56 protein-coding genes and 3 pseudogenes (2 of these 59 running past the window's edge) are annotated in these 55368 nt (G+C 68.0%); 31 read left to right on the forward strand and 28 right to left on the reverse strand.

Features of this window, described 5'->3' with window-relative positions; all coding sequences use genetic code 11:
• Together OHS59_RS43700 and OHS59_RS43705 are read left to right on the forward strand one after the other, a co-directional pair.
• A protein-coding gene (locus OHS59_RS43700) for a helix-turn-helix transcriptional regulator (RefSeq protein WP_328498899.1) crosses the window boundary here: on the forward strand, positions 1-73 show its 3' end. It extends 635 nt beyond the left edge of the window; 73 of the gene's 708 nt are visible here — the last part of the coding sequence; its start codon lies off the left edge, out of view; it ends in the stop codon at positions 71-73.
• A 316-nt stretch (positions 74-389) separates the two neighbouring features.
• The gene (locus tag OHS59_RS43705; RefSeq protein WP_328498900.1) at positions 390-1154 is read left to right on the forward strand and encodes a hypothetical protein; all 765 of its coding nucleotides are present in this window, start codon (positions 390-392) and stop codon (positions 1152-1154) included.
• Between the two features lie 250 nt (positions 1155-1404).
• Here OHS59_RS43705 and OHS59_RS43710 read toward each other — a convergent pair whose 3' ends face one another.
• The gene (locus OHS59_RS43710) at positions 1405-2172 is read right to left on the reverse strand and encodes an enoyl-CoA hydratase/isomerase family protein (RefSeq protein ID WP_328498901.1); all 768 of its coding nucleotides are present in this window, start codon (positions 2170-2172) and stop codon (positions 1405-1407) included.
• Between the two features lie 326 nt (positions 2173-2498).
• Between OHS59_RS43710 and OHS59_RS43715 the strand changes: the two genes are divergently transcribed.
• Positions 2499-3413: a LysR family transcriptional regulator gene (locus OHS59_RS43715; protein ID WP_328498902.1), complete on the forward strand. Its 915-nt coding sequence runs from the start codon at positions 2499-2501 to the stop codon at positions 3411-3413.
• Positions 3414-3466: 53 nt separating this feature from the next.
• Here the strand turns inward: OHS59_RS43715 and OHS59_RS43720 are convergent, their stop codons facing one another.
• Together OHS59_RS43720 and OHS59_RS43725 are read right to left on the reverse strand one after the other, a co-directional pair.
• Positions 3467-4072 (reverse strand): hypothetical protein, encoded by a 606-nt coding sequence (locus OHS59_RS43720; RefSeq protein WP_328498903.1) that lies wholly within the window; start codon positions 4070-4072, stop codon positions 3467-3469.
• Positions 4069-4623: an RNA polymerase sigma factor gene (locus tag OHS59_RS43725; protein ID WP_328498904.1), complete on the reverse strand. Its 555-nt coding sequence runs from the start codon at positions 4621-4623 to the stop codon at positions 4069-4071. The genes OHS59_RS43720 and OHS59_RS43725 overlap by 4 nt, the downstream gene beginning before the upstream one ends.
• 99 nt (positions 4624-4722) lie before the next feature.
• On the opposite strand from OHS59_RS43725, the gene OHS59_RS43730 reads away from it, so the two are divergent.
• Positions 4723-4875, forward strand: coding sequence for a hypothetical protein (locus OHS59_RS43730; protein ID WP_328498905.1), 153 nt, complete (start codon positions 4723-4725; stop codon positions 4873-4875).
• A 338-nt stretch (positions 4876-5213) separates the two neighbouring features.
• Positions 5214-5369, forward strand: a complete 156-nt coding sequence (locus tag OHS59_RS43735) for a hypothetical protein (RefSeq protein WP_269250007.1) — start codon at positions 5214-5216, stop codon at positions 5367-5369.
• Between the two features lie 739 nt (positions 5370-6108).
• Here the strand turns inward: OHS59_RS43735 and OHS59_RS43740 are convergent.
• Positions 6109-6348, reverse strand: a complete 240-nt coding sequence (locus tag OHS59_RS43740; protein WP_328498906.1) for a hypothetical protein — start codon at positions 6346-6348, stop codon at positions 6109-6111.
• A gap of 86 nt (positions 6349-6434) precedes the next feature.
• Here OHS59_RS43740 and OHS59_RS43745 point away from each other — a divergent pair, with 86 nt between their 5' ends.
• Both OHS59_RS43745 and OHS59_RS43750 read left to right on the forward strand, forming a co-directional pair.
• Positions 6435-8342, forward strand: a complete 1908-nt coding sequence (locus OHS59_RS43745; RefSeq protein ID WP_328498907.1) for a hypothetical protein — start codon at positions 6435-6437, stop codon at positions 8340-8342.
• Positions 8343-8625: 283 nt separating this feature from the next.
• Positions 8626-11526 carry a helix-turn-helix transcriptional regulator gene (locus tag OHS59_RS43750; RefSeq protein ID WP_328498908.1) on the forward strand — a complete coding sequence of 967 codons (2901 nt, stop codon included), beginning with the start codon at positions 8626-8628 and terminating at the stop codon, positions 11524-11526.
• An 84-nt stretch (positions 11527-11610) separates the two neighbouring features.
• Here the strand turns inward: OHS59_RS43750 and OHS59_RS43755 are convergent, their stop codons facing one another.
• Positions 11611-12297, reverse strand: coding sequence for a hypothetical protein (locus tag OHS59_RS43755; protein ID WP_328498909.1), 687 nt, complete (start codon positions 12295-12297; stop codon positions 11611-11613).
• Between the two features lie 364 nt (positions 12298-12661).
• On the opposite strand from OHS59_RS43755, the gene OHS59_RS43760 reads away from it, so the two are divergent.
• A complete protein-coding gene (locus OHS59_RS43760; protein ID WP_328499582.1) occupies positions 12662-13579 on the forward strand; it encodes an endo-beta-N-acetylglucosaminidase H in 918 nt (305 codons plus the stop codon).
• Positions 13580-14057: 478 nt separating this feature from the next.
• Here OHS59_RS43760 and OHS59_RS43765 read toward each other — a convergent pair whose 3' ends face one another.
• Together OHS59_RS43765 and OHS59_RS43770 are read right to left on the reverse strand one after the other, a co-directional pair.
• Positions 14058-15503, reverse strand: coding sequence for a glycoside hydrolase family 43 protein (locus OHS59_RS43765; protein WP_328498910.1), 1446 nt, complete (start codon positions 15501-15503; stop codon positions 14058-14060).
• A gap of 225 nt (positions 15504-15728) precedes the next feature.
• The gene (locus OHS59_RS43770) at positions 15729-16619 is read right to left on the reverse strand and encodes an RNA polymerase subunit sigma (RefSeq protein ID WP_328498911.1); all 891 of its coding nucleotides are present in this window, start codon (positions 16617-16619) and stop codon (positions 15729-15731) included.
• Between the two features lie 197 nt (positions 16620-16816).
• Here OHS59_RS43770 and qcrB point away from each other — a divergent pair, with 197 nt between their 5' ends.
• Positions 16817-18538: a cytochrome bc1 complex cytochrome b subunit gene (gene qcrB / locus OHS59_RS43775; protein ID WP_328498912.1), complete on the forward strand. Its 1722-nt coding sequence runs from the start codon at positions 16817-16819 to the stop codon at positions 18536-18538.
• A gap of 146 nt (positions 18539-18684) precedes the next feature.
• Here qcrB and OHS59_RS43780 read toward each other — a convergent pair whose 3' ends face one another.
• The 4 genes from OHS59_RS43780 to OHS59_RS43795 form a co-directional block, all read right to left on the reverse strand.
• Positions 18685-19431, reverse strand: a complete 747-nt coding sequence (locus OHS59_RS43780) for an SDR family oxidoreductase (RefSeq protein WP_328498913.1) — start codon at positions 19429-19431, stop codon at positions 18685-18687.
• A gap of 110 nt (positions 19432-19541) precedes the next feature.
• On the reverse strand, positions 19542-21242 hold the full coding sequence (locus tag OHS59_RS43785; protein ID WP_328499583.1) for an L-aspartate oxidase: 1701 nt from the start codon (positions 21240-21242) through the stop codon (positions 19542-19544).
• A gap of 251 nt (positions 21243-21493) precedes the next feature.
• Entirely contained in the window at positions 21494-22390 is an 897-nt protein-coding gene (locus OHS59_RS43790) for an RNA polymerase sigma-70 factor (protein ID WP_328498914.1), read from the reverse strand.
• A gap of 1060 nt (positions 22391-23450) precedes the next feature.
• Positions 23451-24191 carry an SDR family oxidoreductase gene (locus OHS59_RS43795; protein ID WP_328498915.1) on the reverse strand — a complete coding sequence of 247 codons (741 nt, stop codon included), beginning with the start codon at positions 24189-24191 and terminating at the stop codon, positions 23451-23453.
• Here OHS59_RS43795 and OHS59_RS43800 point away from each other — a divergent pair.
• The 3 genes from OHS59_RS43800 (at position 24166) to OHS59_RS44680 (ending at position 25473) form a co-directional block, all read left to right on the forward strand.
• Positions 24166-24324, forward strand: a complete 159-nt coding sequence (locus OHS59_RS43800; RefSeq protein ID WP_328498916.1) for a hypothetical protein — start codon at positions 24166-24168, stop codon at positions 24322-24324. The two genes, OHS59_RS43795 and OHS59_RS43800, sit on opposite strands and share 26 nt — an antisense overlap.
• A gap of 158 nt (positions 24325-24482) precedes the next feature.
• Positions 24483-24911 (forward strand): cupin domain-containing protein, encoded by a 429-nt coding sequence (locus OHS59_RS43805; RefSeq protein WP_328498917.1) that lies wholly within the window; start codon positions 24483-24485, stop codon positions 24909-24911.
• 403 nt (positions 24912-25314) lie between these two features.
• Complete coding sequence (locus OHS59_RS44680) at positions 25315-25473, forward strand: hypothetical protein (protein WP_443061600.1); 159 nt, start codon at positions 25315-25317, stop codon at positions 25471-25473.
• Positions 25474-25565: 92 nt separating this feature from the next.
• Here OHS59_RS44680 and OHS59_RS44685 read toward each other — a convergent pair whose 3' ends face one another.
• Positions 25566-25757: a hypothetical protein gene (locus OHS59_RS44685; protein ID WP_443061601.1), complete on the reverse strand. Its 192-nt coding sequence runs from the start codon at positions 25755-25757 to the stop codon at positions 25566-25568.
• 483 nt (positions 25758-26240) lie between these two features.
• On the opposite strand from OHS59_RS44685, the gene OHS59_RS43815 reads away from it, so the two are divergent.
• Entirely contained in the window at positions 26241-26687 is a 447-nt protein-coding gene (locus OHS59_RS43815; protein WP_328498918.1) for a hypothetical protein, read from the forward strand.
• 124 nt (positions 26688-26811) lie between these two features.
• Here the strand turns inward: OHS59_RS43815 and OHS59_RS43820 are convergent.
• Both OHS59_RS43820 and OHS59_RS43825 read right to left on the reverse strand, forming a co-directional pair.
• Positions 26812-26937 (reverse strand): annotated as a pseudogene (locus OHS59_RS43820) (GNAT family N-acetyltransferase); the annotation flags it as partial.
• A 358-nt stretch (positions 26938-27295) separates the two neighbouring features.
• Complete coding sequence (locus OHS59_RS43825; RefSeq protein WP_328498919.1) at positions 27296-27592, reverse strand: hypothetical protein; 297 nt, start codon at positions 27590-27592, stop codon at positions 27296-27298.
• A 46-nt stretch (positions 27593-27638) separates the two neighbouring features.
• Here OHS59_RS43825 and OHS59_RS43830 point away from each other — a divergent pair, with 46 nt between their 5' ends.
• The 3 genes and pseudogenes from OHS59_RS43830 to OHS59_RS43840 form a co-directional block, all read left to right on the forward strand.
• Positions 27639-28175: a dihydrofolate reductase family protein gene (locus tag OHS59_RS43830; RefSeq protein ID WP_328498920.1), complete on the forward strand. Its 537-nt coding sequence runs from the start codon at positions 27639-27641 to the stop codon at positions 28173-28175.
• Between the two features lie 100 nt (positions 28176-28275).
• Positions 28276-28521: a hypothetical protein gene (locus tag OHS59_RS43835; protein WP_328498921.1), complete on the forward strand. Its 246-nt coding sequence runs from the start codon at positions 28276-28278 to the stop codon at positions 28519-28521.
• 66 nt (positions 28522-28587) lie between these two features.
• Positions 28588-28838 (forward strand): annotated as a pseudogene (locus OHS59_RS43840) (phenylalanine--tRNA ligase subunit beta); the annotation flags it as partial.
• 82 nt (positions 28839-28920) lie between these two features.
• Here the strand turns inward: OHS59_RS43840 and OHS59_RS43845 are convergent.
• The 4 genes from OHS59_RS43845 to OHS59_RS43860 all read right to left on the reverse strand — a co-directional run bounded on the left by OHS59_RS43845 (position 28921) and on the right by OHS59_RS43860 (position 33873).
• The gene (locus OHS59_RS43845; RefSeq protein ID WP_328498922.1) at positions 28921-29613 is read right to left on the reverse strand and encodes a hypothetical protein; all 693 of its coding nucleotides are present in this window, start codon (positions 29611-29613) and stop codon (positions 28921-28923) included.
• Positions 29614-30599: 986 nt separating this feature from the next.
• A complete protein-coding gene (locus OHS59_RS43850) occupies positions 30600-31001 on the reverse strand; it encodes a peptidase inhibitor family I36 protein (RefSeq protein ID WP_328498923.1) in 402 nt (133 codons plus the stop codon).
• A 1065-nt stretch (positions 31002-32066) separates the two neighbouring features.
• Positions 32067-32720 carry an HAD family hydrolase gene (locus OHS59_RS43855; protein WP_328498924.1) on the reverse strand — a complete coding sequence of 218 codons (654 nt, stop codon included), beginning with the start codon at positions 32718-32720 and terminating at the stop codon, positions 32067-32069.
• 304 nt (positions 32721-33024) lie between these two features.
• Entirely contained in the window at positions 33025-33873 is an 849-nt protein-coding gene (locus OHS59_RS43860) for a LysR family transcriptional regulator (RefSeq protein ID WP_328498925.1), read from the reverse strand.
• Positions 33874-33979: 106 nt separating this feature from the next.
• Here OHS59_RS43860 and OHS59_RS44690 point away from each other — a divergent pair, with 106 nt between their 5' ends.
• The 10 genes from OHS59_RS44690 (at position 33980) to OHS59_RS43905 (ending at position 41424) form a co-directional block, all read left to right on the forward strand.
• Positions 33980-34396: an SDR family NAD(P)-dependent oxidoreductase gene (locus tag OHS59_RS44690; RefSeq protein WP_443061602.1), complete on the forward strand. Its 417-nt coding sequence runs from the start codon at positions 33980-33982 to the stop codon at positions 34394-34396.
• 124 nt (positions 34397-34520) lie between these two features.
• Positions 34521-34712 (forward strand): hypothetical protein, encoded by a 192-nt coding sequence (locus OHS59_RS44695; RefSeq protein ID WP_443061603.1) that lies wholly within the window; start codon positions 34521-34523, stop codon positions 34710-34712.
• A gap of 68 nt (positions 34713-34780) precedes the next feature.
• The gene (locus OHS59_RS43870; protein WP_328498926.1) at positions 34781-35494 is read left to right on the forward strand and encodes an NADPH-dependent F420 reductase; all 714 of its coding nucleotides are present in this window, start codon (positions 34781-34783) and stop codon (positions 35492-35494) included.
• 272 nt (positions 35495-35766) lie between these two features.
• Positions 35767-36732: an alpha/beta hydrolase family protein gene (locus tag OHS59_RS43875; protein WP_328498927.1), complete on the forward strand. Its 966-nt coding sequence runs from the start codon at positions 35767-35769 to the stop codon at positions 36730-36732.
• Between the two features lie 726 nt (positions 36733-37458).
• Positions 37459-38016, forward strand: coding sequence for a TetR/AcrR family transcriptional regulator (locus tag OHS59_RS43880; RefSeq protein ID WP_328498928.1), 558 nt, complete (start codon positions 37459-37461; stop codon positions 38014-38016).
• Between the two features lie 15 nt (positions 38017-38031).
• The gene (locus OHS59_RS43885) at positions 38032-38937 is read left to right on the forward strand and encodes a pyridoxamine 5'-phosphate oxidase family protein (protein WP_328498929.1); all 906 of its coding nucleotides are present in this window, start codon (positions 38032-38034) and stop codon (positions 38935-38937) included.
• A gap of 180 nt (positions 38938-39117) precedes the next feature.
• Complete coding sequence (locus tag OHS59_RS43890) at positions 39118-39801, forward strand: S1 family peptidase (RefSeq protein WP_328498930.1); 684 nt, start codon at positions 39118-39120, stop codon at positions 39799-39801.
• 282 nt (positions 39802-40083) lie between these two features.
• A complete protein-coding gene (locus OHS59_RS43895) occupies positions 40084-40569 on the forward strand; it encodes a TetR/AcrR family transcriptional regulator (protein WP_328498931.1) in 486 nt (161 codons plus the stop codon).
• Between the two features lies 1 nt (position 40570).
• Positions 40571-40936: a hypothetical protein gene (locus OHS59_RS43900; protein WP_328498932.1), complete on the forward strand. Its 366-nt coding sequence runs from the start codon at positions 40571-40573 to the stop codon at positions 40934-40936.
• A gap of 302 nt (positions 40937-41238) precedes the next feature.
• Positions 41239-41424 carry a hypothetical protein gene (locus OHS59_RS43905; protein WP_328498933.1) on the forward strand — a complete coding sequence of 62 codons (186 nt, stop codon included), beginning with the start codon at positions 41239-41241 and terminating at the stop codon, positions 41422-41424.
• A gap of 331 nt (positions 41425-41755) precedes the next feature.
• On the opposite strand, the gene OHS59_RS43910 is transcribed toward OHS59_RS43905, so the two are convergent.
• Positions 41756-42862: a 3-oxoacyl-[acyl-carrier-protein] synthase III C-terminal domain-containing protein gene (locus OHS59_RS43910; protein WP_328498934.1), complete on the reverse strand. Its 1107-nt coding sequence runs from the start codon at positions 42860-42862 to the stop codon at positions 41756-41758.
• Positions 42863-43091: 229 nt separating this feature from the next.
• Between OHS59_RS43910 and OHS59_RS43915 the strand changes: the two genes are divergently transcribed.
• Together OHS59_RS43915 and OHS59_RS43920 are read left to right on the forward strand one after the other, a co-directional pair.
• Positions 43092-43940 carry an SDR family NAD(P)-dependent oxidoreductase gene (locus OHS59_RS43915; protein WP_328498935.1) on the forward strand — a complete coding sequence of 283 codons (849 nt, stop codon included), beginning with the start codon at positions 43092-43094 and terminating at the stop codon, positions 43938-43940.
• Positions 43937-44713, forward strand: coding sequence for an enoyl-CoA hydratase/isomerase family protein (locus tag OHS59_RS43920; protein WP_328498936.1), 777 nt, complete (start codon positions 43937-43939; stop codon positions 44711-44713). Before OHS59_RS43915 ends, OHS59_RS43920 begins: the two co-directional genes overlap by 4 nt.
• 84 nt (positions 44714-44797) lie before the next feature.
• Here OHS59_RS43920 and OHS59_RS43925 read toward each other — a convergent pair whose 3' ends face one another.
• The 5 genes and pseudogenes from OHS59_RS43925 to chvE form a co-directional block, all read right to left on the reverse strand.
• Complete coding sequence (locus OHS59_RS43925) at positions 44798-45031, reverse strand: peptidoglycan-binding domain-containing protein (RefSeq protein ID WP_328498937.1); 234 nt, start codon at positions 45029-45031, stop codon at positions 44798-44800.
• Between the two features lie 403 nt (positions 45032-45434).
• Positions 45435-45809, reverse strand: a complete 375-nt coding sequence (locus tag OHS59_RS43930; protein ID WP_328498938.1) for a GDSL-type esterase/lipase family protein — start codon at positions 45807-45809, stop codon at positions 45435-45437.
• 241 nt (positions 45810-46050) lie between these two features.
• A pseudogene (locus OHS59_RS43935) lies at positions 46051-46205 on the reverse strand (transposase); the annotation flags it as partial.
• A 129-nt stretch (positions 46206-46334) separates the two neighbouring features.
• Complete coding sequence (locus OHS59_RS43940; RefSeq protein ID WP_328498939.1) at positions 46335-47750, reverse strand: RICIN domain-containing protein; 1416 nt, start codon at positions 47748-47750, stop codon at positions 46335-46337.
• 695 nt (positions 47751-48445) lie between these two features.
• Positions 48446-49534 carry a multiple monosaccharide ABC transporter substrate-binding protein gene (gene chvE, locus OHS59_RS43945; protein ID WP_328498940.1) on the reverse strand — a complete coding sequence of 363 codons (1089 nt, stop codon included), beginning with the start codon at positions 49532-49534 and terminating at the stop codon, positions 48446-48448.
• A 925-nt stretch (positions 49535-50459) separates the two neighbouring features.
• Between chvE and OHS59_RS43950 the strand changes: the two genes are divergently transcribed.
• Positions 50460-50957 carry a hypothetical protein gene (locus OHS59_RS43950; RefSeq protein ID WP_328498941.1) on the forward strand — a complete coding sequence of 166 codons (498 nt, stop codon included), beginning with the start codon at positions 50460-50462 and terminating at the stop codon, positions 50955-50957.
• A 1388-nt stretch (positions 50958-52345) separates the two neighbouring features.
• Entirely contained in the window at positions 52346-52930 is a 585-nt protein-coding gene (locus OHS59_RS43955) for a 3'-5' exonuclease (RefSeq protein WP_328498942.1), read from the forward strand.
• Between the two features lie 126 nt (positions 52931-53056).
• Here OHS59_RS43955 and OHS59_RS43960 read toward each other — a convergent pair whose 3' ends face one another.
• The 3 genes from OHS59_RS43960 to OHS59_RS43970 all read right to left on the reverse strand — a co-directional run bounded on the left by OHS59_RS43960 (position 53057) and on the right by OHS59_RS43970 (position 54111).
• On the reverse strand, positions 53057-53443 hold the full coding sequence (locus OHS59_RS43960) for a fic family toxin-antitoxin system, toxin component (RefSeq protein ID WP_328498943.1): 387 nt from the start codon (positions 53441-53443) through the stop codon (positions 53057-53059).
• A complete protein-coding gene (locus tag OHS59_RS43965; RefSeq protein WP_328498944.1) occupies positions 53440-53739 on the reverse strand; it encodes a type II toxin -antitoxin system TacA 1-like antitoxin in 300 nt (99 codons plus the stop codon). Before OHS59_RS43965 ends, OHS59_RS43960 begins: the two co-directional genes overlap by 4 nt.
• Positions 53740-53934: 195 nt before the next feature.
• On the reverse strand, positions 53935-54111 hold the full coding sequence (locus tag OHS59_RS43970) for a hypothetical protein (protein WP_328498945.1): 177 nt from the start codon (positions 54109-54111) through the stop codon (positions 53935-53937).
• 200 nt (positions 54112-54311) lie between these two features.
• On the opposite strand from OHS59_RS43970, the gene OHS59_RS43975 reads away from it, so the two are divergent.
• Positions 54312-55211 carry a response regulator transcription factor gene (locus OHS59_RS43975; protein WP_328498946.1) on the forward strand — a complete coding sequence of 300 codons (900 nt, stop codon included), beginning with the start codon at positions 54312-54314 and terminating at the stop codon, positions 55209-55211.
• 96 nt (positions 55212-55307) lie between these two features.
• Here the strand turns inward: OHS59_RS43975 and OHS59_RS43980 are convergent, their stop codons facing one another.
• Positions 55308-55368 carry the 3' end of a hypothetical protein gene (locus tag OHS59_RS43980; RefSeq protein WP_328498947.1) on the reverse strand. The gene runs 239 nt beyond the window's last position, so the window shows 61 of its 300 coding nt (coding positions 240-300); its start codon lies beyond the right edge, outside the window; it ends in the stop codon at positions 55308-55310.

Raw genomic sequence — 55368 nt, forward strand, 5'->3', positions numbered from 1 at the left:
GGAGGAGGGCGGCCCGGACGCCGACCGGCTTCAACTGCTCGCGGGGCTGGTGGGAGGCCCGGTGGACTCCTGACGGCGGCGCTACCGGCGGTGGTGGACTCGCAGCGGGCCCGTCCGGGGATCGGCAGCGTGGGCCGGCGGCTCGAACGAAAGCCGTGCAAGCTGCGGATCAGCAGCGCGACCGCCCCTGGAATCTGTCTCGCGACCGCCCCTGGTCGATGCCGGCGGCCGTTCTCTGACGGTCGGCCCACCGCCGCCGCGCGGGGCGAAGATCGTCCGATGTCCGATCGTGATCTACGGGTGCACAACCCCGGGTGGATCCCGGCTGTCTGAAAAGCGCGCCGGAGGATGATCCTCCGGCGTCTTTCCGTACAGAGATCGGGGATCAAGTGGGGAAGAAGCTCTGGAGAGCTGTCGTGGCCGGTGGAGCGGCCGCGGTGTTCACCGGCGTGGCGGCAGTTCCGGCCGGCGCGGCCGAAGGCGGGGCCTCGTTCACCCGCGTCCAGGTGAACGGCGGCAAGCCGATCGTGATCGGCGTGTCGGAGGAGGTCGCGGCGCCCACCTCCTTCCGGATGGCGACCACCCACAAGTGGAAGTGGCCGGCGGTGTATCTGTACCGCGGCAGTACAGGTGATCGACTGTGGCACGCCGTCGAGACGAGCGACTGCGTCAAGGTGAGCTCGGGCGTCTGCGACTTCGACGGGGCGATGTACTTCGACCCGAGCGTGTGGGACATGCGCAACAGCGAGGCCGGAGCGTGGAAGGTCGCGGCCGAGGTGTATTTCGAGGACGGCGGCGGTGACACCGATGACGAGGGCCTCACGGTCCATGTCAAGCGCAACTCCCGCCTGACCGTGAACGCCTCACCCGAGCCGGTGAACCAGGGCAGCACCGTCACGGTGACCGGAAAGGTCACGCGAGCCAACTGGGAGACCAGGAAGTACGCCTCCTACGAAGGCCGCCTGGTGAGCCTGCAGTTCAAGCCCACTGGAGCCACCTCGTACACCACGGTGAAAAAGGTGTACGCGAACGGCTCGGGTGGTCTCAGGACGACCGTCAAGGCATCCAAGACGGGCACGTGGCGCTGGGCGTACTACGGCAACACCACCACTGGGCCGTCGACTTCGGCCGGGGACAACGTCGTGGTGAAGTGATTCCCCTGGGCTGCCTCGCGTCCTGCGCGGAGGCCGGCCCGCGTGGTGACGGAACTGGTCTCCGGCACGCCGGAGGCCAGTTCCGTCCCGAGCACAGAACGTCAAGAACCTTCCTTGCGCAGAACGTCAGGAACCTTCCTTGTGATGCCGAACGCGTCGACGGGGGGCGGGAGTTCGGTGCAGGGCCGCGAGTCAGGGGCGGAGAGCCCCGGGGGCGTCCGCGGTGATCGTGCGGGTCGTCATGCCGTTCTCAGCTGCCCTGGTGGGCGAGGTCGGCGGCGGTGAGGCCCTCCAGGGCCATGCCGAGCTGAAGGCCCTCGGCCATGCGGCGGCTGATGCGCTGGCGAAGGGTGACGGCGAGGTAGCGGGTGAGCAGCTGGGGCTTGGCGGCCAGGTCCTCGGCGAGCTGCTGGGCGCGGGACAGGACCTTCTCCAGCGGCAGAACCTCGGCAACGGCGCCCCAGCGTTCGGCCTGCTCGGCGGTGAAGGAGCCCTGGGTCAGGGTGAGGTACCGGGCGCGGTTGACGCCCAGGGCTTCTTCCCAGGCGATCTGGATGCCGTCGCCGGGGACGATACCGAAGGTCAGGTGGGGGAAGTCGGAGAAGACGGTGGTGTCGGCGGCGACGACGATGTCCGCGAGCAGGGCGTACTCGCTGTGGACGGACACGGGGCCGTTGACCGCGGCGATGACGGGCATCTCCAGGTCGACCAGGCGCTGCAGCACGCGACGGCCCTCGGCGATGGTGCGGTCCCACTGGGCGGGCTTGGTGATGTCGCCCAGGCTGGCACCGTCGATGTCGGTCATGAACCGGTCGCCGGTGCCGGTGAGCACCAGCACCCGGTTGTCGCGGTCCTCGCCGATCTCGAACAGGGCGCGGGGGAAGTCGGTGTGCGTGGTGCCGGTGAAAGTGGCCGGACCGTCGTCGGTGTGGAAACGCAGTGTGAGTACGCCTGAGGCGGTGCGGCTCATCGCCAGGTTCTTGAACGCGGTGAAGTAGGACGGGATCTGCTCGGACACGAAAGGCTCCCGGGTAAGAGGCGGGCGGTCGTTCCGCCCTGTGCCTCCTACTCAACTCCTGCACCCGCCGCCCGTATAGCGCCTGGCCAGAGCGCCTGCCGAGGGCGGCCATAAGCTCCGGTGATGGCGCCCGGTACTCGGCCGTCAGCACGTACGCGCCTCCTGCACAGGTGACCGCGGCTTGTCGCGAGGACAGCCCGGTGCTCATCCCTGCCCTGCCCCGGACACCGGAGGTGTAACGGACAGTGACATTGCGTTGGTTCTGCGGATGCGAGCGGCGTATCCCTCGCGAGGTGTGATGCGATGAGCGCATGGAGATCCGAGCAATGCGCGCATTCGTGGCGGTGGCCGAGGAAGGAGGCTTGTCCGCGGCAGCGCGGCGGCTGCACATCAGCCAGCCCGCCCTCTCCCAGACGGTCAACGCGCTGGAACGCGAATTCGGCACGCAACTGCTGACGCGCAGCTCCACCGGCGCGCAGGCCACCGAGACCGGCTTGGCGCTGCTCGCCGAGGTCCGTGCCGTCCTGGCCCGCTACGACCAGGCGCTGGCTGTCATGGCGGCCCGCACCGGGGAGAGCACGACCACACTACGGATCGGAATCCCTCTGGAACTCCCCGCCGACCTGCTGTCCAGAGCCCTCCTCGACCTGGCCGCCGCCTATCCCGGCACGCGTGTTCAGGCCCGGCACCTGTCCACCTCCGCGCAGCTGGCCGAACTACGCAAAGGTGACCTCCACCTGGGGCTGCTGAGAGAGCGCCCCCTGGGGCAGGAATTCGACGCGATGCCGGTCGTCGAGGAGCACCTCGGAGTTCTCCTCGCGGCGGAGCGTGCAGCGCAACTGGCCGGCCCCGACGGCATCCGCCTCGACGCCCTGAACGGGCTGGACTGGGTGGGCTTCGCCCGCTCCGGCAGCCCCGCCTGGTACGACGAACTCACGGCCATCCTGCGCAGCCACGGCATCGACCCGGGCCCGCCCGCCCCTGAGGGGCAGCCACTGATCGCCGAGGTGAAACTCGCCTCCGTCAGCGCCGGCCACGCCTTCACCCTGGCGCCCCCGGGCTGGTCCCAGCCCCTGCCCGACACCGTCACCTGGTTCCCGCTGACCGGCCACCCCATAGTCCGGCGCACCTGGGCCGTATGGAACGCGGGCTCCCACCGCCGCGACCTCGGCCACCTCGTCGCCGCCCTGGACCAGCCCACCGACCAAGAACCGCGAGCCGTTCGCCGCTGCTGCGCCTGATATGGGTCCCCGAGGGCCCGTACAGTCGGCGGCACCGTACGGGCCCTCGGTCGCTACTTCGAGTCCAGGGACTCCTCGAAAGGCCGTGCCCCGTCCCAAGGCACCTCAGTGCAAGGTTCCACCGCCCCCTTCACCGCGTACACGCTTGCGGCAGGGCTGGTCCGACCCGCCGGTTCTGGCTCCTCGAAGACCAGGGAGTCACCTGAACGCAGTGTGTACTCGTGCTTGGTCACCACAGAGGGATCGCCCGACGGGGTCAGGCTCCAACGCGGCGGATACAGCTCACCGCGAGGCTGCGCGCAGACATAGCCGCTCCTGGGCTTGTCCACGCTCACGTTGATGCCCTCGGCCCGGAGCCTCTCGGTCAGTTCCTCCTTGTCCTGCCCACTCAGCAGGATCTCCTCCATGCTGACCGTGACACTGCCGTCCGCGTGCCGCTCGACGGCGTACGCCTGCGACCCTCCCGTCGACGCCGGCAGCGCCACCGCGCCCCCCGCCGCGGCGACACACGCCGCAAGGGCGACCAGCGCCCGGCGAGTGGTGATCGTACGGCGGCTCGCCGGCTCCGGAACCGGCGAGTCCTCGGCCCTGAGAGCGAGCTCCCGCTGGAGTTCGTTCAGCAGACGGTCCTCGAAGGTCTTCGTCGTCCTGGCGCTCATGCCTCTCCCCTTGCGTACGTGAGTGCTGCTTGCTGCCCGCCGGCTTCGGCCGCCGCTGAGCGCAGCGACCTGCGCGCCCGGTGCAGCCGCACCCGGGCAGTGACCTTGCGTATGCCCAGTGCCACGGCGGCCTCGGTGACGCTCAGCTGATCGACGGCGACGAGTTCGATCACCGCGCGCTCGCCGTCGGGGAGCCTGTCCAGGGCGGCCAGCGCGCGACGACCGGCCTCCTCGGCGTCGAGCTTCTCCTCCAGCCGGCCGATGTCGTCGCCTTCCAGCAGGCGGTGGCCGGCGATACGGCCCCCGAGCACGTTCTGACGCGCGCTCCTTCGGGCTTCCGTGGCCACCACGTTGCGTGCGATGCCGTACAGCCAGGCCGTCTCGCTCCCGAGGTCGGGGCGGTAGGCACGGGCGGAGTCGATCACCGCGAGGAAGGTCTCGGCGGTGAGATCGGCGACGGTGTGCGGGTCGGTGACCCGCCTGGCCATGAAGCGGGTGACGGCGTCGACATGGCGGCGATAGAAGACTTCGAAGGCGGCCGGGTCGTACATCTCTCCCGGTGGGCCGCTCCGGCTTCTGCTGTCGGATGCCAAGGTGTGGACCTCCCGTTGTCCGTCCTGCTGTCACTTCTACTTGGAACAGGGAGGCGAATGCGTTACAGAACGGCCCCGGGGGCCTGCCTGAAGAGCGAAGGGCCCTTGTACGACGACGACCCGCGCACCATGGCCTACCGGCTGATCGACGCCGCTGGTCCCCACCGCGCCTTCGGAAACACCCGGCACCCACCGGCCACACCGGCCTGACCTGCCTCGGAAGCGAGAACCGATGCTGTTTGACCCGCCCGGACTGCTGGTCCTGCCTCGCCGCCGCACCGATCCTGCGCACGCACTGTCGACCGGGAACGCACCGGCCCCGGCATTCCGCCCTGACCCCGGCACCGCACGCACGTGAGCAGATCCGTAAACAGCGTCCAACAAATCTTCGAAGATGTGCGTGGATACCGTGTCGCCGGGCACTCGGGCTATGGCAGCGAGGTTCTGGTGTGATTCGGGGCCGGGACCTGCTGCTCAAGGGGAATTTGAGCCGTTGTACAGCTCATACGCCCACGCGTTTGAGTCGGACCTGACGACAGGAACTTGAAATGATCATTCTTGGCCTCATTCTGCTGATCATCGGCTTGCTTGTCGGCATCGGGCTGCTGACAACGATCGGCGGCATCCTCATTCTTGTGGGCGCCATCCTGTGGATCCTGGGTGCGACCGGTCGCGCGGTCGGTGGACGCAAGCACTTCTTCTAATCCCTCATGAGGGTGGACGCCGTCTTGGAGCACGCCGATCAGCCCTGACGGACAGAAGCTGTGCCCGAATCTGCGCCGGGCCGTGACAGAAGTCGTTCGACCGGTCACAGACCGGCGACGTCCCCGGCCCGCTGCAGATCGGAGCCCAGCGTGTCCACCACGCCGTCGTGCCGCCTCGCGCTCGCTGCCCGGTCCGCCGGCAGCAGCCGCGCGGCGGCCTGCACGGCATAGTCGGCCGGGTCGCCAAAGGCGGCCCGCGGGTGCTCTCCCGCTGTCCGCGCGCTGTGTCGTGACCTCCTTGACCGCTTGGAGCGCGACTGCCCGGTCAGCGCCCGGCTGCATGGCCGACCGCACCTGGAAACGTTCTATCTACTTTTCGCGGTCCTTCTCCCTCGCGGCGTCCGTCGTTCGGTCCTCCCTCGTCATGCGCTCTCCTGGGTGACCTGCAGTAGTCCGTAGCTAGAGCCCGGTGCCCGGATGACCCCCGTCGGCCATTGCCATAAATCGGGTCGGATACTGGCGAGTGATGGGCTGGTCGGCTCATGGATCCATGAGCACGTGATGTCGAAGCCAGGACCTCCTCGCTGTGCGAGAGCAGATGTCGGACGTCCGTGACGACGGTCCGTGAAGTGAGTGGCGAGGCCTGAAGGAGTACCGCCACCTGGGCTCGATACGACAAGCTCAGCGGGCCGTTGCGGTCGGGGGCGGGACGGTGCTGCGTGTCGCGGGAGTACAGGGTTCACCGTCGGTTGGTGGGTGCGGTGTTGTGCTCGGTGGTGACCGTGCCGCCGAAGCAGCGGCACACCGTCAGCGCGCTCATCGAGGCGTTCCGGCACACCTTCGGCGCCACTCCCGCCACTCCCGCCCTGACTCGTGCCACCCCGCGGATCCACGCCGGGATCAGCCGCAGTTCAATGGCCTGCAACGGCAAGCTGGATGCCTTGACCAGCGCCCGCACGGTGACGAATGTGGAGAGCACCGAACCCACCGTCACCGACCTCCGCGCACCCGGTGGATCCCGACGGGCCGGGCCCGTTCGTCCGAACCGAGGCGGAAGGAACAACCATGGCCACAGCACCGAACCCCGGCGTCCAGAACCAGATGGTCCCGCTGCCCAACGGTACCCAGGTACGGCTTCAGAACGGCAGCATCAAGACGGTCCTGGAGCACCGCTACAAGGACGCGACCAACGTGCTGCAGTACCTGGTCGACAAGCAGAAGGCGGACTGGCAGTCGGCCAAGTTCTGCACCGTCGTCCAGCCCGACGTCACCGCGCCGGTCATCGTGCCGAAGGCTCAGCGGCTGCCCGGCGAGCGGCTGGTGACCCCGGCCACCAATCACGTCATCGCCACCGACGCCGACCACCCGAGTGTCAGCGACCAGAAGATCTACCGCACGCCCGGCGGACTGCGCGCGGGCCAACTCGACGACCGGACCCGCCTCTTCGGGCCCGACGTCGCCGACCACCCGCAGATCCTCAACCTCACCACCGTCACCGACCTCACCTTCACCAGCCAGGCGCGGCTGACCATCGGCGACTACCGACAGGACGACAGCGGTCTGCACGTCAATGTGCTGGTCGAGGGCGTACTCGACCAGGTCGCGGTGCCGTACGACCTGATCGAGATCGTGCTCACCAAGCCCCTGCTGATCCCGAACAAGCCGACCGAGGACACCCAGCTGGAAACCATGCTGGTGCTGACCCCGCCGGTCAACGAGAACCGGATCCAGTTCGACGCCTTCTACACCTGGACGCAGCTGGCCAGGCTGCTGGGCCTGCCGACCTCCGGAGTCGACCTGCGCCACACGGTCTGCACGGCCTTCCCGCAGTTGGGCGTCGAGGCCCGCTGGTACGACCGGCTCGCCTCCGGCACCAACGGCGTCAACCACACCAGCGGCGGCAACAAACTCAAGGACGGCTCGGGACAGATCGTCATGCGGCCGATCACCCAGGAGGACCGCAAGGCCTCGGAGGTGGTCCGCAACACCGACTGGAACCTGAGCGAGGTCCTGCGCGCCTCCCGCCCCGTCTACGAGGCCCACCAGAACCTGCTGCAGCCGGGCAAGGAGATGGCCACCACCCTGGAAGCCGAGTCCGAGTTCCTGGTCGACACCGGCCAGTACCAGCAGGTGCTGGGCAAGCTGACCAAGCTGCTGCACACCCCCGATCTGTGGCCCAAGCTCGGTATCACCAACCTGAAGTGCGACGACCTCGACGAGGAGACCAAGCAGGTGGAGCCTCGGGTCTCGAAGGACTCCTACTTCGACACCCCGGGGCTCCCGCTGCTCACCCGCGGAGTCGTGCTGCGCCGGCGCGAGGTGCCCAAGAAGGACAAGGCCGGGGTGTACCTGTTCGCGGTCAAGGGCCGCATGGTGTCGCTCGGCGGGACCGGGAAGGAGCGGATCAGGCTGGCGTCCCAGGTGCACCTGATCGACCCCGTCCAGCAGCCCCAGCTGGAGCACTTCCTGGCGGACACCTCGGTCGACAACGCGTTCGCCCGGGTCCTGAACGACGCCCTGCCCGGTTTCAACCCCTCGGGCGTGGCGATCCAGCTGGTCGTCGACTCGAAGCGGGTGAAGTACACCTTCACCCTGGAGAACAGCACGACGGTCGAGTTCAGCGCCGACGAGGCGACCGCAACCTTCAACGGGAAGTCCGCGACGCTGCACTGCATCGAGTTCGGCGTCGGGCACCCGGGCCTGTTCATCGGCCAGGGATCCGGGGCCCAGGCGTCCGCTACCCCGGTGCAGCAACAGCCCCCGGGCGGCACGCCGCTGATCATGCGGCCTTACCACGTGCCGGCCGACCTGGACAACACGGCGCTGTTCGACAAGCGGGACTATCGGCAGTACCAGGCACTGCGGGACAGCGTGCTGGCTTACCTGTTCGAGACCCCTGATCCGAAGCTTGAGCCGGCCGGCAACAAGGCGCAGCGGCTGGCCCACATCCTCGGGATGACCAAGGAGAAGTAGGGCCGGCCTGCCGGCTCCAACCGCAGTGCCTTCGGCCGCTGCGCTCTGAGCCGACGGCGCCGAAGGCCATCACCTTCGTCGGGCGCATCCGGACCAGCACCGCTCCGGGTGCGCCGTTGCGGTCGCCCTGCTCCTCGGCGCGGTCGGCGCCGACGTGGCGGGCGCGGACACGCGAGGCCCAGTGGTGCAGTTGCTCCGGAACCTCTGGGCGACGGCATGGCAGGCGGGCCCGGTCGAGGGGGAGAAGACCCGGACCTCGTCCATACGTAAGATCGTCACGAAAATGTCCCGGACGGCCGCGCGAGACTTGGACAGGTTGGGTGGCGATGTGACTCCGCTGGTGGGCCGGGCGACCGAGCTGGAACTTCTGGACGCGGTGCTCGACCGGACTCTGGGGGAGAACGGCGGTTCGTGCGTCGTGGACCTCGCCGGACCCGCGGGCATCGGCAAGAGCCGGCTGATGGCCGAGTTCTGCCGACGCGCCCAATCCCGGGGAATGACGGTGCTGCGGGGCAGGGCCGCCGAGTACGAACAGCACATCCCGTACCAGCCGTTCAGCGACGCACTCGCCGACCACGACATGGAGTGGACGGAGCCGGGTGCCGAAGACGCGCGCGGCGACCGGTTCGGGTTGCAGCGGTCCATCGCGAGGCTGTTCGTACGGATCGCCCGGACCGGCCCCGGGCTCCTCGTGGCGATGGACGATCTGCACTGGGCGGACCCGGCGTCCTTGGAACTCCTCGATCATGTCGTCCGCCATCCTCCGAACGCCCCTGTCGTCATCGTCGTGGCCCGCCGCAACCGTCAGACCACGGCCTCCCTGGACGCCGCCCTCACGCGGGGCATCGACCTGGGTACGGTGCTGCGGCTGCACCTCGGCCCCCTCGCCGAGCAGGCCTGCGTCGAGGTCCTCGCCCCCCGGTCCGCGCCCGCCGTGCAGCGCTCCCGAGCCGCCGAACTGTACGCCGCGAGCGACGGCAATCCGCTGTACTTCCTCGCTCTCCTGCACGCCGGACAAGCAGGGCGGAACGCCGGCCAGGACGTCCCACCGCACTCCACCGGACTCGGCTCCGTCCTGCTGGACGAACTGACTCCGCTGACCGCGGCACAGCGTCGTACCGCCGAAGCGGTGGCCGTCCTGGGCGACCGTGGCAGTACCTCGCTGCTGGCCGCGGTGACCGCCCGGGACGAGGCCGACGTCAGCGCGGATCTGGCGGTGCTGACGGGGCGTGACCTCTTGCGTCCCGAACCGGGCGGGCGGTGGACCTTGCGCCACCCGGTGCTACGAGCGGTCGTACACGAGGACACCCACCCGGTGGAGCGCGTGCGCATGCACCGCCTCGCCGCGGACGCGCTGGCCGCCGCCGGAGCCCCCGCCACCGAACGCGCCCACCACGTCGAGCAGTCACTGACCGGCTGGGACCCGCAAGCCGTCGCCGTACTGTCCGAAGCGGCCGAGCGATTCGTCTCCACCGCACCCGCGAGCAGCGCCCACTGGCTGGGCGTCGCCCTCACCCATCTGCCCGAACAGCCGCAACACGCCCTGCTGCGCCGTGATCTGATGCTGCGGCGGGCGCGGGCCCTGGGCGTGTGCGGTGGCCTGCGGGAGAGCCGCGACCTCTTGCACGAGGTGATCGCCATGTCACCGCCCGACGAGGGGAGCGCGTCGCACAGCGTGCGGGCCTCCGCGGTGACACTGTGCGCGGTGATGGAACGTCACCTCGGCCGGTACGCCGAAGCGGTCGCCCTGCTGCGCCGCGAGCTCGCCCGGACACCGGGCCCGTCCGACGCCGACAGGGTGGAACTCGGCCTGGAACTCGGCTCGTCCGCGCCGCACGCCACCTCCTACCCGCAGCTGCGTGCCGACGTCGTCGCGACGCTCGACCTGGCCCGGTCGCTGGGTGACGAGGTCGCCCAAGCGGGTGCCCTCGCGATCGCTGCCCTCGGGGAGACGTACGAGGGCAATATGGGTGCCGCGCGGGAGGCCACCGACCGGGCCGCCGCACTGGTGGACGCCCTGACCGATCGAGACCTGGCGGGTCTGTGCGAGCCGCTGGCCCGGCTCGGTTGGTCGCAGGCGTTCCTGGAGCGGTACTCCGATGCCGAACGGCACGCCGATCGCGGCCTGGTCATCGCCCGGCGCGGCGGCCAGCTCTACGTCCTGCCACACCTGCTGCTGTGCAAGTCGTACGTGCATCTGCAGACCCTGCGGCTGGAGACGGCCATGGAGCTCGCCGACGAGGCCGAGACGATCGCCCGGGGCATCGGCAGCGACGAACTGCTGGCCTTCGTCCTGACCAACAAGGCGTATGTCCAGTTGTTCGCATTCCCGCCCGCCGACCGGGCCGCGCTGGCGGTGGCCGAGGAAGCCGTCGCGGCAGCGGGCACGCGCACCAACTGGTGGGCGTCCATCGCCTGGTGCGTGCTCGCCCAGGCGGCGATCCACGCGGGCGATCCACAACGCGCCCGGGCCGCGGTGCTGCGTGGCGGAGGCGAGGACCTGAAAGCGCTCCACCCGTCCATGCGTCCGCTCATCCTGGAGATCCTCGTCAACTCCGCCATCCTGACCGGCGACACGGACGCCGCCGTGACCTGGGCGCGGCGGGCACGTCGCGAGGCAGACCAGCTCGACCTGCCGTCACAGCAGGCATCGGCGCTGCGCAGCACCGCCCACTGTCTGTCCGCCGACGGCGACACGGCGGCGGCCGCCGAGCTGTTCGAGAAGGCTGTGGACAGAACGGCCCGCTCGGGAGCGGTGCTGTGGGAAGCGTTCAGCCTGCTGCTCGGCGCACCCCTGGCGGCCGTCGGCGACCCGGACCGCGCCCGCGCCATGTGGACCCGTGCCCGTCAGCTCGCCGCGACCGGCGGCGCGCGTCAGCTCACCGGCTTGGCCGACATGATCCATTCCCTCGTGCACGCCGAGCCCCCGGCCCAGCCCCAGCCTCCGGCCGAGCCCTCGCTCGCGGCTCTCTCCGCCCGGGAACGCGAGATCGCCTCCCTGGTCGCCGCAGGTCTGACCACCCCGGCCATCGCCGCCCGTCTCTTCCTCAGCCCCCGCACGGTCGAGTCCCATCTCGGTCGCATCTACCGCAAGACCGGCCTCACTTCACGAGCCGCCCTCGCCGCCCTTCAGACGAGGTCTGAGCTGCGCGACACGACGACCGGGGCGACGAGGCCCACCTGATCCCACCGATGCCGGTGCGTATCTCGTATCCGCGGGGTTCGGGGGTGCAGGGGAGCGCGGCAACGGTGCGGCTCACATCGCCGGTCAGCAGGACACCACGCTGACCGGCGAGACGTAGACCGCGGACAGCACTCCGTCCTCGTTCACTTCGACCGGGGCCGGGGCTGTCGTGTCGGTCAGCTCCAGGTCGGACGGCAGGGATCGCAGCGGAATGTCGTCGCCGAGATAGACCACCGAGACCGAGCCCTGGCAGTCGGAGCCCGCCGGTGGTGCGGAATCGGGGACTCTGCCGTCCCGCGGGCCGGCTTTGTGGGAAGCGACGTCGATCAGCGTGTACTCGTACTCGAAGCGGGCCGGGCTGACGGCGGTCTCCTCTCTCGTCTGCTTGAGGTCGACCCAGTAGCGGGCGAGCTTCACCTTGACTGCCTTGCAGGGTCTTTGGGTCGGGTCCGGGGTGAAGTTCAGACCGTCGGAGTCCAGGGTCAGTCCCCGGGACTGGTATGCGCCGCTGCTGCTGGGCAGTTCCTTGAGGTATTCGGTGAGCTGCTTGACGTTCATGCCCGCCGTCTTCACGCACTTCGTCGGCGCGTCCTTCGTCGGGCTCTCCGTCGCAGTGGCGGTGTCGGGAGCGGCCGTGTACTGAGCGAGCTGTGAGGGCGAGGACCGGGGGGTCGGCTTCTCCTTCGCCGGCTCCTCGTCCGAACACCCCGAGACGGCGAACAGCGCTGCTGCGGCAGCGGTCGGTACGAGCAACTTCCGTGCACTTCGCATGAGTTACCTTGCCTGCGTCGAGACTGCTGCCGGGCCACAGAGTCACACAAGCCGCAGACCCGCACACGCATACGTAGCTCCGTGCGGCGTAATTCCGTAGCCGATTGCGTAGTCCTACGGACACCGATGAGCCGGGCCGGGGGCACGGCCCGCCGTCGCGGGTGCCGGGGCAGGGGTACCGAAGACTCCCGAACGGGATGCGGCCCACCACCGCTTCGCCAATCCCCTTGTGAAATAAGCGAGTTGCAGTGTGACGTGAGTGGAAGTTGGGAAGAAACCGAACACGGCTGTCGGGACCCGGAGAGCATGCCCGGCAGGTACGGACAGGGCGAGCGCCGGCCATGCGACAGGAGACCGATCAATGATGCTCACGCTTGTACGGAGCAGGATGCAGGCAGCCGTGGTCGTCCTCTCGACCGTCGCGGCCCTCGCTCTCGGCTCGACCGTCACGACCCACGCCACAGCGGCCCCGGCACTCGCGAAGGCGGGGCCGACCGCGGTGGCGTACGTCGAGGTCAACAACAACAGCATGCTGAACGTCGGCAAGTACACCCTCGCCGACGGAAGCGGCGCTGTCTTCGACGTTGCCGTGATCTTCGCGGCGAACATCAACTACGACACGGGCACGAAGACGGCACAGCTGTACTTCAACGAGAACGTGCAGCGCGTCCTCGACAACGCCGCCACCCAGATACGGCCGCTGCAGCAGAAGGGCATCAAGGTCGTCCTGTCGGTGCTGGGCAACCACCAGGGGGCGGGCTTCGCCAACTTCCCGTCCCAGCAGACGGCATCGGCGTTCGCCAAGCAGCTGTCGGACACGGTGACCAGATACGGTCTCGACGGCATCGACTTCGACGACGAATACGCCGAGTACGGCAACAACGGCACCGGACAGCCCAACGCCAGCTCGTTCGTCCATCTGGTGACCGCGCTCCGTGCGAACATGCCGAACAAGATCATCAGCCTCTACAACATCGGACCGTCCGCATCCCGTCTGTCCTACGGCGGTGTCGACATCTCGTCCAAGTTCGACTACGCCTGGAACCCGTACTACGGAAGCTGGCAGGTCCCCGGCATCGGACTGCCCAAGTCGAAACTGTCGCCGGCGGCGGTCGAGATCGGCAGGACGTCGCAGAGCACGGTCACCACGCTCGCCCGCCGCACCGTGACCGAGGGATACGGCGTCTTCCTGACGTACAACCTCAACGGCGCCGACCGCAGCGCGGACATCTCCGCGTTCACCAGGGAGCTGTACGGCAGCACCGCCGTCTACACACCGTGAAGCGGCCAGGCGCTCGGGCGTGTGGCGTTGCGTACAAGCCGCCGCTACACCCAGCCCCACACCGACGGCCGTCAGGGCGGTGCGGACCATGCCCTCCCGGCCGCCGGCCAGGGCGAACCGCATGCCGAGGCCGAACGCGCGAAGTCCTCCGAAACGTTGTTGCAGACGCGGGCTCACAAGGTTCCTCTCCTCAGAGTGAGCGCCGTCCGCTGGGCCTGGCAAGGTGATGGCATGGGGTGCCGAAACGCTTCGGTCGTGCGGACGGAGCGGCGACATGGCGTGGAATCCGCCAGTCGGCCGCGCTCGACTATACACAGTGCGTATAGTCAGGAGTGGCAGCGCCGCCGTCCTCGTGTGCATCCGTGTCACAACAGTGTGAGCGCATCGTCCAGGCGGACGAAGAGCGGGCCGGATCGCGACAGGAAGCCCTGTGGATCGCGACCCGGCCTTCGACGGAACCTGCTGTGCGGGGAGAGCGTCAGTCCGTGTAGACCTCGGCGCGGTCCACGCTCACGAACGCCGCCCCGGCGGAGGAGTTTCGTTCCCCGGTGACCCGGATCTGCACGGTGTGCGCGCCGTACGGCAGGCGTGGGCTGAGGTACTGGAGCGTCTCGCCGGTCCGGATGGCGCCGTGGAAGTCGACGCGCTGTTCGGCGCCCCCGTCGACGCGGATGCCGGCTATGCCGTTGCCGGTGTCCTTCACGGACAGCAGCGCGATCCTGGTGCCCGTGAACGTGAACGTCGCGGTGCTGCCGGCCCGGTCGCTCCAGTGGTCGTCGCCCCAGAAGCACTGCGCGGCACAGCCGGTGCCCGAGTTCCACGAACCCTGGTACGTCACCGTGGCGTTGCCGCTGGAGCGGCCGTCGTCGTTGATCCAGTGGTTGCCGGACCCGGGATCACCGGAGGGCAGGTTCTGCGTGGCGCCCAGGGCGAGCGGGGTGCCGAGGTCAGGGCCGCCGTCGGCCCGCCACCCGATCTTCTGGGCGCGCGTCGTGCGGTTGCTGTAGGTGAGGTCCGACGTGGTCTTGGCGTGGTAGATGATCCAGTCCTCCGTCCCGTCGGGGGAGCGGAAGAAGGCGTGGTGGCCGGGACCGAACACGCCCCTGGCGTCGTTGCGTGCGAAGACGGGCCCACTGCGCTGCGTCCAGTTGCCGGCCACCAGCGGGTCGGCGCCGCCCGGCAGGGACATCTCCCACACCTGGTAGTCGGGCTTCCCGGTGTCGCACGTCGAGTAGGTCATCCAGGTACGGCCGTTGCGATACAGGAACTCGGGGCCCTCACGGACCTCCGGGCAGCCTCCCGCCCCGTTCAGCGCGACGGCGTTGCCCGAAACGGTGTACGGGTTCGACATGGGCGCGATGTTCAGCCCGTTGTGCTGGTACGCGTTGATGCCGCTGTAGGCGAGATAGAGCCGGCCGTTGTGCTGGAGGATCCCGGGGTCGATGGCGAAGTCGTTCGTGTGGTTGGGCGGGGTCGGTTTCGCCTTGAAGTGGTAGGGCCCTGCCGGGTCGTCGCCGGCCGACTCCAGGACGTAGAGCCGGTGGTGGTCGTCCACGCCGTCATCGGCCGTGTAGTACATGTACCAGCGGCTGTCGAAGCGGTAGAACTCGGCTGCCCAGATGTGCTGGTTGCGCGAGGCGTCGGTATCCGTCCACACGGTGATCGGTTCGGCGTCGAGCAGGGTTCCCAGCGAAGGGGAACGCCACATCCTGATGCTGCCGCCCTGTGTGGTGGTGAGGTGGTAGGCGCCGTTCGCGTACGTCATGAACGGGTCGGGCCCCGTGTTCAGCGGATTGCGGAAGGTTCCCGAGGCAGCCGCGGCCGCGGTCGGCGAGGTCGTGGCGGGGGCCTGCGGAGCGCAGATCAGGCCGACCAGCAGGGCGAACAGGGCGGTGACCAAAGCAGAGACGGGCCGGGCACGCATCGCTGGCTCCCCACGTATCGAGGTCCTGGTGTGACGGACGGCGCGATATGAGCTGGTGGTTGCTCATGGCAACACAGCGATTACATCGATGTAAAGAGGCGGGCCAATAGATTCCGACGTGCCGGCGGATTCGATTCCGTCCCGGGAATCTGTCACAGACGCGGGGCGGGCGTTGTCAAAGAAGCAGACGGGAGAAGCAGGCGGGAGGAGCCGCGGGTGCAGGTCTCAACGACGTCCGGTGGTGTCCTGCTGATTCCACGAGCGAAGTTTGTCGGGGTTGAGGACGACCCAGACCTGAACGGCCTGGTGGCCCGCGACGTCGAGGCCGATCACCGCGGCCACCTGGTCGTCGTAGCGGACGACGAGTCCGGTGCGGCCGTTGACGGAATGGGTGTGCAGCGTGGTGCGGGGACGCCGGGCGAGGAGCGTCAGCAGGCTGCGGGCGATCCGCTCGTTGCCGTGGACGGGTTCGGTCAGCGCGCGGACCTTGCCGCCGCCGTCGAAGAGCGCGATGGCGTCGGGCGCCAGCAGGGACGCCAGGGACGCCGGGTCCTCCGTGACGCAGGCCTGTCGGACGGCCCGGACCACGGTGTCGTGCCGCTCCGCGGTGGTGGGCCGTGAGCGGCGTATCGGGAGGCTCTCACGAGCCCGGTCGGCCGACTCGGCCGGTTCGGTGCGCTCGGGGAGGGTGCGCCCCACGCCCTCCGCGACCGTGCCGGGGACCGTTCCGAGGGCGTCGTCGCACACGAGCGCGGTCCGCTCGGCGGGACTCGGACGGTCCAGCGCGGCCGGCGACACGGCACCGACCTCCTTCGCCGACGCCCCGCGCCGCCCGGGGGTCGTACCTGGCGTACCGGTACCTTCGCAGTGCCCGTCCCGCGGCCCCGGCAGCGTCGGACGGGACAGGCAGATGGCGCCGCCGACCCGCACGAGCCAGGCGCGGGGTGCCGTGACGCACCTCCGCTCCGGCGCGGACAGGGCGTACCAGCGCCGGTAGGTCTCCGCGACGACTTCCTCGGCCGCCCCGCTGTCACCCGTCACCCAGTACGCGATGTCCAGCAGCTGCCGTCGCTCGTCGAGCAGCTCCGCGACCGGCACCGCACCATCGTGATCCATACGGCACCCACTTTTCCCTTGTGTGTTTGGCACCCTGACCGGTCAGGCGCAGAACGTGTGACACGGCTCGGTCCCGGTTGGACAACACGGTGTTCTGTCGCGGCCACTGTCCGGAACTGCCCGTCACACCTTCGTGAACCGCACGGTCGTACTGGTAGCAGGTCACGGCGGTACGCGCAACGGAACGAGGTACGAAGATGAGCCGCAAGGACCGACCGGTCGAAGCAGGTGGGCCTACCGAACAGGCGCAAGCAGCCGGGGCGGCGGAACCTCGGCGGGGTCGTACGGGCGAGAAGGTCGCCGACTGGGCGGACGCCCGGCTGGGACACCGCACTCTGGCGCACGTCACGCTGCGCAGGGCTGTCCCGGACCATTGGTCGTACATGCTCGGGCAGATCTGTCTCTACAGCTTCCTCGTCCTCGTCGTCACAGGCGTCTACCTGACCTTCTACTTCCATCCGTCGTCGGAGCAGGTGGTCTACCGGGGCAGCCACGAGCCGCTGCGCGGACTACTGGTGTCCGAGGCGTTCGACTCGACGATGCACATCTCCTTCGACGTCCGTGGCGGCCTGCTCATCCGCCAGGCGCACCACTGGGCGGCTCTCATCTTCGTGGCCGCCCTGTTCGCCAACATGCTGCGCCTCTTCTTCACCGGTGCCTTCCGCAAGCCCCGCGAGATCAACTGGGTGCTCGGCTTCCTGCTGCTGATCCTGGCGATGTTCGGCGGACTGACCGGATACGACCTGCCGGACGACCTCCTGTCCGGAACCGGACTCGCGGTGGTCAACGGAACGATCCTCTCCGTGCCGATCGTCGGCACGTACCTCTCCATGTTCCTGTTCGGCGGAGAGTTCCCGGGGAACGACCTGGTGGCCCGATTCAACACCATCCACGTTCTGGTCCTCCCGGCCCTCATCGCCGCGCTGTTCGTCGCCCGTGCGGCACTGTCCGTCCGTCACCGGCCGGCGCAGCACGCCGGTCCCGGACGCACGAACGAGAACGTCGTGGGCATTCCGCTCAAGGTGTACGCGGTGAAGTCCGCAGGGTATTTCTTCCTGGTCTCGGGCTTCATCTTCTTCATCGCGGCGTTCGTGCAGATCAACCCCGTCTGGGACTACGGGCCCTACCGGCCGGACCAGGTCTCGGCGGGCTCACAACCCGACTGGTACATGGGCGTGGCCGACGGTCTCCTGCGTGTGATGCCCGGCTGGGAGCTCGACTTCTGGGGCCACACCCTCGCCCTCGACAACCTCGTCCCGCTGCTCGTGGGCGTCGGCCTCTTCCTCGCCATGGGTGCCTATCCGTTCATCGAGGCATGGGCGACCGGCGACGACCGTGAACAGCACCTGCTGGACAGGCCGCGCAACAGGCCCGTGCGCACCGCGCTCGGCGCGTCATGGCTGAGCGTGTACCTGGTCGCGCTGATCGGCGCCGCGAACGACATCATCGCCATTCGGCTGCACGTCTCGGTCGATGACGTGACGTGGGCGGTCCGCGTCGGCCTCTTCGTCGTCCCCCTCATCGTCTACTTCGTCACGAAACGGTGGGCCCTGGGCCTCCAGCTGCGCGACCGCGACAAGGTATTGCACGGTCGTGAGACGGGCGTCGTCAAGCGCCTGCCGAACGGCGAGTTCGTGGAAGTGCACGAGCCGCTCAGCCAGGAGGAGCTGCACGTGCTCACGGCACACGAGCAGTACGCGCCGCTCGCCGTGGTGCCGGCGGCCAGGGCCGTGTACGGCACACCCGTGCCCGCGCCCGAGCGCGCCCAGCGCCTGCGGATCGGGATCAGCCGGGCCCTCCACGGCGCCGGCGCGCAGGTCCGCAAGCCCACCGCCCGTGAATACACGGAGATCACCGGCAGGCATGTGCCTGACGGTGACGGTTCACAGAAGTGGGACGGCGAGCAGCCCCCTTCCTGAATCCGCACCCGCCGCGTGGTCACGCAGCGCCGAGGGGCAGGAACCTTCCTGCCCCTTCTGCGTGCGGCCGACAACGAAGGAGGCACTTGCGAACAACGAAGGGCGGCTCCCCTGAAACAGGGAGGCCGCCCTTCGTTCAGTCCTCGTCACCGCTGCTGGGCGACCCAGTCGGTGAAGCGGGTCTCGGCGATTCGCGCGTCGGCGCCCGGAAGGAGGGTCGTCTCCTGGAGCACGGCACCGAAGTACGGGGCCTTCGGGTCCGCGACGACCGTGCGCGGATCGTTCTTGGCGGCGAGCGCCTTGCGGACGAGCTCGTCCAGCTGGAACGCGTCGGGTCCGGCGACCTCCAGCACACCGTTGAGGGGCTCGCCGGCGGCCGTGCGGCCCACGGCGGCGGCCACATCGTCGGACGCGATCGGCTGGATCCTGACGGGCGCGAGACGCACGGTGTCGCCCTCGGTCGCCGAGGCGGTGATGCCCTTCATGAATTCGAAGAACTGCGTCGCGTGGACGATGGAGTACGGAATTCCAGAGTCCTCGATCAGCTTCTCCTGAGCCTGCTTGGCACGGAAATAGCCGATCTCCTGGAGCCGCTCCGTGCCGACCACGGAAAGCGCGACATGGTGGGTCACACCGGCGTCGGTCTCCGCCTTCAGGAGATTGGTGGTGGAGGTGCGGAAGAACTCCATGACGTCGTTGTCCTCGAACGAGGGGGAGTTCGAGACGTCGACCACGACAGAGGCACCCTGCAACACCTCGGCCAGGCCCTCACCGGTCAACGTGTTGACGCCGGTGTTGGGAGCGGCGGCCACCGCCTCGTGACCGTGTTCGGTGAGCCTGGCGACCAGCTTGGAACCGACAAGACCTGTTCCGCCGATTACTACGACCTTCATGGTGAACCCTTTCGATGTTCTTGCATCAGCCTGATGGCATCTACATCAGATAAGACAGGGCAGCTGCGGGACTTGTGACGGAAAAGGGCTGGAAAGGCGAAACCGGCGCGCTATTCCACAAGCTTTCCGTCGATGGACACGTCTTCCATGAGAGCGGCGATCTCGTCCGGCACGGGCGCGATGCTCTCGCGGGTGACGCCCGTGCTCGGCGACCACACGAGGTTGACCCGCAGCGCGGGATCCGAGTCCGGGTGGTCGCTGCGGTTGTGGCAGCCGCGGGTCTCCCGGCGTTCGAGCGCCGCCTCGAGGGTGGCCCGGGCCGCGAGGGCCGCGGACTTGAGGTCGAAGGCGTGCGCGAGGTCCTGGAAACCGGCGATGTCGGGATGGACGCCGACGTCCTCCATCCGCTTCTCGATCGCGTCGAGTTCGGCCAGCCCGGCGGTCAGCCCCGCCTCGTCGCGTACGACACCCGCGTGCTCGGTCATGGTGTTGCGGATGGCGCGCTGCAGGGCGCGTACGTTCTCCGGCCCGTCCGCCGCGAGCAGGTCGTCGATCTCGGCGCGCGCCCGTGCCACCGCTGCCGCGGAGCGCGGCTGCGCGGTCAGTTCCCGGGAGTAGGCGGCCGCCGCCTGTCCCGTGATGCGGCCGAAGACCAGCAGTTCGATGAGACTGTTGCCGCCGAGCCGGTTGGCGCCGTGCAGGCCGCTCGACGCCTCTCCGATGGCGTACAGGCCGCGCACGTCGGTGCTGTGGTCGTCGTGCCTGACCCAGACCCCGCCCATCGAGTAGTGCGCGGTGGGCGCGATCTCGATCGGTTCGCGGGTGATGTCCAGCATCTGCAGGTCCAGCAGCGTCTGGTAGACCCGCGGCAGCCGCTCCATGATCGTCCGCCGGGAGAGATGCGAGACGTCCAGCCACACGCCGCCCTTGGGCGTGCCACGCCCTTCCTTGATCTCGGTGTACGAGGCGAGGGCGACGCGGTCGCGGGTGGAGAGCTCCATGCGCGCGGGGTCGTAGCGGCTCATGAACCGTTCACCGAGTGCGTTGCGCAGGACGCCGCCCTCGCCCCGCGCGGCCTCGCTGACGAGCGTGCCGGCCGCGTTCTCCGGCTCGATGATCCCCGACGGGTGAAACTGCACCAGCTCCGGGTCGCGCAGCCTGGCACCGGCGTCCACGGCCAGCCGGAACGAGTCACCGGTGTTCTCATCGCGCCGCGAGGACGTCCGCCGCCAGATACGGGTGTGGCCACCCGCCGCGAGGATGACGGCGTCCGCGTGGATGACGTAACGCTGTCCGTCGGTCAGGTCGAAGCCGTAGGCCCCGAACACGGCGCCGTCGTGCACCAGGAGCCTGGTGATGTACACGCTGTCGAGCATGGGGATCTTCAGCTGGCCGGCCCGCCTGATCAGCGTGCGCTGGATCTCCAGGCCCGTGTAGTCACCGGCGAAGGCGGTGCGCCGGAACTTGTGCGCGCCGAAGAAACGCTGGGAGATCCGGCCGTCCTCCTCCCTCGCGAAGGCCATGCCGTAGCGCTCCAGGTCATCGATCCCCAGGGCCGCGCCCCGGGTGACGAGCTCGGTGGTACGGGGATCGGCCAGCAGGTAACTCTCCTTGAGCGTGTCCGCGGCGTGCTGCTGCCAACTGTCCTCGGGGTCCATGGTCGCCAGGGCGGCGTTGATGCCCCCGGCGGCCAGGGCCGTGTGCGCGTCCTCCTTGGGACGCTTGCCGACGGCCAGGACGTCCGTGCCCGACTCGGCCAGCTCGATCGCCGCCCGCAGTCCGGCCCCGCCCGTACCGATCACCAGCACCATGGTGGAGAGACGTTTTTCGGTGGTAGCCACGATTGCTCCGATCGCTGGGGTAGTCGTCCAGTACGACCGGCAGCTCCGGAGGTTTGTGACACGGCGTGTCGAGCGTGCACGGGCACACCGGTGAAGATCGCCCTGCCCGTGCGTGTGTCTGTGGGCGTGCGGCGACCGGCGAGGCACGGTCGTCGTGACACCGGCAGACGGCACGGCCTGCCCCAGGCGGCCACCATGGCCCCCGCCCGTCGGTGACGGGCTCAGATCTCCTGCGACGCCACGAAGGCCGTGAGCTTGGCGGGGCTCATCACCCACATGATCCGGTCGATACCCTCCGCCGAGACGTCGACGGAGAGAAGGGCGACAGCGTTCCCGCCGGACAGGACGAGAACGGCCGGGCGCCCGTTGGCCTCGACCCAGCGGACGTCCGACTCCGGCCAGAAACGGGGTGCGAAAGCAGCGAGGTAGCGGGAGACATGCGCGATCCCGACGACCGGGATCCGCGACGCGCCCCGCATGCCGGCCCCGTCGGTGTAGCTGACGACGTCCGCCGCGAGAACGTCCTCCAGCGCTTTGAGATCGCCCGTCTGCGCCGCGGTGAGGAACACCGTCAGCAGTCGCCGGTGCTCTGCCCGGTCGACCTGCTCCCGCCGCTCGGCCGCCAGATGCTTGCGGGCGCGGCTCACCAGCTGACGGGTGTTGGCCTCACTGGTCTCCAGGATGTCGGCGACCTGCCGGTAGGGGTAGTCGAACGCCTCCCGCAGCACGTAGGCGGTCCGCTCCACGGGGTTCAGTTTTTCGAGCAGGAGGAGAACTGCCATCTCGACCGCCTCGGCACGCTCCGCTCCGACCTGGGGGTCCGGGCTGGTGTCGATGGGCTCCGGAAGCCACGGTCCGACGTACGCCTCGCGCCGCACCCGGGCGGACTGGGCCGTGTTGATCGCGAGACGGGTGGCGATGGTGGTGAGGAATGCCGCCGGTTCGGCGATGTCCGAGCGGTCGGCGTTCTGCCACCGGACCCATGTCTCCTGGCACACGTCCTCGGCCTCCGCGGCGCTGCCCAGGACGCGGTAGGCGATGCCGAAGAGCTGAGGACGCACGGCGACGAACTGCCGCGTCGCCAGCTCAAGCGAACCGACGTCATCCCCGGTGTGCATCCGTGCCTCTCCTCCTCTGGAGATCGCTCATGCTACAGCGGCCTCCTGAAAAATCCTCGGGCAACCCTGCTCGCCGCGGGCACGCCCGCGAACAGTGGGTTTCCGTGTCACAGCGAGTGTTGTCATCCGGTCCTGGCCGGTGAGGCAACTCGACGCTCCGCGGCGGAGAAGAGGATGCGTGATGAGGCTTGCTCCCGGCAGGAACACGACCCGCCGGGCCGACTACCCCGGGGGCCCACACTCGCGGACTCCGATGGCCTCGACGCCCTGCCCGCCGGGTGGGCGCGGTGGTGGGCGCCGGGGCGTAGCTCACCGGCTCGGGCACTGCTCGACCACGGCGACCTCGAATCCGTGCCGCGGGCCGGCGCGGCCATTCCCGGAGCCCTGCCCCCGGTCGACCGTGGGGCCGCACGTTCGTCGACGGGGGAGTGACCGCCTACGTTCCGGCGCCGGCGGCCCGGCGGCCCGGCAGGCCGCCGCGGCCGGCGTCGTGGTGGTGCCGAAGCACCGGAACTGCGGGTGCTGGGCCAGGTGCAGCCCTGCTCGCCCCCGGCCGACCCGCTCGCCGACCGCCCGGTGTGGGCGTGGCTGCGCCGCCGCGTGGGACTGCTGCTGATCGTGCACAACGCATGCAGATCTTCGTCTCACCAGTGCGAGCGCCTGGGTGGAGCGGGTCAGGTCCTGAATCCTCTCGCAGCGCCGGACGTTGTTTCGGCGCAGCGGCTGGAACCTGACCGTCCGCGCGGGAAAGATCACCGTGCACCGGCCCGACCCCGCCCCGCATGTCGGCCCGCGGAGCTACATCAGCCCGACGACCCGGTCGGCGGACGGGCGCAGCCACCTTGACCGCACCGCCGACACAGTCACCGAACTCGTCCGGGCCCACGTCGGCGCGGACGCGACGACAGAACATCCGTGGCCGCGACGGCCCGGGCCTGCCGCCGTGACGGCTGACCCATTCCAGGCGTCCGTTCCAGTCGTTCGTCTCCGGCGTCCATCGCGACGAACGCCTGGACCGAACGCCTGGATTGGACGCCTGGAACGGACGCCGCCGTTGGCGTCATCGACCGGCGAGCCAACGATCGACTGACCCATGGCCCAGATGCGCGTCGGCCCGGGGAAGCAGCGTCCGCTCGTCGAGCAGTGCGCCGAAGAAGGGGGCCTGCGGATCGGATACGACCTCGCGCGAGGCACCCCGGGCGGCCAGCAGTTTGGCGGTGAGGTCGTCGAGACGGTGCTCCTCGGGGCCCGCGACCTCAAGCACGCCGAACAGCGGTACCCCCACGGCCACATGGGCGACCGAGGGGGCGACGTCGTCCGTCGACACGGGCCGTACCGGGACGGGCGCCACGTGCACACCGTCCGCGTGGGCGGTCGAGCGCGATAGGGCCTCCACGGGCTCGAAGAACGGCGTGGCACGCACGATGGAGTACGGGATCGGCGAGCGCCGTATCCGCTCCTCCTGCAGCGCCTTCGCGTGGAAGTAGCCGGCCTGCGCACGGTCGGCGCCCACCAGGGACAAGGCCACATAGTGCTCGGCACCAGCGGTGGCGGCGGCCTTCAAGAGGTTGGCGGTCGCCTCCTCGAAGAACCGCACACTCGTGCTCTGAGCGCGGGACGGCGCGTCGGTGACGTCCACCACGACGTCGGCGCCGCGCAGGGCGGCGGCAAGTCCCTCGCCTGTGACGACGTCCACCCCTTCGGCGCGAGAGAGGGGGCGGACCTCCACGCCGTGGTCCCGCAGTCCGGCGACCGTCCTGGACCCGATCAGCCCGGTGGCTCCTGCAACAACGACTCTCATCTTCTTCGGCCTCTTCCCGTCGATGGCGATGGCGATGGCGATGGCGATGGCGATGGCGATGGCGGGGGAGGGGGAGGGGGAGGGGGTGTGCGTACCCGCCGCTCCTCTGACCGTCCACGGGCAGGTGGTGTGACACCATTCGGCGCTGACTCGACAGCACCCGACGAGGTGGAACCCGGCGCTGCGCTCCGTGTCACAGATCCGCCGCGCACCCGGTCATTCCTGTGAAGAGCCGAGCAGTTCGATTGCCCAGGAAGGTGCGACACAGTGTCAGAGAGCCACGCAGGACACATGCACGGGACCGACGAGCAGGAGGGGGCGGCGGCCGGTTGGATGACCGCCGCCAAGATGCTCCAGGATGCCTCGCCGATCACCGTCCCGGAGGGTGCCTCGGCCATGACGATCCACGTCGACTGGGAGCCGGGCGACCCGGGAACTCCACCGCACCGGCACTCGGGTCCCGCCTTCGGGTACGTCATCGAGGGCGCGGTCCGTTTCGAGCTGGAGGGTGAGCCCGAGCGCGTCGTGGAGGCGGGCGGCACCTTCTGGGAGCCCGGCGGCGACGTCATCCACTACCAGGACGGCAACGCGCTGGCGGACGCACGAACCCGGTTCGTGGTGACCATGCTGTGCGCGCCGGGCAAGCCCATGCTCGAACTGGTCGACGAGGAGGAACTGGCGAAGCGCGTCCATCTGCGTGCTCCTCGGCCCACTGTCTGACCATCGGCCCTGTCCGCCCGACCCGCGCCCCGCCCGCCGGACCGGTGCCTCTGCCCGTATGGGCCGCTTGAGCACGGCGGGGGAGCGGGACGTGCAATGAAAGGCCGCACCGCCACGGCGGTGCGGCCTTGGACCGAAGCCGCGGAACTGCGTCCGCGCACTGCGTGTGGAGCCGATCCGCAGAGGACCGAACGGGCCCGGCGGGCGGTGCAGCCGGAACGAACCAGCAAGCCGTTGGACCTGCCACGGCCGAGGCAGCCCGCTCCGCCTTCATCCGCGTCACATCGACGGGCCCGACCGCGAACCGGCGGGTGGGCGTGTCAGCCGAATACGGTCACCTCTCGGGCCGTCAGCTTCTCGACGCCCTCGACGTGGCCTGTCCGGCGGTCGGTACGACGACGCGATGGACATGGATGCCGGGCAGATGCGCCTCGCCGGGACCGAGTTCGCCGGGCTCGGCCAGCTCTTCGACCTCGGCGAGCGTGACCCGTCCCGCCGTCCCGCCATCGCGGCCAGGGGGTTGAAGTTCCGCGCCGATGAGAGGAAGGCGAGGCTTCCGTAGCGATCGCCACGGGCTACTCGGATCAGCGGGACGTCCGTGGGGAGGCCGTGTCCGAGGACGTAGTCGCACCCGAGGCCTTCCGTGGTGAAGCGTCAGGCCTCCTTGAGGGGCGAGGACAGGTGCACCTCGCCCTCGGGCCCGTAGCGCAGCGGCATGCCTCCGTCGGCGATCACCGTACCGACCCCGGCCGCGCTGCGGCACTCCTTCGAGGGCGCAGAGCAGGTCCTGCTCGTCTCCTCCAACGACCCGCATGCCGACGCGGTCGCGCTGCACCGCGTCGGCATCGATGCCGCCGTCGCAGCGGGAGCCCGGAGCACCCCTCTACACCAGCCACCAGCCACTAGCCACCAGGGCGCCGCAGGGGACAGCCCTTTCCAGCCGCCCGCGACCACGCCGCCACCGAGCAGCTCTTCTCGCCCAATCCAGTGTCGCCTGGAACACGTTGCGCAACGGCTTCTACGCCCGCAGCCTGGGCTGGCCGCTGGGCCCTGGCAGCAGAGCGGCACCATCACTGCCCCGGCGGCGCCCCGAATGCCGCGGCCCTGACATCTGTCAGGGGCGCGGCATCCCTGGGGAGATCTACGGTTCGAGGCGCTGACCGGGGAGCGTGCGGCCGCTACGGCGTCTGGGGCGGGAGATGTGGGCGCTCCGGTCGGGTGACAGCAGCAGCCGTGGTGAGGGCATCTCGCCGTGGGGATGGCTGCATTGAGTGCGACTATGGAGGAGATCGAATGGGAATGAGCAGACTCAGACGGCGGACGGCTGCGATGGTCGTGACGATGATCGCCGCGGTCCTTGTTCCGCTGGCGGCGCAGGCACCAGCGCAGGCAGCACAGGCAGCCCCGAACGTCGCAACCGGAACGGCCGCATGGACTCCGGAGATCTACCCGCTGTTCTCAGGCGAGTGGGTAAAGCGGGATGTGTCGGGCGCCCAGCGGAACAGCGAGCTGCTCACGTGTTCCCTGGCATCTGGGATCGCCTGTGTCGCGGTTGGTCAGGGCGACGGCAAGCACAGCATCTTCCACCTGTTCAAGTGCGATGAGCGCTCGCTCTCGAACTTCGTCGACGCGCTCTCTGTTCGCAACAACCAGACGGGCGGAGCCCAGGTCCGTTTCTGGGGTCCCACGTACGCGTTCCACGCCCTCCCGGACGGCAACATCTACAACTTCCCGGACTACGCGACGTACGACTTCAATCGCCTCGATATCTGCTGAGGGCGCATCGACCCGGGCACTGTGGTCATGGTGTCCGGGTCGGAAGCTTTTGCAGTGCACACGTCCTGCACCGGGCCGCCTGCGCCGCTTTCACTTACGCCCGTCAAGGGTCACAAACAGGCGCTCACGCCAGGGGAAGTTCCGCGAGCACGACGGTGTGGAGCGGCGAATCCGAGAAGGGCTGACGGTCCCCGACGCCGCGGAACCCCCAGGTCTCGTACAGCGCCTGGACGCGGGGGTGCGCGACCTCCGCTGGGTCTCCAGCGGGGGCCGGTGACGTCGAGGCGGTCGGAGAACGGCCGACGCGTTCGCACGGCGCGGCCGCGCGGCCCCCGCTGCCCCGGTCCGCCGTGTGCGGTACGCCTGTTGGGGCCTCCCGGCGGTCATGACGCGGTCTCACTCTTGCGCCACGGTTGATGCCCGAGACCGAGGCAACCGACCGCATCCTGACTCGGTGCGCCCGTACGAGGATCTTTGTGACCGATCGCCGCATGCTGGGCGCAGGCCCCGAGGCTTCAGGGGCGGCCCTTGCCGAACGGGGGGCCGATTCAGGGCAAGGCAGTTGCCTTGACGGCCATGCCGCTGAGGTCGAGGAATGAGAAGTCGCCTCAACTGGCACGCTCATTGTGCTGGCGGCCGCTACAGCGATGATGGAGCGGGTAGTGCCGGACAAGATGCCGCAGTCCAGCGGGTGGTGCCTCCTGCTCCGGTGCGGCCTCAGAACATTCCGACGGTGCAGAGGGAACCTGAACCGAAGAATCGGCCGCCTTGCAGGAGCTTTGATTCTGGCCGCCATTCGACCACGACAGATCGGACACGGCCGGCATCAGCACGTCGGTGAACACCGCGGTGGCGCCGTTGGACAGGTCCAGGTCGTGGCTGTCGCCGGAGAAGACGTTGCTCACCGATCTATGATGCGATCCCGGCCCTCCACCTGTTTGGAGAAGACGCATGACGGATGCGAGCATCGGCAAGGTGGTCGTGAACAGGGTGATGTCCCTCGACGGGTACATCGCCGGCCCCGGCCACTCGATGGACTGGATCTTCGAGCACATGACGTCGGCGACATTCCCGGAGGTCATGGCGGCCACGGGCGCCATGCTCATCGGCCGGGGCACGTACGAGGTCGGCAAGCGTATGTCCGACGAGAACCCTGACTACGACGGCGGGGCGCAGTTCGTCCTCACGCACCGCCCGCCCGACGAGCCGGACCCCAACGTCACCTTCCTCACCTGCGACATCGAGGAAGCCGTGGCGACGGCACGCGTCGCCGCCGGTGACAAGAACCTGGAGATCCTCGGGGCCGACGTGGCCGCCCAGTGCCTGCAGCACGGCCTCGTCGACGAGATCCTGGTGTATGTGCTGCCGGTGCTGCTCGGAGACGGCGTCCGCTTCGCGCCGCCGGGCCTCGACCGGATCGACCTGGAACCGTTCAGCAACGTCCAGTCGGGCGGGGTCACCATGCTGCGCTTTTACGTGCGCAAGTAGGCAGGGCCGCGACTACTGGCATGCTGTCGTGGCCTCCGTACTGTGGGGCAAGCTCCCCGCTCCCGCTGAACATCAACTGGCCTGACGGTGACCGCAGTTCATGGCGGGCATCGGTCGGGCTGCCGACACGATCGACGCGTATGGGCGGACGGTCGCTCGGTCGGTCCAGGACCGCCTGCGGCTCTGCGCAGTTGAAGGCACAGATCCCGTACTGGCCGGTGCGGACACGGTTGCCGAACTGGTCCGGTGTGCGGGGGAGCGGGGCCGGCAGGTGGCCATCCTGGATGGCGGCCACGGTGAGGTCGGCCAGTTCTGTCCCGTCCGCGTCCGGGTGCGGCTCGCCTGACTCCTGCACGTGGCGCAGGCCCGCGACGAAGGGTGCGCCCCGGCGCGCGAAGGCGTCCATGAACGTGTGACGGGTGAGATCGTCCCGGCCGCTGAGGTCGAGGCGGTGCTGCGCGAACGCGGGTGAACTACTGGAGTCCTGCCGCCTGTTCGGCGTGTACGACAACGCCGATCAGCTCGGTGAGGGGTGCCGGTCGCCGGCGTACGCTGCGCTTCCTCGTCGGGGACCGGACGCGGTCCGTTGACGAGGCGTCCGCGGCCCGGGACGCGGCGGTGGCCCTCGTGGGTGAGCGGACGGGATGGGTGTTGGAGGGCTGACCGCCGCGTACCGGACCGTGAAAGGGGCCGGGTGCCTTCTCTTCCGGAAGGGGATCCGGCCGTTCGCGTATGGCGCCGGGGCTCAGGGAATGGTCATGACGGCCTTGTCACCCGGGGAGATCCGGCGCTCACGGGCTTCCTCCGACAACTGCGTCACGTAGGCGTAGAACGGGTTCTTGTGGGTGTACCCCTTCAGTCGCAGGTAGACGAGGAGGTCGAGCAGGACCGTGTCGTAGTGCGACAGCGACGTGACGAAGGCGTACTCGAAGCGCCAGGCCACGTGCGCGCGCAGGGCGACGTCCAGTTCCTTGTCGGCGAGGGCGCGCTTGTGGAGCGACGTCAGATTCGCCTCCACCACGGCTACTTGGTCTTTCAGCTGGCAGCCGGGCTCGTCCGAGTAGTCGAAGGTGGTATGCAGCCAGTGGGGCAGCGTCTGCGGGTCGGTGGGCTTCACATATTGTTCGTACGTGCTGACGTGCATGATCTCGTGCAGGAGCGCGGCGGTGCGCCAGGGGCTGTCGTCCGTGTACGCGCGGCCCGCGGAGAACGCCGGGTCGTAGGTGATCCTGGAGTTCTTGCCGACCGTGGTTTCGGCCGTCAGTCCGTCGTGCGTCTCGATGAACTGGATGTGGCCGAGCAACGCCGTGCACTCGTCGAGCAGTGCGGAGAAGTGCGGCTCTGTGGGCAGGTCCCCGGGGAGCTTGGCGCCCCCGGCAGCCGCGACGCGCTGGTCCAGTTCGGGGCGGCGCAGCCCTATTTCCGTATCGGATTCCATAGCGGCCCTCCCGGTCGTCTAGCGGGTCCCGTCATACGCGCATGCTGCTACCGGCCGAAGTGTCCGGCAATGCCCGCAACATGCATTCCTGGCCGCTGCGGCAGGTCCAGGGCGGACGGGCAGGCGACACGCCTACGAAACGGGACGGCGACCCCACCCGATCGAATGACGTGCTCCGGTTAACCGGGCCTTTCTGTACACGTCGTCGGCGGACTCGGACCGGTCCTTCGGGCCGGTCCGCGCTCTTCGGGCCTGACTGTGGGAACTCTCCTGGCCGGACCGCGGGTAGAGTTCCGTCGGGTGTCGCATAGGGCGGTGCAAGCGCCGAAGTCGACCTCAGCGAAGAGGGGTGCCACACGCCCGTCAGCGCACCGAGAGTGACTCAGGCGAGTTCTCGGACGTCGGCGGCGAGCTGGATGTCATCGTTAAGGCCGTCCTGGGCCGCAAGACCGACATGAAGGATCGTCCGGCTCGTCGACGACCTGCTGCACGCGCGGGTGGCTGTCGCCTCGGCATGACCCGGGGCTACGGCTGGATAAGTCGGCGAGGGCGTCGGTGAGCGTGAACTTGTGGTCGTCCTTCGTGTCGGTCCACCGTTCCGGCGTGGACGCAGCTGCGCGCAGCATGTCCGGGGCAGGCCGGCGGCCGCACGCTGTGTGTCTCAGCACGGGGGCCGTTTCGAGCTGGATTCGGGAAGTCGCCTTCTGGCCGAGTTCGCGATGATGGTTTGTATTGACGTCACTCAGGGGCTGGTGATGGGACGGTGGTTGTGCGTCTGCCGCTGAGGGCCGTATGGGGTGTCGCAGTCGAAGATCGATCTTTACGCGGCGATCCTCCGCGACCATCAAGAGGGCATGTCGCAGAGGGCATTGCGGCGCAAGCATGTATTGGCATAACTGTGACACCGAAGAGCGGAAGGCCGTGCCCCGCATCCGTACAAAGATGCGGGGCACGGCCTGATAGGCCCGGTACCCGGCAAGCGTGGGCTAACAGCCGTTGTAGCTAAGGACCTTGTAGCTCTCGGCCCTGTCGTTGGGTATCACTATCGGGACATCGAGGCGGGGACTGTAACACCTCAAGCGTTCCCCCGTGCCGCCATCACCGTCGTACAAGGCGATGGAGAAACGAGTTCCGTTCGAGAGGCTGCTGATCTCGTTGTCACCGTCCCAGCCGTCGATCTCCCCGACGGTGCCTATATTCGCCTCAGCGTCCATGTATATGTTGAGGTACATGTCTCCCTGATAGTACGTGTCCTCCCACATGCAGAGATGGCGCTCAGCGCACACGGTCGCCGCCGAAGACGCTGAGGCGGGCGCGGCTGTGCCGGCAGCCAGGCCGCCTACGAGGCTTGAGATGGCCGCAGCGGCAGCAAGAAGTTTCCTGGTCATCAGCTCTCCTGGCTCACACGGATGGCAATGCCTCCTGCACTGCCTGACCTAGATATAGCGAGCCGCGCGTTGTTCGCCTTCGAGCGGTTGGCACCGAACAAACAACTCCCGAAAAATGTGGCGACAGAGTCGAGGCATGACCCGGGTGTCCGCTGGGCGTGGGGTGGCGGTATGAACGCCTTACCAGCCGCAAACGGCGATGACGGCGTTCATACCGGCGACGTGGTCACCCTCCGCGACCGCTACCCAAGATCTGTGCCAGAACCTAAAATTCGCTGACTCTGATCTTGCCTGCTGCCGCGAAACGAATCCCCAAGTCACCTCGAAATGACTCCCCTCGAAAGCGACACAGCCAGCCGAAAGGGGGGCTGAGGCTTCTTCCTCTCTGGCCCCCATCGCCAGGCGCGTGTCGCGGTCTTGGCGGTATTCGGGTTCGGCCAGGGTACGAGTCGCCGTGCCGGAAGGTGATGTCGAGGAGATCCTGGTCGACGCTGTGTGCGCGGGCCAGGCCGACGGAAATCACTACGATGAGCAGTGAGGTCTTCTGGAATCTGGTGTAGGCGAGTTTGAGCGCGACGGGTGTGGCCCAGGGTTCTGGTGCGGACGGTCGGTGCCGGTGAACAGGGCTTCGATACGGTCGGAGGCCGCGGTCGGTCCGGACAGGAACAAGGTCGGCGTCTTGCCACCGGTGGGCGGCGGACCCATGACACCGCCGTCAATGACGGTTTGCCGCTTGGGGTGATCAGGGCCTCGATGCGCAGCATGCGTTCGGGGCTGATGGCACTGGCGTCGACGTACCAGCCGCCGAATCCGTGGGTAGCGACTTCCGGGGCGAGGCCGTCGGCTGCCACGGGCGGGCAGAGGCTGATCACCGTGTCGGCGCGGTCGAGGAGTTCGGGCAGGGTGCCGACCGGCTCCAGGCCGTATCGCCTCGCACGGGCGACGCTCGACGAGCTTTGGCAGGCCGGGCACCACAGCACCGCGGCGGCGTTGGGTGCGACGCAGGGGGCGACGGCGGCGCTCATGCTGCCGGGGTGGAGGATGCCGACGACGGGCTGCTGGGTATCAGGGCTGCTCCGCGGAGTGGGTGAGGAGGTAGTCGACGGCGTCGGTGACGTCGTCCACGGTGTGGTGGGGTGTGGTGAGTCCGTCGGGCCAGGGTCGGCCGCGTACCCAGATGGTGCGCAGGCCGGCGTTGTGGCCACCGGTGATGTCGGTGTGCGGGTTGTCTCCGGTCATCCAGTCGCCGGGGGTGAGTTGGGTGCCGCATCGTGCGGCGGCGAGTTCGAAGAGCCGAGGGTCGGGTTTGCGGACGTCGATGTCGCCGGAGGCGGCGATCCCGTCGATCAGGTCGGCGAGGCCGGCGGCGCGGATCTTGGCGCGCTGGATGTCGCTGGCTCCGTTGGTGGCGACGCCGATACTCCAGCCGGCCGTCTTGAGGTGGGTCAGGCTGGTGAGGACGGCGGGGCGGCAGGTGACGGCGGCTGCCATGCGGTCGACGTAGACGCGCCACAGATGGCCGGCAGACTCGTTGAGGTCGAAGGTGGCGGTGAGGCGGTCGAAGTCGCTGCGGTCGGCTCGGTCGGCGAGTTCGGTGAGCAGCCAGTGTTCGATGTCCGGGCCGTAGCCGTGGTCGTGGCTGAGGGTGGCTATGGCGTCCGCGAAGGCAGCCGTGCGATCGACCAGGGTGCCGTCCAGGTCGAAGAGGGCGAGGCGCATGCCGGCGACCCTATCCGGGTGGCCAACTGCACTGATCTTCCTTCGACAGGATCTCGTACCTGTAGACCCTTGGCAGGAAGGCTCTATGGCGGACTTCATGGCGGAGTGGCAGAGACGACAGGTGGCCGGTCCTCGCAGGCAAGGTAGGACGGCTGCCGAGCTCGGCCATTGGCCGGTGCCAGCCCAACGACTGCGTCACCAGCCAATACGACGATGGTGAGACGTACATCGTCCAGTATGGCCGCAAGGCCACCGCGGTCATAGTGGACAAGAAACGACGTGTCTCCTTGGGCGGTGGTCGAGCCTAGAGACAGAGGGCGGTCCGTACGAGGTCGGCGACGGCACGGATACGACTGTGCGGGGGCCAGGCGATCACCGTGGTGACCGCCGGTGCGTCCACGATCGGTACGGCGACCACGTCGTCACGCAGCTGCGATCGACAGGAATCCAGTACCGTCATCAACGTCCGGCCGAGGGAGACGAGCTGCAGGAGTTGCGTATGACTCTGCGCTTCGGGGCCGGGCCCGGCCGGGTAGGTTCCGTCAGGTCCGGGCCAGCGGGGTGCCGGTAGATCCGGCACATCGGTCAGGTCGTCAAGGCGCAGGTCCTTGCTGGTGGTGAGTACGTGCCCGGCCGGGAGGACCGCGATCTGCCCCTCGGTGAGGAGTGCTTCGGTGTCGAAGCCCGCGGTGTCGTCGAAGGGCTGGTGGAGGATCGCCACGTCCGCCCGGCCGTTGCGCAGAAGCCGTCCCTGTTCGCCGGGACCGCAGAGCACGACGTCGACGCGTACGGAACCTGGTTCGGCGGCGTAGGCGTGCAGCAGTTTCGCCAGTAGTTGGCTGGAGGCGCCGGTTTTGGTGGCCAAGACGATGCTTGGCTCACCGGCCGCGGCGAGGGCGGCGCGTCGGGTGCGGTGCTCCGCGGCCTCCACCGCATCCAGAGCCACGCGCCCTTCGTGCAGCAGGACGGTGCCGGCTTCGGTCAAGGTCACCGAACGGCTGGTGCGCTGAAGCAGCGCGGCGCCCAGTCGGCGTTCGAGCTGGCTGATGGCGCGCGACAGCGGCGGCTGGGCGATGCCCAGGCGCTGGGCCGCCCGGCCGAAGTGAAGTTCTTCGGCGACGGCGATGAAGTAGTGCAACTCCCGGGTCTCCACTCGATCAGGCTACTCGCGAGTCCTTCTTCATCGATACCTCTGCGGTATCGCTCAAGACCCATACGGTGTTGGACGCCGCACCCGTCCCGACCGCAGCATTCTTGACATGACCGCAAGCAAGACCGCTCTGGTGACCGGGGCGAACAAGGGCATCGGCTACCAGATCGCGGCCGAGCTGGGCACGCTGGGCCACAGCGTCGGAGCGGGTACCCGCGACCGGACGCGACGCGATGAGGCAGTCGCGGACTGCGCGCGGCGGGCGTCGACGCCTTCGGTGTCCCGCTGGACGTCACCGACGACCGCAGCGTCGCCGAGGGAGGGGGCCGAACTGATCGCCGAACGTGTCGGGCGCCTGGACGCCCTCGTCAACAATGCCGGATCACCGGCGGGTAGCCGCAGCAGCCGAGCACCGTCGACCCCGCCGTCATCCGCACGGTCGTGGAGGCCGACGTCATCGGCGTCCTCCGGGTCATCAACGCCGTGCTGGCGTTGCTGCGTTGTGCACCGTCACCGCGGATCGTGAACCTGTCCAGCAGCGTCGGTTCCTTGACCTCTCGGTCCGGACCGGGCAGCGATTCCACCACCGGTCCCGTCGTCGTGGCCTACGTCCCTCGAAGACTTTCCTGAACGCGGTAACCCTGCAGTACGTGCAGGAACTGGCCGAGACGAACATCCTCGTCAACTGCGCGTGCCCAGGGGTCGTGGCCACCGACCTCAACGGCTTCCGCGGTGTGCGCAGCCCCCGGGAAGGTGCCGCGACCGTGATCCGCTTGGCGACCCTGACCGACGGCGGTCCCTCCGGCGGGTTCTTCGAGGACGCGGGCGTCATCCCTTGGTGACGCCACCGAAGAACCGGACGGCAGTTCCTGGCTGAGCCCTGCGGATGCCGTGGCCGGTTGACTCCGACATGAGGTTCACCCCCGCGCGACCCACTTGCAGAAGGTCTTCATCGCTCATCCATCGCTCATCCGTCGTCGTGACACGTCGTCGTGCATCCCACCACCCCCACAGGAAGAAATTCATGAACATCGCTGTCCTCGGCACCGGCAAGGTCGGCACGGCACTCGGCACCCGGCTGTCCTCTGCCGGTCATCAGGTCGTCTACGGATCGCGCACGCGTGCCGGTGAGAAAAGAACCCTCACCCACCGTGAAGCCGTCGCCTCAGCCGACGTGGTTGTCACCGCACTTCCCGGCACCGAAGTCGTCACCACTCTGAAGGAGATCGGGGAAGACGTCCTCGGCGAGAAGGTGGTGCTGGACCCGTCGGCTGCGTTCACCCCGCAGATGACGATGGCCTACCCCGGTGACAGTGTGGCCCAGCAGATGCAGAAGCGGTTCCCACGGACGCGGGTGGTGAAGACGCTCAACACGATGAACTTCACCATCATGGTCGACCCGCTGGCCTCCCTCCCGCAGGCGACCGCCTTCGTCAGCGGGGATGACGTCGCGGCCAAGACCGTCGTCACCGACCTGCTCGCCGACCTGGGATGGCCCCGCGGTTCCATCCTCGACCTGGGCGGCGTCGAGACTGCCCTGGCCACCGAGCACGCCGCACCGTTGTTCTTCGCCACCGCCCGGTCCCTGGGAACCGCGCATTTCAACCTCTCCATCTCCCGGTGACAAGCGCGCCACGACATCGACCAACGGGTCGAGCACCAGCAGGAGCTGCTGGAGTCAGGGTTCGACCCCACCTCGACGGTCGACGACATCCCGCGCGGAGTGGACCTCACCGGCCACCACATCATGCTCGCTGCCGGACACACCGGATTCGGCGCCGTCGTACCGAAGGCATTGGCTGCCATCGGCGCCTCGGTCACCGCGGGCGGCCGCGATCCTCCGCGCGCCTCGGCTGCGGAACACGTCCACTTTCCAAACCAGTCAGGACCATCATCATGAATACTCCGTTCACCGAAACCGCCGGCCTGCCCGTCAACGCCGCCCAGCCCGTCGTCACCTACAGCCCGGTGACGTTCAGCGTGCCTGGCCGCCCGGTTCCGCTGGATATCAAGGTCTCCGCACCGGTCGGCGGGGAGAACCTGCCCGTCATCCTGTTCTCCCACGGCCATGGGGCATCGAACTTCCTCGCCTCTCTCAACGGCTACGGTCCGCTCGCCAACTTCTGGGCCGCTCACGGAGCCGTTGTCCTGCAGCCCAGTCACCTGGACTTCCCCGGCCTGGGGTTGCGCGACGACGTGTCGGCCGGAGCCCCGCTGTTCTGGCGTGCGCGGGTGGAAGACATGCACTTCATCCTCGACCACCTTGAGGACATCGAATCGATCGTGCCGGGACTTCGTGGCCGGGTGGATCGGACGAAGATCGCAGCGGTGGGGCATTCGATGGGAGGCCACACCGTCGGGATGCTCTCCGGCATGACCGTGACCGACCCTCACGACGGCACCGTCTTCGACCTGCGCGACGAGCGGATCACAGCCAGTGTCATCATGGCCGGCCCGGGCGCGGGTGAGGATCTCGCGGCGCCGGCCGCGGAACGCTTCCCCGAGCTGGCCGGGACGACCTTTTCGCAGATGACCAAGCAGTCTCTCGTGGTCGTCGGCGAGAACGACCACAACCCGGTGTTCAGCGAGCGGAAGACATGGCGCGCCGACGCCTACTGGCGGAGTCCGGGCCAGAACAAGACGCTGCTCACCCTCTTCGAAGCCGAGCACATACTCGGTGGCGTCTCGGGATACGACGCCGCCGAAACCACCGACGAGAACCCCGAACGCGTAGCCGCGCTGCGGGCACTCGTCTGGGCCTACCTCCGCAGTGCGATGGACCCGAGCGATCCCGCCTGGACCGATGCCTGCGCAGCCCTGGCCGCCCAGCCCACCCCATGGGGCCGCGTCGAAGCGAGGTAGCCGCGGTGAACTGAATTCGGAAGTGCGGGCCGGGTTGTCGGCGTACTCGCGGAAAGCGGCTCTGGCAAGTTCCGTGAAGCTGGAAAGTGCCACCTTGCCCAGTACGCCGACGGGGCGCAGGGACGGTGTCCCACCTGCGGGGCGCCAGTCTCCGTGCGCAAGCGTACGCAGTCGGCGTACTGCGCACCGAAGTGCCGTACGGGCATGGCGGATGTGCCCTGGGCCGCTGCAGGGGCTGTGGCGGCACATGGCCGACGCGGTCTCGGGGTGGTGGTGCCAGAACTGGTGTCCTGGCACCACCGGCTGACGTGGGCGCTGGGCCGGTCGGTGACGACGTCGTCCACGTGCCGCTATCCGCAGACGTGGCAGAAGTCCTGTTGGCCGGCGTGTGAACTGTCGGCCGGCACGACGGTGCGGTGAGCTCGGTTGGCTTCGGTGAGTGCCGCCTGCCGTTGGCCGGTTGTGGCCAGGGTGTCGGCGTGGACGATCCGGAACAGGGCTTCGGTCGGGGTGCCGACCTTGAACTTGGCACGGTTCAGACCGGTTTCGGCGAGTCCTAGCCGTGAATGCCAAGGCCCTTCAGGAAGGTGAGGCGGGGGCTATCCCTGCTGAGAACTGTCGCCAGCCGAGGCTGAGGACGAAAGCAGCTGTCCCAAACGATCGCCCGCTACGGCCGTGTGGAACGCCGCCACTTGTTTTTTACCGAACGTTCGGTAAAGTAACAGCATGGGACGGACGGCGAGTGTCGACGATGAAGTGATCCATGCCCGGCTCGCCGAGGTCTTCCGGGCCAACGGGTACGCCGGAGCATCACTGTCCGACCTGTCGCGGGCAACAGGGCTGCAACGCGCGAGCCTCTACCACCGCTTCCCGGACGGGAAGCCGGCCATGGCGGCCGCCGTCCTCACGAGCATGGAGTCCCATTTCGGCGAGATCTTCGAGCTGCTCGCTTCGGAACCGGACGTCGCCGAAGGCGTTGCCGAGATGGCACGGCGGATGGCACTCGTCTACAGGGACGGCCGGATGGCCTGCGTCCTCGACACGATGACACTGATCGGGGCGCCGCAGGACATCAGGGCCCACGCCGCCCGGCTCGCCCGAGCGTGGCTCCAGGCCATGGCCGGCGCCGCCGTCCGGGCCGGTGCGGCCGAACAGGACGCGCAGCGCCGGGCGCGTGCCGCCCTCATCCGTATCGAGGGTGCTCTGGTGGTGGCGCGCGTCCTGGACGACCCTTCCGTTTTCGAGCAGGTCCTGGGTGAGCTGCCCGACCTGCTCGCACGCTGATCAAGGAGGCATCTCATGGCAGTGCGCGCAGAACACGCTGGTGAGCAGGCGGTCCAGCAAAGGGCTCAGGAGGGTGGCCCCGGATGGGGATCGCCGATGTTCGGCCCGGAGATCCCGCACGGATTCCACCCCTTCATCCGCGCCCAGCAGATGCTGATCGTCGCGGCCGCCGACGACACCGGCGCCGTCTGGTCGTCGATCGTGACGGGACATCCCGGTTTCGCCCGGCCGGTGGACGACCGAACCCTCGACATCCGCGCGCTGCCCGCCCCCGGTGATCCGCTCCACCATGCCTTTGACGCGGAACGTGCCGTCGGCGTGCTCGCCCTGCATCCGCAGACCCAGCGCCGTATCCGCGCGAACGGCGTGGCCGGACGCCATGGCGCCGGCCTGCGCATGACCACCGGGCAAGTGTTCGGCAACTGCCCGAAATACCTGCAGAAGCGCGTCATCACCGAGTCCGCCGATGCCACGCCGCCCGGGGAAGCCCGCACCGGCAAGGAACTCAGCGACGTCCAGCGGCGCTGGATCGAGCAGGCGGACACCTTCTTCATCGCCAGCCACACCGCCGAGCACGGCGCCGACGCGTCACACCGCGGCGGCATGCCGGGCTTCGTCACCGTCGCGGGATCCCGCACATTGCGCTGGCCCGACTACACCGGCAACCAGTTCTACATGACGCTGGGCAATCTGCACCTCGACCCCGCGTGCGGCCTGCTGTTTCTCGACTGGGAGCGTGGCCACACCCTGCAACTCACCGGCACCGGCAGGATCGACTGGGACCCCCGCAGTGCCGCCGCGTACTCAGGGGCGCTGCGCGTGGTCGAGTTCGACATCGACAGCGTGGTGCAGGTCGACCACGCCAGCCCGCTGCGATGGGAACTCCAGGACTACTCCCGGTTCAACCCGCCTGTCGCCTGACCGGTCGACGCGAAGAGCAGCCCCGCGTGTGGATCAGTGGTCCGTTCCGCGCTGCGGAAGTCGTTCCGGTACGAGGCGTGTTGCCTGCCGCCGTGGCGCAAGGTCTGTCGCCGCGCCCGTCGTACCTTCACCATGAGGGAACTGCTCGGTACCGGACCACCGATGACCCTGGGAGGGGCCGTGAGACGTCTGCACACCTGCCTGGCGATGCTGACCACAGCCGTGATGGCTGTGGTCACCCTGCTCTTCGGCACCGTTCCGTCCGCCACCGCCCTGCAAGTGACGACCATCCGGGGCGGCACCATGCTCTACGCGGCCACCGGCGCGCAATGTGTCATCGGCTTCAACGCGAGGAGCAACGGCGTCTTCTACGGCGTGATGGTCGGCCACTGCTCAGGCACCCACACCACGACCTGGTACGCCGACGCGGCCCGCACCGTGCAGGTAGGGGTCACCGCCGGCGCGTCCTTCCCCATCGACGACTACGGGGTGGTCCGCTACACGTCCGCCACACTGAACCTGCCCGGTGACATCGCGCTCGGCGGGGGCGTCTACCAGGACATCACCGGGGTGGCGAGCCCGGCGGTCGGGCAGTCGCTCTGCCACGTCGGTCGTACCAGCGGTGTCCACTGCGGGAGGGTGACCGCGGTGAACGCCACGGTCAACTACTCCGAGGGCACTGTCTACGGCCTGGTCCGGTCCACCACATGTGCGGAGGCCGGCGACACGGGGGCCCCGGCGTACTCCGGCACCCTGGCCGTCGGCTTCCTGGTCGGATCCAGCGGCAACTGCACCTCCGGCGGGATCTCCTACCACCAGCCCGTCGCGGAGGTCGTGTCGCACTTCGGCCTCACCGTGTACTGAGGATCGGTCCGCACTCGTCAAGGGCCTGCCGTTCGAGAGGACACAAGCCCATCGGTGTGCGGGGCGTCCCCTGGGCTCGCCATGGCGCGCGGGCACGTACCTGGGCGCGCACGGAGTCCTGATGGCTGCGACTGCCGCCCGTCTCCAACTGCCGCTTCGAGCAACCGGGCTGACGCCCCATCGGCTCTGTCCACCCTCGAAGGATCGACTTCGCCACGTCGGCCCGAATAAAAGAACGGTCGTTCTTGACTGATCGTTCTCTTATTGCGTACGGTTACGGGCATGGGACGACCACGCGCCTTCGACACGGATCAGGCTGTCACCGCCGCAGCCGTTGTCTTCGCTGCCCACGGCTACGAGGGCACTTCGGTGGACGACCTGGTCACGGCCACCGGTGTCCACCGGGGCAGCCTGTACAAGGTCTTCGGCTCCAAACGTGGCCTGCATCTGACCGTTCTCCGCAGCCACCTCGACCACGAGATCCATCCCACCGCTGCCGCCATCGCCAGCCTCACCGACCCTCAGCAGGCACTCGCGGCAGCCATCGCCTCGTACGACAACGGCCCGGCCGCCGGGCTTCTCCTCCTCGCCGCAGCGGAACGTGCCCCCCACGATCCGGACGTCGCTGTGCTGGTCACGGAAGGCATCTGCGCGCTTGAGGACGCCCTGCGCCCTACACACGGCGACGCGGCCCCCCGCCTCGCCTCCACCGTCCTCGGCACCCGCCTGCGCCTGCGCGCCCAGCCGAACACCACGAAGGAGCACTGACATGGCTCGCATCACCATCGACCGTGAACAGGCGACGCTGACTGCCGAATTCCAGGGCCTCGACAAGCTCTGGACCCTCAAGAGCAGCCTGGAGATCCCTCTCGCCCACGTACGCGGCGCCACGCACGACCCAGGCATAGCCCGCGGGTGGATGGGCCTCCGCTTCGCAGGCACCCATGTCCCAGGCGTCATCACCGCCGGTCACTTCCGTCACGACGGCGAACACCTCTTCTGGTACGTGAAGAACCCGGAGAAGGCAGTGGTCATCCAACTCGTCGATGCCAACACCTACGACCGCCTCGTCATCGAGGTCGACGACCCCCGCGCCACGGTTGCGCTCATCGAGCGGTCCATCCCCCGCGACTGAAGCACGACCTCCGGCGTGCACGCCCTTCCGGCCGCGCGCCTGCGATCCGAGACTCCGGGCACCGGCAATGAGCTGTGAGCAAAGGGCCCGTGAGGAACTCGCCGCGCGGGTAGGCCGTCAGACGGGGAACGACGTCGGACTGCCCCCCACCCTCTCGCAGCAGACGCAGCAGACGCAGCAGACGCAGCAGACGCAGCAGGTCAGCACACGGGAGAGACGGCCCTTCGCCTGCCCTGCCCTCGGACCGGTAGGACGAGTACACGTATCGTTGGGCACTCGTCCGAGTGAAGGCAGAGCGCACCATGTTTCAGGAGACCCCGATCTACAGTCGGCTCGTTGCCGAGCGCGGGGACATCCCCCAGCAGGTACGCGGGGAGGCCGAGCGCGTACGCCGTGATCTGGAGCAGATCATGCGTTCCCCTTCCCCTTCCGGGCTGCTCACCCCGTCGAACCTGCCCGGCCGCATCACCTCGTCCACGGGCCGGTGACCACCGGTGGGCGGGCCGGTTTTCGGGCCCGCCCACCGGCGGTGCGTTCGGTTCGAGGAAACGCGGGAAGTGGCGTCCAGCGTCGGCCAAGTGCCTCGCGCGGGTGGACCCGCGCGCCTCGTGTCGGGACTCAAGTCTTGTGCTGCATCGAACTGCGCGCAGCGTTGCCCTGTTCGTCGGCCTTGGCGCGCACGCCGTCCGCGACGCGCTGACCGATGTTCTTGTCGATGGTCGACCAGTACGCGAAAGGGCGTTGGCGGCTGTGCCACAGCGCGGTGCGACGAGTTCCTGTCCGATCCGTCAGGTCGTGTCTCGCCGGCCATGCATGATCTCAGGCCCGTGGCGCGGGCACCTGGACCGGCGTGATGAGCGCCCCGCGCTCGGGGCCGGAACCGACGACGGAGAAACAGACCTCGTCGGATCGCTCGATGGTTCCGGCGACGAGGTCGGCGTGCAGCAGGGCGATGGTGGAGGCCGCCGCGGTGTTGCCGACGGTGTGCACGTTCGAGGGCGCCCGCTCGGCGGGCAGGCCCATCTCCTCGCGGAAGGCGTCGACCAGCCGGGGGTTGGCCTGATGGGTGTAGAGCCTGGTCACCTCTTTGAGGTAGCCGGGACGGACCTCTTCCAGGGCCTCGTGGTTGAGGGTCATGCCCCTGCTGTAGTAGCGCTGGATCTCGGGTGAGTTCATGCCGTAGCCAGACAGCTCACAGGAGCCGGGGGAGCCCGCGGGGTGCCGGCTGCCGCCGCCCGGGAAGTGGATCAGGGGATCGGTGAGCCCCGGCTCGTCGCCGAACGACTGGCTGTCGCGCGAGTAGAGCACCATTCCTTCGGCGTCCACGTTCCGACGCAGGACCAGGGCGCCGACGCCGTCCGAGAAGAGGGCAGACGACGCCCAGAGGCTCTTGCCGTACGGGTGCAGGGTGTTGTCGGCGTAATGGGGGAGCAGGGAGCCGTCGGCTGCGGTGCTGACCCGGCTGGCGACGTTGTAGGCGATGACCAGGGCCCGTTCTGTGCGGGTGGACGACACGACGGCCGCCGCCCGTGCCAAGCCCGCACAGCCCGCGCCGAGTTGGACGGGCGGGACATGGTCCGCGATTCCCAGGATGCGCAGCACCGCGAAGGCGTCCTGGTCGAGCATGACCTGGTACGGAGTACATGTCACGAGGACGACCGCGGTCACCTCCTCAGGGGCCAGACGGGCACTCTCCAGCGCGCCGCGGGCCACCCGCGCGACAGTTTCCGGATCGGCGAACCGCTCTGGATCCCAGGCTTTGGACTCCACGGCCAGCAACCGAGTGACGGTGGCCCCGGTGAGGTGCGCCCCGGGCCTGCGCCGGTCGGGGACGCGTGCCCGCCGGGCCCAGGACTCCATGTCGATCACGGTGCCGAGTTCGGCGCAGGCGCCGCCGATCTCGTAGGGGAAGGGGCGGGCACGCAACTCGGGAACCTCCGTACGGGGTCTGCCGCTCGCGTGGCAGCGAGCGCGCAGGGGACTTGCGGATCATTGAGCCCGCCCCGTCTTCCGAGCGAGCCGTGATTACGCCAACCGGATGGATTGCCGGTCAAGTTCACTCCCAGGAGGAGATCGATACGGGGCTCGGCGGGGACGGGTGCAACGATCGCCGCGGATTCCGGTAACTGAGCGACAGGTGAGGGGGCGTGGTCCGGTGACGGTCATCGCGCAGACGGCGGGCGGCTGTCCGGCCGCAGGCCCGACGGACAGGACAGCCGAGGCCGACGAGAGGCTCGGGGCCGCGGTGGCCCATGAGCGGCCGGCATCGGCGTTGCTGGCCGGCCGGACCGCGGTCATCACCGGCGGGACGACGGGGCTGGGCAGACAACTCGCCGAGGGGTTCCTGCGAGCGGGGGCGCGCGTGGTGTGCGGGGCGAGGGGGGATCACGGCATCGGCGAGATCATCGACCGGTACGCGGACCGGGCCGCGTACGTGCCCTGCGACGTACGGGAGCCGCAGACCCTGGAACGGCTGATGGCCGAGACCACGGATCGGTTCGGCGGGATCGACATCGTGGTCGCCAACGCGGGCATCACCCGCAACAACACCGTGCGCCGCCTCAGCCCGGAACACTGGCGCGAGGTGATGAGCACCAACGTCGACGGTGTCTTCCACACGGTCCGAGCAGCCCTTCCTCACCTGGAGCGCAGCGTCGGCGGCACCGTCCTCACCGTGTCCTCCGCGATGACCTCGCATCCCGCGGTCGGCGCCAGCGCCTACATCGCCTCCAAGGCGGCGATCGAGGCGTTCACCCGCTGCTGCGCCGTCGAGTTCGCCTCCCGGCGGATCCGGGTGAACTGCCTGGCGCCCGGCATTCTGAGCGTGGGCATGGGCGAGGCCGTGGCGGCGGACGAGCGGCTGCGGCAGATCTACTGGCCACGCCTGCTGGCCGGACGGCAGGGTTCCCCGCAGGAAGCGGTGGACGCGGCGGTGTTCCTGGTCAGCCCGGCGGCCTCGTACGTAAATGGCCACGTCCTCGGCGTCGACGGAGGCGTGCTGTGACGGTCTGCGTCCGCTACGAGGACGGCCTGGCCCGGGTATGCATGGACCGTCCGCCCCTCAACCTGTTCGACGCCGCCCAGCAGCGGCGCGCGGACGCCGCTCTGCGCGAGCTCCGCGGCCGAACCGACGTGCGCGCGGTGCTGTTCACCGGTTCGAACGGCCACTTCTCCGCTGGTGGGGACGTGGCGGAGATGGGCACGCTGACTCCGGCGGAAGTGGCCGACTACGCGGCCCGCATCAGCCGGCTGACGCGCGAGGTCGCGGCCCTGCCCGTCCCGGTGATCGCCGCGGTGGAGGGGTACGCGCTCGGTGGCGGCTGCGAACTCGCCCTCGCCGCCGACGTGCGCGTCTGCACCCCCACCGCCCGTTTCGGCCTGCCGGAGATCCCGCTCGGCCTGATTCCCGGCGCCGGCGGAACCCAGCGCCTGCCCCGCCTGGTCGGTCTGTCCCGGGCCAAGGACATCCTCTTCTCCGGCCGCCAGGTCGACGCGGCCGAGGCCGAGCGGATCGGCCTGGTCGACCAAGTTGTCCCCGAAGGCGCCCTGATCGAAGCGGCTCGGACCCTGGCACGCCGCTACACAGCGGGTCCGCCCGACGCTCTGGCTGCCGCCAAGCGCGCGATGGACGCCTGCCTCGACGGCCCGCTCGATCAGGGTCTCGATCTCGAACTCGCCCTCTTCGCCCCTCTCCTCAGCGCGGGAAGACGCACCGCACACTTCCACCGCTTCCAGAAGGCGGCCGAACCGCGAGCCGACGAGACCGCTCTGACCTGACGGCGGGCCGTTGGTGCGTGCTCCCTCGGGGCGATGAATCAACCGCAGTTCGGGTGCCATTTTCGTGGGTTACCGGGTGGTGGGTCAGCCGTATGTCAGTTGCAGCTGATCCGCGCCCCGGTTTCCACGCTGTAGTGCGCACTTCATCGCGCTTTGCGTGTCGGGGCCGTAGTCGCCGTCCGTCGCGACACCCACCTTCTTCTGAACGGCGATGAGCGCCGACAAGGTGAGGGTTCCGAAGACCCCGTCCGTTGTCAGCTTGTATCCGTGACAGGAGTTGAGGTTCTTCTGGAGGGCGCGGACTGCCGTGCTGCTCATTCCCCGGTCCAGTCAGCAATTGGTCCAATCGTTGTTGCGTAGGGCATGTACTTGTAAGAGGTGGGTTTTTGACCTTTTCATGCATGGTGACCCTGTAGCTGCACGGGGAGTTGGCCGCGGCCGCTTTCGGTTCTTGGGCGGATCGTCCGAGTTCCTTCAGGACGGGACTGCGGCGCGAACGACGCCATTCGTGAACGCGGGGCGGTGTAGAGGAAAGGAGAAGCAGTCAGGGCCGAGGCGAGGCGTCGTGCGTTGCTCGGCCGACAAGGCCGCCGGCTGGAATCGCGCGACCTGTCGACTGTAATTGGCTGCGCGGGAGCGGGCCTTGGCCGGTACCTGGCACGGGGTGCTGGGCGGTCGCTGGTCGTCAGTGTTGCGGGGACGCAGTCGGCTCACCCGTTGGTCAGGGGTGTGAGCGGGCCGACCTACGGGCGCTGACGTCATGCCCCGCTTCGAACTCCTCCACGGAAATCACATAACCCTTCGGGTGCAACGAGTGCCAGCCCATGTCGTTGGCCCCAACGAGGATTGACACCACGTCAGGGCGGGCGTCGAGTACGTCTGTCTGCCGGCGGGCTTCGAGGTCCATCACCTTGTGGCCGCCGACGCCGGTGTTCAGCCAGGTCACGGGGCGGTCCCGGTGTCGGAGTCCCCACTCGCCCGCGACGCGCAGCGGGTAGCCGAACCCGAGGCCGTCTTCGCTCGCCAGCCGTTGGCAGTCGGTGATCGAATCACCGGTGAACATCACTGGGCTTCCCGGTCGGACAGTGATCGTCATGTGCGCTCCTTGAACTCGGGTGAGGAGAGGACAGCGGAAACCCGTAGGCGGATGGGCGCCCGCAGCAAGACCTCTCGAAAGGTGTCGGACCCCACCGACAGCGCCGATATGTCGCCGACACCGCTGCTCCGACGCCCGATCACCCCTGATCGAAGCGACGATCAGCCAGGAGGGAGAGCGTTGCAGGTCTCAACCCCGGGGACCGTCTCGTCCGATTCCGCCTCCAAGCCCTGGGACAGATGGCAGGTAGGAAGAAGGTCCGTTTGAGCTGCTTGTTTCCCACCGGGAGGGCTGTTTGCCGCGGATTGAGGAGCCTGAGCAGCGGGTCGCCGGGACGAGGCTCGCACGGGCGGCGAGGTGGCCGACGGTCGGGAAGGTGCTGCCGTCGTCGACCTCGAAGTCCCGCGGCCGAAGCACACGCATCGACCGGGAGGCCAGGCGCTCCTCGGATACGACGAACGCCGGTGAGCGAGAGCAGTTCCAGTTCCGGCCAGCCTATCGGCGGCGCGCAGACCGCGCCGTGCCTCAGCCTGCCGCGGGTTGGATGATCTGCCACTCCTGGTCGTCGGTATTGGTGCAGTAGAAGATCAGGAGGCGCGTGTTGTCCGCGCTGGACCTGTTTCCGCCGACCTCAAGGCACTTGCCTTTGCTGGCGAAGTTGCGGATCCAGTAGGCGCCGCTGTCCTGCTTGTCGATCCACCACAGCTGGTTGTCGTCGGTCGTGCCGGCGCAGTCGGATTCGGAGATCGCCGCATGGATGGGCTGGGCCCCGGAGCCGGGCAGGTCCATGCACAACTGGTCCTTGACGTTGCGGATCTGGAACAGGGGCGAGCCGTCGGGGCCGAGCTCGGGGTAACGCACCTCAAGGTCCCAGAGCTGGTTGCCGTCGGTGCTCTCATCGCACGTGAACTGCTGAACGCGGCCGTCTTTCACACCCTTCCCATTGCCCGGGATGTCGGCGCACCTCTTCGTGCCCGTGTTCCGCAGGAGGACGTTGTTCGCGGGCACCACGCTCTTGGGCGCCTCTTTCGTCGTCGGCGACGGGGCGGACCCGCCTCCTCCAGCACCGTCGGACGCCACCGGTGCGGGCTGGGCGGGCTCCGACTCGACGGACGGGGCCTTCGGAACTTCGGGGGTCGGCGTGGGGGAGGGAGGCAGGGTACTGATGCCGGCTTCCTGGAGCTTCTCCGTGGCGGAGCTGCGTACTTGCGGCTTGTAGGCGATCCACAGCATCACGAAGGTGATCGCGAGGGCCATGAAGACACCGAGGAAGGTGGCGAGCCAGCGTGGCAGGAAACTCCGCTGGATGTAGGTGCCTTCGACGTCCAACGGGTCCACGCCGGACCGTTGGACCGCGAGGGTGTAGGGCCGGGACTCCTTCGACCCGAACCAGCTGATCTGCCTCGGCTTCAGCGTTGCCTCGACGAACGCCGCCCGCCCGGGCTCGATCTGCACGTTCGACGGGTAGATGTCGTACGAGAGCTGGTCGCCGTTGTCGCTGCCGCTGACCGACGCCGTCAGCTTTGTATTGCCGAGGTTGTCCACGGCCAGCTTCGGACGGCCCCGGAAACGCCCCTTCACCGTCGGCGGCACCAGCTCCGCCCGCACCTCCGTGAACGCGGTGATGGTGAGGTTGCCCTCGGGGACGGTGGTCGCCTCCGGGTGTTCGGTCGGCGTGATCCGCACCGCGTACGGGTTGGGTCCTGCCGTCGCGTCCGGCGTCCTCGGTGGGGCGAAGGTCAGGTCCACCGAACCTGTCGTCCCCGGATACAACCGCAGTGCCTGCGGCTCCACTCTCGTCCAGGGCGCCAGCGGACCGACCGCCTCGAAGCGGTACTCGTCCACCACGTCACCGGTGTTGCGCAGACGCAGCCGCACAGTCGTACTGCCACCCGGGTCCACGGTCGCGGAGGCGGGTTCCAGGGATGTCCAAAGGCTCACTCCGGGAGATTAAACGTATCGTCCGTACCAGGTCAGGAAGCTCCGGGGCATGATGGATGCCCGAAGAGGCGACGCCCAGTGCCCCGACATTGGCAGGGTCTGCGTGACATCCGGCGTCGCTTGGGTGCCCCACCCACAGGAAAAGAGGCAGCCTGTCCACTGGCGATCAGTGTCCGCCGACGACTGGAGCGTCGCTGCTGCCGCAGTCCGTGAACCGCGGGCCATCCTCACGTCGGCCTTCAGCGAGGAGAACGGCAACTCGTCGAGTTGCGGCTGTGCTTCGTTCACGGCGCAGCATTGTCGGCCTCACTGCACACCGGCCGGGCGATTTTCGGGCTGTCTCAGCCATCTTCACGAGAAAAACTACAGCCCCGTTGCGTACGCGACCATACCAAGCGGAACAAAGCCCGCTCAGACCTGCACAGCCGCCCCGCCCCCCGGCCTGCACAACCCTGTACCCCGCGCCCCACCTCACTTCTGCAGAAGGCTTCTTCGCTCACTCCGAGCCCTCGGCCGACCACGGGGACCCGGCCATCTGCACTGGCGGCCCTGGAGGCGAGGCCATCTGGCGATAAAAGCCTGCAGAGCTGTCCCGGTCCTCGACTACGACCTCATCAACTCACCAGATGGCCGAGGGCGAACCGGCTCGCAGCCACAGTGAACTCACGGGTGACCTGGAGGCGCCGGTCGCACTGCTATTTCAGCTCATCCGCTGTGTAGTAGCCATCCTCGATGAGCGCCTTCACGTAATTCGACTTGTCGACATCGACGGGCGGCAGCAGGTAAGCGGGTACCACCTTCACCAGATTGTTGTAACTCTTGGTGTCGTTTGTTTCCGGCTTTTTGTTGTTTAGTTTCGCGTCGACCATGTTGGCGGTCACTTTGGCAAGTTTCCGTAGGTCTTTGTAAACAGTCTCCGTCTGCTCGCCCGCCATTATCGACTTCACTGAGGCGAGTTCGGCGTCCTGGCCCGTGATGACTGGCCAGGGTTTTGTCTTGGTGCCGTAGGCGTCCGACTTGAGCGCGGATATGATGCCGATGGAGATGCCGTCGTAGGGCGAGAGTATTGCGTCGACCTTGCCGTTCTTGTAGGACGAGGTGAGAACGTCCTCCATGCGCTTCTGTGCCGTGGCACCGTCCCATCGTAGAGTGGTGATCTGATTGAGCTCGGTCTGGCCGGACTGGACGACAAGCTGTTTCTTGTCGATGTAGGGCTGCAGAACCTTCATCGCACCGTTGAAGAAATATCGCGTATTGTTGTCGTCGTTCGAACCCGCGAAGAGCTCGATATTGAATTTCCTCTTGGACCCATCTTTCAGGCCGAGCTTCTTGGCGATGTATCCGCCTTGCAGCTCGCCCACCTTTTCGTTGTCGAAGGAGGCGTAGTAGTCCACGTTCTTGGTGCCCAGGATGAGTCGGTCGTAGGCGATGACCGGTATGTCGGCGTCGGCGGCCTGCTGGGTCACGTTGTTCAACGATTTGTTGTCTATGGCTGCGATGACCAGTGCCTTGACGCCTTGTGTGATCAAGTTCTCGATCTGGGAAACCTGCTGATCGGGGTCGTCCTCTCCGAAAACCAGTTTTACCTTGTAGCCTTTCGCCTCCAGTTCCTTCTTGACGTTCGCGCCGTCGGCTATCCATCGCTCGGAGGATTTCGTCGGCATCGCGACGCCGATGGTGGCTCCCTTGGCGTTGTTCTCATCGTCTTCGTTGTCGTTCTGTCCGCAAGCCGAGAAAACTAAAGCGAGAAGCACTACTGAGGGCAATGCCCTGAGATTTTTCATGCCGAGAGAACTCCTAGTATCGCCGTGGTCCGTCGGAGCTTCCGTTCGATATATCGACAACTGTTCGAGGGCTGTCGCGGACCTTATGAGCCGCCCTTCGGAGTGTCAAGCAAGCACGCGATAACTGTTTCGCGCGTTCCGGAGGCTCATCAGTCACACAAGGCAACCGATCCCTCCGGTCGCCTCGGTTCGCTTCCTGAGTCACCTGAGGGTGTGTGTTGCCAGTGATCACCGACGAACGTGACTGTCTCGTCGAGCGCTGTCCGGCCCGTACAGATGCCATCCGCTGTGATGTCCTCGAACGTGGTGCAGCCCGGCTCGTTCCGCTAGCTGCGCGGACATCACCCACGCCCGCCAGTTAGGCCTGGTCACGCTCCTGGCCGACGGACCCGCGGTCGAGATCCTCGCCGATGCGGCTACCAGGGCCTGGGTGGGCAGACCGGCGGTCGGGTGTGACCCAGCCGATGCGTGCTCGCGACCAGATGAGGCCCAGCGGTGCACTGTCGACTTCCATGCCCCAAGCAGGGCGGCAGGGCCTGCCAGGTACAGCAGTCGGCCAGGACATGGATGATGGCAGCGAATCATCGCCTCGTCATCGATGTTGGCCACCCCGCCGCCTTGCAGTGGCACCCGTGCCGACGGCAGCAAGGGCCTGGTGATTTCCCATGGCCCGCCCGGCCCGATCCATCCCCACCGTCCGTTCTCCATGGCTCGTCCAGCGAACAACTGACCATGCAGGACACGGTCTAAAACAGCTTAAATCTGGCATAGCTCGTTTTCCCTGACATTGAAGCTTTCGCGGTCGTAGCGTCTGCGCGACGTGTTCGTTCTGCTGTCAGGTTGGCACTTCGGGCGGGGCTCGACGGTCGTATGCGGCTGTTGAGTCCGGGCGGTGGGGTGCTGCCTGCTGACGAGAGGGAAGCATGTGGTCAGCCTGCCGATACCCCAGGGTCCGCAACTGATCGTTCAGTCGGTGACGGGTATGCACATCACTCCGTACGGGTGGGTCGACGGTGATGTGCCGGCTGTTGTGTGGCGGGATGCCGCCACGACGGCGTACAGGCAGTCGCAGTGGGAGTTCATTCCCGAGCCCGGTTACGGGGAGCGCGTCTTGCGCATCAGGGATGTCGCCTACAACAAGGACACCGGTGCTTTCGATCGGAATCTCGCCCTCATCGCGGAAGCTCCCGAGGACGGGGCGGCCGTCGTCTCATGCAGGAGCGACAGCAAGAGCGAGAGGCAGCTGTGGTGTCTGGTCTCCATGGACCTCGCCCAGGCGGACTTCGTGATCGTGCCATTGGGCAATGACGGCCTGGCGGTGGCCACGCGCCAGAGTTATCAGGAAGGGAACGCCGTCCTGCAGTGGGAGGAAGTCGGGCCGTGGACGGATCAGTTCTGGCGCTGGCAGCGAGTGCGGGGCTGACCGCGGCTGCTTCGCGGCACCCGTACTGTTTGCCGCCACTTGGGCTCGTGCCCGCCCCGCTCGCGGCGCCAGCGGGCACGGGCCCAGATGCGGCCACATGCGAGGGCTTTTCAGGCTGTGACGGATTGGAGTATGTCTCCCGAGGCCGACAGGGGATCAGCATCGGTAGGTGGTGCAGGAGTGCCTTGGGGGGCGCGGTGTCATTCGGCACGAGCCGCCAGGGCTCCTCCGCACACTCCACACGTGTGTCGTATGTGCTCTGCACAGGGATGCGGTGCCGGGCAACACGCGTCTCGTGCGACTAAGAAAGACCCCCCTTAGCCGTTTCCGACGGTCAGAGGGCCGATGTGGGTGGCCAGCCAGGCGGGAAAGTCCCTGCTTTTGGTCTGTCACTTCCGCAGTACAGCAGCGGCTCCCAAGCGTTCGAGCAGTTCACGCCAGCCCGAGCACGGCCATCGCCGGCCGCGCCACGGTGCCGGATCGGCCACCTCATCCCCGTTCCGGGCAGCCTCGACGGGCGCACGACGCACCGCCTGCGGGCACCGTGCCCGGCTGAGGCATGTCACTGTGCCCCGACCCCGGCGGTACGTATTTCCCGACCCGCGGACCGTGGGTTCGGCCATGGCAGTTCGGTGTGGTGAGGCACGTCGGCGGGAGACCGGTGGGCTGATATGCGTCGAGGGATTCGGCTGCGGTGGGCGGGAGTTGGCCGGCGTCGGTCAGCGGCAGCAACTCCGCGCGCGCCTCGTGACGGATACGGGGGCAGCGGCGAGCGGGAAGGCCAGGAGGGCGGCAGCCGTGACTGAGATCGTCGAGAACGTGAGTTCTTGCTAGCGGTGCTCGGCTGCGACCCGCCCAGACTTGGGCCTCTCCTCACCCGGGCGAGGGCAAAGGTCGTACAGCGGGGGCCACCGCTTGACGACCCGACCGCGGTTCGGGGGCGGCAGCTCGGGGGAGTGTACGACGTCGTGCTCGCCGATCGCATCGCGAAGAGAAACCGGCAGCGCCCGGCGACGCGAAGTGTTCAGAGCACAGTTCCGAGATCGATGTCCAAGGATTTGGGCGTCACTGAAATCTGTTGTCAGGCTGTCGGAACCGCAGAAAGACTGGCAGCCAGTCGTGGCGGCCTGACCAAGAACGTGCCGGCCGCCGGATCTCACTGGCCGCCTCGTCCGGCCCAAGATCGGGCAGGAACAGGCCGATCCGATTCGCCAGTTCCTCCACGAGCCCGGAGCGGCCACCGGGCCGATCGCCGGGCGCAGAACGCGAACGCGGCGGGCAGGCGGCGCCTTTCGGCGCCCTTGGCCGGATGTCCTACACCCCTGGGGCCGTTCTGCAGCCTCGAAAACCGGGTGTGCCCGCCGCTGCGCCTCCCTACGCTTCCTGCCATGGACAGATCTCGGGCAGAATGCCTGGTCAACGTCGTGGATGTCGAAGCAACCTGCTGGGCTGGCTCCCAGCCGCCGGGCGAGGTCAGCGAGATCATCGAGATCGGGCTGACGGTCGTCGACCTGCGTGCCGGAGAGCGCCTCGCCCGGCACCGGATCCTGGTGAAGCCCGCCCGGTCCATGGTCAGCGAGTTCTGCACGGAACTGACCGGTCTCGCTCAGCACGAGGTCGAGCACGGGGTTACCTTCGCCGAGGCGTGCCGGCTGCTGGCGGCCGAGCACCGTGCAAGTGCGAGGCCGTGGGCCAGTTGGGGCGACTACGACCGCCACCAGTTCACAGAGCAGTGTCAGGCGACGGGGACGCCCTACCCCTTCGGACGCAGTCATACAAACGCCAAGGCGGCCTTCACCGAGGCATACGGTCTGCGGAAGCGTCCCGGCATGGCGCGGGCCCTGGAGATCGCCGGGCGGCGGCTCGAAGGCCGTCACCACCGAGGCGAGGACGACGCCTGGAACATCGCGGCCCTCGTGCTTTACCTCGGGGAACGGGGCGCCTGGCCGGCCGCGGCAGAACACCCCGCCTGACGCACCCACCCGACTTGAAGGCCGCCCTGCCAAAGTCTGGTCACCCCACCTCAGCTCCCCCTCTACACCACCGGCTCGGTGACGATCGACCAGCGAACTCCGAGAAGACCCAAGACCCCCACAGGGTCAGGAAACGCTCCACGCACGCAACTGACGCCCGACCAGGCCAACCCCCATCCGACCGGAAGCCGCGTCCCGTACCAGGGCGACCGCCTCCTTCGGCGGATACTCCAGACGGCACCCGTTCAGCACCAGATACGCCTCCGCGCAGTGCCACGCGAACGCCTCGTTGGAGTGCTCCAGACACGACAGCCGCGCCAGCGTCTGCAACAGCGCCGCCGCCTTGAGATACAGCGACCCATAGACGTCACGCTCCATGGCCCGGGCATTGACCCGGGCGACCGCCGCGTACAGAGGACCGTAATCGTCCACCTGCGGATCGCCAGGCAACAACTCGGCAGCATGCAGCAGGAAAGTCACATCAAGAGGATGAAGCGGCTCGTGCTGCGTCACGCGGCGTGACCCCGCTCCTGCTGCTCCTCAAGATCATGCCGCGCGGCGAGCTCTGCGGCACGCCGCTCCTCATCGGCGTCGGCCACGCCGGCCGCTTCGGCGAAGGCGTCCCCACTGCGGGCCATCGACTCGCCGAAGGCGTCGAGGAAGTGCCTCTCTACCGCGGTGGCACGGGCGTAGGCAGCGGACAGGATGTATTCCTGCAGGCTGACGCCCTCCTGCCGTGCTGCGGCCTCGATCGCGGCGCGCTGAGCCGGATCGGGGAAACGTAGGTTCATCGCTTTGGGCTGAGACATGGTACCGATGGTATCGCCGGTACCATGGATGTGGCCACCCCGTACGCGGCACAGAAGTGCCTGTGACGGGAGGCTCCAAGGGGCGTTTTGTCCTGACAGGGGTGTTCTCGGCGGGGGCGTCCGTATCGAAGGAACCGAGCATTCATCAGCTTCGGCTCCTTACTGTGTGCCGTAGATCAGGCGGCCGCCCATGCGTCAGGCGATCTGGCCGTCGGCGCGCAGGCTCAGGGGCGCAGTTATGGCGGTGGGTTGCGAGGCTTGTATCGAGACCCTCAGGTAGCCGTAGATGGGAAGAGTGCCGTCGTCCTCGTGCACATCGCCGCCCGGGTGGCCGGTGCGTTCTCCGGGGTGTCGGTTCAGCGGTGGTGGCACGGTTGTGTCCGCCGCCGGAGTGGATCTGGATACGGGAGCGGCCGCGGTCGTTGACGTTGAAGGTGTCGCTGTGGGACCGGCCACCGGAGCCGCGGCCCACGGTCTTCTGCAGCACGAGGCGGGAACGGCGCCGGTGCTGGCCACGCCGTACATCACTACGGCCTTGGCCGAAATTTCGCACTGAGGGGCGTCTGAGAAGCGTGTCTGAGAAGCCGGTGGACGAAGGCCGGTTCTCGCAAGACTCTGGGGACATGGCCCCTTTGCCTGCAGCGGATTATAAAAGAATACTTGATCTCGCTGTCGCTCTATTCGAAAGTGAAGATCCTCAATCGATGTGGCATCTCGTGGGCGAGGAGATAATTTCGTCGCTGCACGCTTCGACAACGATCTTCGTCGAGATGCATCATCGGATACAGACAGGCACTGCAGACGCTTGGGCCCCGCAGTGGGTCGGCGGCACTCCGCTCTCGGATCTGGTTCATCGGCGGATGCGGCAAAAGCATCCCCTTTTCGTCTATGCGTCACAGGGGGAGAAGAAGCCCGTCACAGTCGAAGATGTCATTGATCTTCGCACATGGCGCCGCTCCGACCCTTTTCAGGAGGCGTATGAGATTTATGGCACCACGCGGCAGATGACGATACCGCTGTTCACTTCCCCAGAAACGATTCGAGGTTTCATTCTCGGGCGTGCGGGAAAAAACTTCGACCAGAAAGAACTTGAATTCGCGCAGCAGATACAAAGGCTGCTTGTCGGCGTCGACCGCCATTTGCTCCACTTACGGAGATTGCAGAGTTCTCGGACAGATTGCGGAGCGAAAAGTCTGCATGGGCGCGCGGAGGAGTTCGGAATCACCTTGCGTGAGCTCTCCATACTAAATCTCCTGGCCGAGGGTCAGACCGCTGCGGGGATCGCACGTAGGCTGGCCATTTCACCACATACAGTGAACAGGCATCTCGAAAAAATTTACCGCAAGCTCGACACAAACGATCGCTTGACCACCGTTCTGGTGGCCCAGCAGCTCGGATTGGTGAGCAGTCGCAATACGTATCCAAGTCATTTGCGCCGTGCCGCCTGTATAGGGAAGTATGGCGATATGTGACTGTCAGGCGGGCCGCAGCAGCAGACCGGCCCGCCGGTTCAGAGGCCGACGGGCCGGATATGGATTCTGGTGCAGGCTGGGCCGATGGTTGACCGCTCAGCGGTACACCCAGAGTGCCCAGACGGGCCACCCTTCGTAGACGCACTGGTAGGCGGCG

This window comes from Streptomyces sp. NBC_00414, from assembly GCF_036038375.1.
Classification (GTDB): domain Bacteria; phylum Actinomycetota; class Actinomycetes; order Streptomycetales; family Streptomycetaceae; genus Streptomyces.

Excerpts from the sequence above, each read along its gene's own strand:
- OHS59_RS43955 (WP_328498942.1), top strand. The coding sequence starts at position 52,346 with ATGGACAGATCTCGGGCAGAATGCCTGGTCAACGTCGTGGATGTCGAA.
- OHS59_RS43735 (WP_269250007.1), top strand. The coding sequence starts at position 5,214 with ATGATCATTCTTGGCCTCATTCTGCTGATCATCGGCTTGCTTGTCGGC.
- chvE (WP_328498940.1), bottom strand. The coding sequence starts at position 49,534 with ATGAAAAATCTCAGGGCATTGCCCTCAGTAGTGCTTCTCGCTTTAGTT.
- OHS59_RS43785 (WP_328499583.1), bottom strand. The coding sequence starts at position 21,242 with ATGGTGCTGGTGATCGGTACGGGCGGGGCCGGACTGCGGGCGGCGATC.
- qcrB (WP_328498912.1), top strand. The coding sequence starts at position 16,817 with ATGAGCCGCAAGGACCGACCGGTCGAAGCAGGTGGGCCTACCGAACAG.
- OHS59_RS43720 (WP_328498903.1), bottom strand. The coding sequence starts at position 4,072 with ATGAGCGCCAGGACGACGAAGACCTTCGAGGACCGTCTGCTGAACGAA.
- OHS59_RS43845 (WP_328498922.1), bottom strand. The coding sequence starts at position 29,613 with ATGGAATCCGATACGGAAATAGGGCTGCGCCGCCCCGAACTGGACCAG.
- OHS59_RS43770 (WP_328498911.1), bottom strand. The coding sequence starts at position 16,619 with ATGGATCACGATGGTGCGGTGCCGGTCGCGGAGCTGCTCGACGAGCGA.
- OHS59_RS43805 (WP_328498917.1), top strand. The coding sequence starts at position 24,483 with ATGCACGGGACCGACGAGCAGGAGGGGGCGGCGGCCGGTTGGATGACC.
- OHS59_RS43925 (WP_328498937.1), bottom strand. The coding sequence starts at position 45,031 with ATGAGCAGCACGGCAGTCCGCGCCCTCCAGAAGAACCTCAACTCCTGT.
- OHS59_RS43790 (WP_328498914.1), bottom strand. The coding sequence starts at position 22,390 with ATGCACACCGGGGATGACGTCGGTTCGCTTGAGCTGGCGACGCGGCAG.
- OHS59_RS43905 (WP_328498933.1), top strand. The coding sequence starts at position 41,239 with ATGTTTCAGGAGACCCCGATCTACAGTCGGCTCGTTGCCGAGCGCGGG.
- OHS59_RS43835 (WP_328498921.1), top strand. The coding sequence starts at position 28,276 with ATGGCGGGCATCGGTCGGGCTGCCGACACGATCGACGCGTATGGGCGG.
- OHS59_RS43745 (WP_328498907.1), top strand. The coding sequence starts at position 6,435 with ATGGCCACAGCACCGAACCCCGGCGTCCAGAACCAGATGGTCCCGCTG.
- OHS59_RS43780 (WP_328498913.1), bottom strand. The coding sequence starts at position 19,431 with ATGAAGGTCGTAGTAATCGGCGGAACAGGTCTTGTCGGTTCCAAGCTG.
- OHS59_RS43815 (WP_328498918.1), top strand. The coding sequence starts at position 26,241 with ATGGTCGTGACGATGATCGCCGCGGTCCTTGTTCCGCTGGCGGCGCAG.
- OHS59_RS43830 (WP_328498920.1), top strand. The coding sequence starts at position 27,639 with ATGACGGATGCGAGCATCGGCAAGGTGGTCGTGAACAGGGTGATGTCC.
- OHS59_RS43850 (WP_328498923.1), bottom strand. The coding sequence starts at position 31,001 with ATGACCAGGAAACTTCTTGCTGCCGCTGCGGCCATCTCAAGCCTCGTA.
- OHS59_RS43725 (WP_328498904.1), bottom strand. The coding sequence starts at position 4,623 with ATGTACGACCCGGCCGCCTTCGAAGTCTTCTATCGCCGCCATGTCGAC.
- OHS59_RS43965 (WP_328498944.1), bottom strand. The coding sequence starts at position 53,739 with ATGTCTCAGCCCAAAGCGATGAACCTACGTTTCCCCGATCCGGCTCAG.
- OHS59_RS43755 (WP_328498909.1), bottom strand. The coding sequence starts at position 12,297 with ATGCGAAGTGCACGGAAGTTGCTCGTACCGACCGCTGCCGCAGCAGCG.
- OHS59_RS43900 (WP_328498932.1), top strand. The coding sequence starts at position 40,571 with ATGGCTCGCATCACCATCGACCGTGAACAGGCGACGCTGACTGCCGAA.
- OHS59_RS43870 (WP_328498926.1), top strand. The coding sequence starts at position 34,781 with ATGAGGTTCACCCCCGCGCGACCCACTTGCAGAAGGTCTTCATCGCTC.
- OHS59_RS43750 (WP_328498908.1), top strand. The coding sequence starts at position 8,626 with ATGTCCCGGACGGCCGCGCGAGACTTGGACAGGTTGGGTGGCGATGTG.
- OHS59_RS43715 (WP_328498902.1), top strand. The coding sequence starts at position 2,499 with ATGCGCGCATTCGTGGCGGTGGCCGAGGAAGGAGGCTTGTCCGCGGCA.
- OHS59_RS44680 (WP_443061600.1), top strand. The coding sequence starts at position 25,315 with ATGGACATGGATGCCGGGCAGATGCGCCTCGCCGGGACCGAGTTCGCC.
- OHS59_RS43760 (WP_328499582.1), top strand. The coding sequence starts at position 12,662 with ATGCTCACGCTTGTACGGAGCAGGATGCAGGCAGCCGTGGTCGTCCTC.
- OHS59_RS43765 (WP_328498910.1), bottom strand. The coding sequence starts at position 15,503 with ATGCGTGCCCGGCCCGTCTCTGCTTTGGTCACCGCCCTGTTCGCCCTG.
- OHS59_RS43880 (WP_328498928.1), top strand. The coding sequence starts at position 37,459 with ATGGGACGGACGGCGAGTGTCGACGATGAAGTGATCCATGCCCGGCTC.
- OHS59_RS43930 (WP_328498938.1), bottom strand. The coding sequence starts at position 45,809 with ATGACGATCACTGTCCGACCGGGAAGCCCAGTGATGTTCACCGGTGAT.
- OHS59_RS43895 (WP_328498931.1), top strand. The coding sequence starts at position 40,084 with ATGGGACGACCACGCGCCTTCGACACGGATCAGGCTGTCACCGCCGCA.
- OHS59_RS43795 (WP_328498915.1), bottom strand. The coding sequence starts at position 24,191 with ATGAGAGTCGTTGTTGCAGGAGCCACCGGGCTGATCGGGTCCAGGACG.
- OHS59_RS44685 (WP_443061601.1), bottom strand. The coding sequence starts at position 25,757 with ATGCCGACGCGGTGCAGCGCGACCGCGTCGGCATGCGGGTCGTTGGAG.
- OHS59_RS43885 (WP_328498929.1), top strand. The coding sequence starts at position 38,032 with ATGGCAGTGCGCGCAGAACACGCTGGTGAGCAGGCGGTCCAGCAAAGG.
- OHS59_RS43730 (WP_328498905.1), top strand. The coding sequence starts at position 4,723 with ATGCGTTACAGAACGGCCCCGGGGGCCTGCCTGAAGAGCGAAGGGCCC.
- OHS59_RS43855 (WP_328498924.1), bottom strand. The coding sequence starts at position 32,720 with ATGCGCCTCGCCCTCTTCGACCTGGACGGCACCCTGGTCGATCGCACG.
- OHS59_RS43875 (WP_328498927.1), top strand. The coding sequence starts at position 35,767 with ATGAATACTCCGTTCACCGAAACCGCCGGCCTGCCCGTCAACGCCGCC.
- OHS59_RS44690 (WP_443061602.1), top strand. The coding sequence starts at position 33,980 with ATGACCGCAAGCAAGACCGCTCTGGTGACCGGGGCGAACAAGGGCATC.